This window comes from Synechococcus sp. CCY9202 (assembly GCF_034931685.1).
Classification (GTDB): Bacteria; Cyanobacteriota; Cyanobacteriia; order PCC-6307; family Cyanobiaceae; genus CBW1002.
In genome coordinates, this window is record NZ_JAYGID010000137.1 from 1 (window position 1) to 53,072 (window position 53,072).

Here is a 53,072-nt window from a genome sequence, read left to right on the forward strand (position 1 = left end):
GCCGGTGAGCCAGCCGCCCAGCGCCAGGTAGGCGGTGGGGAACAGCAGCAGACCGGACCACCCCACGAATACGAAGCGGTCGCGCTTGAGCCAGTCATCGAGGACGTCGAACCATCCCCGCTGCGGCAGACGCCCTGCAGCGATCGTCATAAAGGGCTTTACGAAGCTTTACAAGCCCATCGTACGGGCCTCGCTGGCGAATCGCGCCCACTTTCGCTTCCCTTAAGAACCGGATGAGTACAAGCACTCAGTCTTCGGTTGGTGCTGGCGATTCGCCAGAGTGGGCCTCCACCGATCCACGCGCGTGTACGTCGTCGAGCTGTCCCTGAAGCTGAGCCCCATGCCCGTCGCGGTGCAGCGCAAGGAGCTGGAGGCTGCCCAGGCTCTTTATTCCGAGGTGAAGCAGACCCTTGAAAGCGGCCAGCCACGGCTGCTCGAACTCCACTGCGAGAAGGAGGAGGACAAGCGCATCAGCCTGCTGAGCAGCGAACTGGTGGCCGTGCAGATGTACGAGAAGTCGGCCACGGGCGGCGGTTCTCGGCGGCCGGGCTTCAGCTTCGAGGGCTGAAGCCCTTCACGTCCCCCCTGACCGCTGCACCGTTGCACACCGAAGCCGACCACCCCATCGGAGCAGAGCCGCCTCTGACTGTCGAGCGGCTGTGCTTCACCTGGCCGAATGGCCGGGTGGCCCTGCAGCACTGCCAGCTCGTCATTCCCCGTCCGGGGCTCTGGATGTTGGTGGGCAGCAATGGCAGTGGCAAAAGCACGCTGCTGCGGCTGATTGCCGGCCTTCTGCAGCCCTCCGGCGGACAGATCCGGCGCCCCGAGCGCACGGCACTGGTCTTCCAGAATCCTGACCACCAGCTGTTGCTGCCCAGCTGTGGCAGTGATCTGCAGCTGGGGCTGCCCCAGGATCTCTCCTCGATCGAGCGCAGCGAGCGGGTGGAGCAAGCCCTGAAGCAGGTGGGACTGGCCGGCATGGCCTCCCGGCCGATCCATACCCTCAGCGGCGGCCAGAAGCAGCGGTTGGCGATCGCCGGCGCCCTGGCCAGCGGTGCTCAGCTGCTGTTGCTGGACGAACCAACGGCATTGCTGGATCCAGACAGCCAACGTGGCGTGCTGGAGCTGATCCACAGCCTGTGCACCGGATCCGAGCCAAAGCTGACGGCACTCTGGATCACCCACCGGCTGGAGGAACTGGCCGCCTGCAACGGCGCTGCCTTGGTGGAACAGGGCCATGCCGGCCCCTGGCAGAGCGGTGCAGGCCTGCGGCGCAGCCTTGCCCCCTTGCAAGGGGGCAAGGCTGCGGGGTAGTTTCTCGTGGTCCCAATCCTCGGTAGCTCAGCGGTAGAGCGGTCGGCTGTTAACCGATTGGTCGCAGGTTCGAATCCCGCCCGGGGAGTTGTTGTTCTGAAGCCGAAGCGTTCGCTTCGGCTTTTTTTTGGTCAGGCCCGCCGTGTCAAGTCCTGCCCAGCAGGGGCCGTCGGCCATGAAGCACCCCCTACAGCGGTCAGAGGTTCCGGGCACTGGTTCTCTGGGAGGATGGCGCCGCTTTCATTCAGCCACAACCGAAACTGCGACCCGGTCCCTTCCTTGCCTGTCGCAGGCCCCCCGCCAGCGCCATCAACTCCGGGCAAGGATCCCTGACCGGATTCCAGTCGTGTCCAGTCCCTTTGGACAGGCTCCCGCTCCAGCGTTCTTCTGCAATCACCCACGCCTCCGCTCCATCCATGAAGCCCTGCATCCTGCTGATCGAAGACGACAGCGACATGCGTGAGCTGGTGGCCGGCCATCTGGAGCACAGCGGCTTCGACGTCCATCGCGCCGAGGACGGCATCAAGGGTCAGGCTCTGGCCGTCCAGGTCACCCCTGACGTGATCCTGCTGGATCTGATGCTGCCCAAGGTGGACGGCCTCACCCTCTGCCAGCGCCTGCGACGGGACGAGCGCACCGCCCGGATCCCGATCCTGATGCTCACAGCTCTGGGTGGCATCAAGGACAAGGTGAGCGGCTTCAACTCCGGCGCCGATGACTACCTCACCAAGCCCTTTGATCTTGAGGAGCTGATGGTGCGGGTCAAGGCGCTGCTCCGCCGCACCGACCGTGCCCCCCTCTCCACCAAGCAGACCGAAATCCTCAGCTACGGCAGCCTGACCCTGGTGCCGGAGCGGTTTGAGGCGATCTGGTTCGATCAGCCGGTAAGGCTCACCCACCTCGAGTTCGAACTGCTGCACTGCCTGCTGCAGCGCCATGGCCAGACCGTCTCCCCTTCACTCATTCTCAAGGAGGTGTGGGGCTACGAGCCCGACGACGACATCGAAACCATTCGGGTGCACGTGCGCCATCTGCGCACCAAGCTTGAGCCAGATCCACGCAAGCCTCGCTTCATCAAGACTGTCTATGGCGCCGGCTACTGCCTGGAGCTTCCCATCGGAGACCAGTTGCTGCAGGTCCAGGCACTGATCAATGAGACGCGGGAGCAGCGGCGCCAGGAACGGGCCTCGGCCTGATCCTCTCCTCGCTGCCCTGTCCGAGCAGGCCTCGTTGCTGCAGGCCCAGATCCAGCAGAGCCACCTCCCAGGCCAGCCGAGGTTGGACATAGGCCAGCAGCTGGCGACGCAACAGCTCAAGCCGCCCCAGGCTCTGGGGCTGGTGATGGCGATGCCACAGCTGCCATTGCCACCAGTCCAGCAGCCAGAGTTGCTGCTCGGCGTCCAGGGCCTCCGTCAGATCCCTGGCCAGAGCCAGGGCCTCAAGCGGATCGGGCCTGAGGTCGAGCAGCCGCTCGGCCACGCCAGCGGGCAGCGCCTGCCACTGGCGACGATGCTCCAGCAGGGCTCCAGGCGAGCCGGCCGCCAGGTCGAGCAGTCCGGGGGGATCGGCCATCGGTGGATCGTCGGGTGGCGTTGGTGGCAAGGAGGCCAGCACCTGGGCCAGGAGGGCCGGTGAGAGCCGCGCGAAGGGAACCTGCTGGCAACGGGAGCGGATTGTGCTGAGCAGTTGTTCCGGCGCCGCGCTGATCAGCACCAGCAGGCTGTCGCCGGGCTCCTCCAGGGTCTTGAGCAGAGCATTGGCGGCTCCTTCCGCCATCGCTTCGGCCGTGTCCACCACCACCAGGCAGCGGTCCGCCTCCAGCGGCCGGCGTGCCAGAAAGCGGGTCAGCTCGCGCACCTGCTCGAGCCGCAACTGCGGCAAGGCCCGGCGGCTGAGGCCCTGCTCGCGTGCCTGGGCCGCTGTGAAGAGCTGACCCTGGTGCTGATAGGTGGGTTCCACCCAGAGCAGGTCGGGATGGTTTCCCTGCGCCAGGCGCCGCCGCACCGAGGCTGATCCCTCCGGCCCCGCCAGCACTCCCTCGAGAAAGCGCAGCACGGCCAGCCGCCGACCCACGCCCTCCGGCCCGGCGAACAGATAGGCCGGTGCCAGGCGGCGACGTTCCAGCGCCGCCTGCAACAGGACCACGGCCTGCGGCTGCCCGATCAGATCGGCGAACAGGTCAGCCATGCGGGCCGAACCTGCTTTCCAGCAGGGCCCGGCAGGCCGCCGTCACCTGGTCGGGGGAACCAGCGGCATCCAGCCTGCACCAGCCCCGTTCCAGCGCCAGTTGGCGGAAACCGGCCTGCACCCTCGCCAGAAACGCTTCGCCGCTGGCCTCGATCCGGTCTGCAGGGCGACCTCCACGGCGCTGCAGCGACGCCGCCAGGGGCAGATCCAGCCAGAGCGTGAGATCGGGCTGCAGGCCACCGGTGGCGATCCGCTCCAGCGGCAGGATCTGATCCCAGGGCAAGCCACGCCCATAGCCCTGATAGGCGGCGGTGGATCCGCTGAAGCGATCGCTGAGCACCCAGTCGCCGGCGGCCAGAGCCGGTTGCAGGCACTGCTGCACGTGCTGGGCTCGATCGGCCGCGTAGAGCAACAGCTCGGCCTCACTGCAGGGCGCCTGATCGTCGGGTGGATGCAACAGCAGCTGGCGCAGGGCCAGGCCCAGCGCAGTGCCCCCTGGTTCGCGGGTCGTCAGCAAGCGGGCCGCCGTGGGCATCAGGCCGGAGCCAGGCAACCACTGGCGCAGGGCTTCGAGCTGGGTGGTCTTGCCGCATCCATCGATGCCTTCGAACACCAGGAACCGCCCGCGCTCCATGGCCTATCCCTCCTCTCCCGTCCCAGCTGGTCGGGCGCTGCCGGTCAAGGCCGAATGTAGGGGGAGAGCAGCAGGGCGTTGACCACCACCGTGATCGAGCTGAGGGCCATCAGCAGGGCCGCCAGCGGCGGCGTCAGCACGATGCCGAAGCCGGGCAGCAGGGCTCCGGCAGCGATCGGCAGCACGATCAGGTTGTAGCCGAAGGCCCAGGCCAGGTTGGCCCGCACGGTCGCCATGGTTCGGCGAGCGATCGTCAGGGCCTCGACCACCCCGTTCAACCGATCGCCCAGCACCACCAGATCGGCCGTGTCCTGCGCGATCTGGGTGCCGGTGCCCACCGCGATGCCGAGATCGGCGGCGGCCAGGGCCGGGGCGTCGTTGATGCCGTCTCCCACCATCGCCACCGGCCCCAGCTGGCGCGCTTCAAGAATCCGCTCCAGCTTCTGCTCAGGACGCAGCTCCCAGGCCAGTTCCTCGGCGGTCAGTCCGAGCCGCTGGCCCAGGCGGTTGACGGCGGATCGCCGGTCTCCGCTGAGCAGGCCCAGCCGCAGCCGCTGATGCCGCAGCTGCTCCAGGGTCTGCAGGGCATCGCTGCGGGGCTGATCCTCGACCGCCACCAGGCCGAGCGGCACGGTTCCCTCCGCCACGGCCAGCACGCTGGCTCCCTGACGCTCCAGGGCCTGGACCCTGCGGTCCAGGCCCTCCATGGCCACGCCGGTTGCTGCCAGCCATGCGGGTCGGCCCACCCGCACCCGCAGTCCCTGCTCCTCGCTGACGAACATCCCTTCGACGCCGTCACCACTGAGGGTTCGGGTCTCGGCCACTGGCAGCAACGCCAGTCCGCGGCGCTCGGCCTCCTGCAGCAGGGCGTGGGCGAGCGGATGGCGGGTGTGCTGTTCGAGGCTTGCGGCGAGCTGGAGCAAGCGATCCGCTGCCGCGCCATCTGCAGGGGCGTTGAGCGGGCAGACCGCGCTGACCAGGGGCCGGCCCAGCGTGAGGGTGCCGGTCTTGTCGAACAGGACACCGTGCAGGGAAGCGGCGACCTCGATCGCATCGCCACCGCGGAACAGCAAGCCCCGGCTGGCCGCCAGACCGGAGCCCACCGTGATCGCGGTGGGGGTCGCCAGGCCGAGGGCGCAGGGACAGGCCACCACCAGCACGGCGATCGCCAGCTGCAGGGCCAGGGCAAAGGGGGTGTCGGCGGCCATGCCGAGGGCGGCATGGGCCGCATGGGGGCTGGCGCCGGTATGGGACGCGGCCTGGAGAACCTGCGGCCACAGAGCTGCACCCCACTGCCACCAGAACAGAAACGTGGCGAGCGCCAGCAGCACCACCACGCCGGCGAAGCGCCCGGCCACCCGGTCGGCCAGGCCCTGGATCGGCGCTTTGCGGGCCTGGGCCTGCTCGACCAGATGGACGATGCGGCTGATGGCGCTGTCGCTGCCGCTGCGCTCCACCTCCAGCACCAGGGGCGCTTCCAGGTTGAGGCTGCCGGCATCGAGCTGCGTGCCGGCCTCGGCCTGAACAGGCAGGGGCTCGCCGGTGAGGCTGGACACATCCACCGCCGAAGCGCCGTCTCGCACCACCCCATCCACGGGCACCCGATCGCCGGGCAGGATCCGCACCCGATCGCCGGGCCGCAGCCCCCCCACCCGCACCGGCCGGGGCGCATCGGTGCCGAGCAACAGCAGGGCCGTTTCGGGTTGCAGGCGGGCCAACTGCTCGATCGCCCGACCGGTGCGTTGGCGGGCCCGGTCCTCCAGAAAGCGGCCCAGCAGCACGAAGCCGAGCAGCATCACCGGTTCGTTGAAGAAACAGGGCCAGCCGCTGGTGGGGTGGAGATAGGCCACGAGGCTGGCGCCGTAGGCACTGGCCACCCCCAGCCCCACCAGGGTGTCCATGCTGGGCATCCCGGCCAGGGCGGCCCGCAGACCCCGCAGCAGGATCGGCCGGCCAGGCCCAAGCAGAGCCACGGTGGCCACCACCGCGTGCACCCCCGGGTCGATCAGTGCTGCGAGCGGCGCTCCTGCGGCGGTGAGGCGCTCAGGCAGGCCACCCACCATGGCCAGGTGTCCAAGGCCGGAGACCAGCACCAGCAGCAGCGCCACCACCAGTTGCCGCCACTGGCGCCACCAGTGCTCCTGCTCCCGCTGGTCGCGGCGATCCAGGGCCTCCACCGACAAGCGAGGACTGGCCGCGAAGCCCAGGCCCAGCAGGCTGGCCTGCAGCGCTGGCAGGGTGTCTGAGGCTGCGCCTGGATCCAGCCCCACCCAGGCCGTACGGGTGAGCAGATTGACGCTGGCCTGGCATACGCCCGGCTGCTCCAGCAGGCGGCGCTCCACCGCCCGCACGCAGCCGCCACATTTCATGCCCTCCACCTCCAGCAGCAGCGGCTCGAGGGCGGGCGATTCCGCCCCATCGGACGTACCAGGCGCTGCAGGGGCGCTGGTCGATGCAGACCGATCGCTCACGATCCAGAGGCAGTACAGGCAGGCTAGGCAGCCCACTCTCCAGCCCTGGGCCAAAGCGCCGGGCCGTCAGCGAAACCATGCAGGATGGTGGCAAGCAGACCAGGATCCAGCCGTGCCCCGCAGCCAGCGCAACGACAACTTCATCGACAAGAGCTTCACGGTGATGGCCGATCTGATCGTGAAGCTGATGCCGATCGATCCCAAGGCCAAGGAAGCCTATGTGTACTACCGCGATGGCCTCTCGGCCCAGAACGACGGCGACTATGCCGAGGCCCTGGAGAATTACGAGGAAGCCCTCAAGCTCGAGGAGAACGCCGTGGACCGGGGCGAGATCTTCAAGAACATGGCGATCATCTACATGAGCAATGGCGAGGAGGAGAAGTCGCTCGAGTACTACCGCCAGTCGCTCGACGCCAACCCCAACTCCCCCTCCTGCCTCAAGAACATGGGTCTGATCTATGAGAAGTGGGGCCGTCTGGCGGCGGAAGCCGGCGACCAGGACGCGGCAGACCGCTGGCTTGACCAGGCCGCCGACTACTGGGGCAAGGCGGTGCGGCTCTACCCCGGCGGCTACCTGGACATCGAGAACTGGCTGAAGTCGTCGGGTCGCAGCAACGTGGACGTGTACTTCTGAGCCTCCGCAGGCCCCTCAGACGCGCGACCCTCAGAACGGCTGCTCCTGGGAGGGGTGCGAGCCCAGGGCCGCCACCAGCGCTTCGGCCACGTTGCCCGCCTCCAGCAGCTGCAGATCCAGTCCGGCCGCCAGCCCCCCCAGGCCGCCGGACCTGGGCACCACCGCTCGGCGGAACCCGAGGCGGGCCGCTTCCTGCAGACGCAGCTCCATCTGCCCCACGGGTCGCAACTGGCCGCCCAGGCCCAGCTCACCGATCAGCACGGTTCCAGGCGGCAGGGTGAGGTCGCGGAAGCTGGCCACCACCGCGGCAGCAACCCCCAGGTCCGCCGCCGGCTCCTCCACCTCGAGGCCGCCGGCCACGGCCAGGTAGCAGTCGAAGCGCGACAGGGGCAGGGAGAGGTGCTTCTCCAGGACCGCCAGGATCTGATGGAGGCGATTGGTGCCGATGCCCGTGGCGGTGCGCCGTGGGCTGGCGTAGCTGGTGGTGCTCACCAGGGCCTGCAGTTCGACCACAAGGGAGCGGGTGCCTTCGCAGGCCACGATCGTGGCGGTGCCCGGGCTGGGCTCCTGGCTGCCCAGGAACAGTTCGCTGGGGTTGCTCACCTCCGCCAGGCCGCGGCCCTGCATCTCGAAAACACCGAGTTCGTGGGTGGCGCCGAAGCGGTTCTTCACGGCACGCAGCAGCCGGTGGCTGGCGAAGCGGTCCCCCTCGAAGGTGAGCACGGCATCAACCAGATGCTCCAGCACCTTGGGCCCCGCCAACATGCCCTCCTTGGTCACATGGCCCACCAGCAGCAGTGCCGTGTCCTGGCGCTTGGCGATGCGGGCCAGGGCCGCGGCACACTCCCGCACCTGCGCGACCGACCCCGGGGCGCTGCTGAGTTCGCCGTCGTGCAGGGCCTGGATGCTGTCGATGATTGCCACCGCCGGCCGCAGTGCCTCCAGCTCCTGCAAGACCAGCTCCAGATCGGTTTCCGAGAGGAGTTGGAGCACGTTCCGGTCAGCCCCGCCAGACCCTTGAGGCTCGCTTCTGCCCTCACCGCTGCTGGCCGCCACTTCGGCCAGGCGCCGCCAGCGCAGTTTCACCTGCTGGGCCGATTCCTCGGCACTGACGTAGAGCACCGAGCAGCGATCCGCCATCGCCCGGGCGCTCTGCAGCAGCAGGGTGGATTTGCCGATGCCGGGATCGCCCCCCAGCAGCACCAGCGATCCCGGCACCAGGCCACCACCGAGAACCCGGTCGAGTTCGATGTAGCCGCTGCTGAGCCGCTGCAGGGGCCGTTCCCCCACCGCATGGATCGGCTCCGAACGCCGCGGTCTGCCGGTGGCGGCAGCCTCTCCATCCGCCCCATTCCAGTCTTCGGCCACACCGTGGCTTGCAGGGCCACCACCGGAGCGGGGCACCGGCCGGCGCCGCCGTGAATCAGCTGCCGGTACCGCCTGTTCCACCAGGGTGTTCCAGCTGCCGCAGGCCGCGCAACGGCCGAAGAACTGGCGCGTGCGGGCGCCGCAGCTGCTGCAGACGTAGTGGGTGGACGGGCGCCCCAGGGCCATCGCTTCAACTCGATCTGTGACGAATGGTGGCTTTCAGTGAACGGAGTGGACCTCTGGCCTTTTCAGTAGTGCTGATCGGATGTAGATGCCGCTCAATGGCGAGTGCCTCTGTGATGACGGTTGTGGTGACGCTGCGATGACGGCTTCGTCCCCCGCCAAGGAAACCATCCTCGTCGTGGATGACGAGGCCAGCATCCGACGGATCCTGGAGACCCGCCTGTCGATGATCGGCTATCAGGTGGTCACCGCCTGTGACGGTGTCGAGGCGCTTGAAAGCTTCCGACGCGTCACACCCGATCTGGTGGTGCTCGACGTGATGATGCCGAAGCTGGATGGCTATGGCGTCTGCCAGGAGCTGCGCAAGGAATCGGATGTACCGATCGTGATGCTCACGGCCCTGGGCGACGTGGCCGACCGCATCACCGGCCTCGAACTCGGCGCCGATGACTATGTGGTCAAGCCGTTCAGCCCCAAGGAACTCGAGGCACGCATCCGCTGCGTGCTCCGGCGTGTCGAGAAGGAAGCGGTGGCGGGCATCCCCAACTCGGGGGTGATCCAGGTGGGCGAGCTGCGGATCGACACCAACAAGCGCCAAGTCTACCGGGGCGATGAGCGCATCCGGCTAACCGGCATGGAGTTCAGCCTGCTGGAGCTGCTGGTGAGCCGCTCAGGCGAGCCGTTCAGCCGCGGCGAGATCCTCAAGGAGGTGTGGGGGTATACCCCGGAGCGTCACGTGGACACCCGCGTGGTGGATGTCCATATCTCCCGGCTGCGCTCCAAACTGGAAGACGATCCCGCCAATCCCGAGCTGATCCTCACGGCACGGGGCACCGGGTATCTGTTCCAGCGCATCGTTGACGCCGTTGCCTCCGAAGGAAGCTGACAACACGGTTCCCGGCCCTCTGCGGCCTCGAACCAGCCGAGCCAAACCCAGCCGGGCGATCCGGCGACTGGTGGTCTGGTACCGGCGCAATGCGACCGTGACTCGCGTGGTCGGCACGGCCACCGCCGCCGGCAACGTGGCCGGGTCCGTGGTGGGCGTCGCCGGCAACGTGGCCGGTGCAGCCGGCTCGATGGCGGGGACCATGGCCGGATCGGTGGTCTCCGGCGCCGGCACCGTGGCGGGCACGGTGCTCACCCCCCTGGTGTTCGACCCCCTGCGGCGGCTGCAGCAGGGCCAGGCGGGCATGGCGGCCGAGATCGCCGATACCGAGCGGCTCTGGGTGGCGGTGGACGGCATGGGCGGCGACGAAGCCCCCGGTCCGATTCTTGAGGGCTGCCTCAGTGCCGTGGAGCTGCTGCCTCTGCGGGTGCGCTTCGTGGCAGAGACCGAGCCCCTGCAACGGGCCGTGGCTGAGCTGGGGCTGCAGGAAGCCCTCGCCAGCGCGACGGAGCGGGGCCTGATCGACCTTGTATCCAGCGGCCCCTCCGTGGGCATGCACGAGGAAGCCACGGTGGTGCGGCGCAAGCGCGACGCCAGCATCAACCTGGCCATGGATCTGGTCAAGCGCGGCGAGGCCACCGCCGTGTATTCCGCCGGCAACTCCGGTGCCGTGATGGCCTCGGCGATCTTTCGCCTCGGCAGGCTCAAGGGCATCGATCGCCCCGCCATCGGCGCCCTGTTCCCCACCAAGGACCCCAGCCAGCAGGTGCTGGTGCTGGACGTGGGCGCCAACATGGACTGCAAGCCCGAATGGCTGCACCAGTTCGCCCTGCTCGGCAACATCTACAGCCGCGACGTGCTGCAGGTGGCCCGCCCCCGGGTCGGCCTGGTGAACATCGGAGAGGAGGAGTGCAAGGGGAACGACCTCTGCCTGCGCACCTACCCGCTGCTGGCCGGCGACGAGCGCTTTGTGTTTGCCGGCAACTGCGAAGGGCGCGACATCCTTTCCGGCGACTTCGATGTGGTCGTCTGCGACGGGTACACCGGCAATGTGCTGCTGAAATTCCTTGAATCGGTGGGCAGCGTGCTGCTGGATGTGCTGCGCGCCGAGCTGCCCCGCGGCCGCCGCGGCAAGCTGGGCTCAGCCTTTCTGCGCAGCAACCTGGTGCGCATCAAGAAGCGTCTCGACCATGCCGAGCACGGCGGCGCTCTGCTGCTGGGGGTGGATGGGGTCTGTGTGATCGGCCATGGCAGCAGCAAGGCCCTCTCGGTGCTGAGCGCCCTGCGCCTGGCCCATTCGGCCGCCAGCCACGGCGTCATGGACGACCTCCATGCGCTCGGCGCCAGCCAGGTCCAGGCCGAAGCAGCAACGGCAGCAGCCTGTGATTGACTGAGCCCAATCGTGGTCTGATCACGTGGCGTTCGGGGCAAGCGGTGAATCCCTGGGCATGTCGGCGGATGGCCTGGGCCGGGCAGCGGAACGTCCGGGCATGGCCCTGGTGGGCTGCGGTAGTGCCCTGCCGGCAGCCAGTGTCAGCAATGCCGCGCTGAGCGAGCGGGTGGACACCAACGATGCCTGGATCCGCTCCCGCACTGGCATCGGCGCTCGGCGGGTCGCTGGCCCCGATGAAACCCTCACCAGCCTGGCCGCAGAGGCCTGCACCCACGCCCTTGCCCATGCCGGCTGGAGCCCGGAAAGCCTGGATCTGATCCTGCTGGCCACCTCCAGTCCCGACGACCTGTTCGGCACCGCTCCTCGCATCCAGGCCTGCCTGGGCGCTCGGAATGCCGTGGCCTTCGATCTCACGGCCGCCTGCAGCGGCTTTCTCTTCGCCCTGATCACCACGGCCCAGTACATCGCCGGTGGCAGTGTGCGTCGGGCCCTGGTGATCGGCGCTGACCAGCTCAGCCGCTGGGTGGACTGGGATGACCGCCGGACCTGCGTGCTGTTCGGGGATGGGGCCGCAGCCGTGGCCGTGGAGGCCTGCGATGCCGACGCCAACGGATTGCTGGGCTTTCGCATGCGCTCCGATGGCAGCCGCAACGGCTGCCTCACCCTCGCCCAGACCGATCAACGCCAGGCCCTGCTCGGCAATCTCTCGGCCCAGCGCGGCGGCTTCGCGCCGATCCACATGAACGGCCAGGAGGTCTACAAGTTCGCCGTGCGGGAAGTGCCCGCCGTGCTGGCTGAGGTGCTGGAGGCCTGTGGCACCGAGGCCAACCAGCTCGACTGGTTGCTGCTGCATCAGGCCAACCAACGCATTCTCGATGCGGTGGCCGAGCGCTTCAAGGTGCCTCCGGAACGGGTGCTCAGCAACCTGGCCAGCTATGGCAACACCTCAGCCGCCACAATTCCGCTGATGCTTGATGAAGCCGTGCGCGATGGTCGTGTCAAGCCCGGTCACCGGCTGGCCAGCAGTGGCTTCGGTGCCGGGCTCAGCTGGGGCGGGGCCCTGCTGCGCTGGAGCGGTCCCCAGGGCTGAGCCCGGTCACCTCGGGGTCACACCGCTGCGGCTCGCCTGCAGGCGGCAGCCCTGGTTTGGTTCTCGGTGAACAGCACCGCCGTAATCTCCTGCCGATCGCACGCGCAGCAACGGCATGGGTATTGCCTGGGTGTTTCCTGGCCAGGGTTCCCAGAAGGTGGGGATGGCCGATGGGGTTCTGGATCTGGCCGGCGCCCGCGAGCGCTTCGGGGAGGCCTCGGAGCTGCTGGGCCGCGACCTGCTGGCGATCTGCCAGGGGCAGGAGATCGACACCGGAGGCGGACCCACTGATCTCAATGACACCCGCAACACCCAGCCGGCCCTGTTCGTAATCGAAGGCCTGCTGGTCGAGGAGCTCCACCGGCAGGGCCGGACTGCCCAGTTGGTGGCGGGTCACAGCCTCGGCGAGCTCGTGGCGCTCCACGCCGCCGGGGTGTTCGACTTCCCTACGGGCCTGGCCCTGATGCAACGTCGCAGCGAGTTGATGGCCGCCGCCGGTGGTGGCGCCATGACTGCGGTGATGGGCTTCGATCGCAATCAGCTCAGCGACCTGGTGGCCGCCACCGATGGGGTGGTGATCGCCAACGACAACAGCAGTGCCCAGGTTGTCCTCTCCGGCAGCCCCGAGGCCGTGGCTGCGGTGTGCGCAGCGCTGCAGTGCAAGCGCGCCATCCCGCTGGCGGTGAGCGGGGCCTTCCATTCCCCCTTCATGGCTGAGGCGGCCGAGGCCTTCGCCGCTGAGCTGGAGGCCGTGCCGTTCGCCGATGCCACGATTCCGGTGCTCAGCAACACCGATCCCACGCCGGAAACCCGGGGAGAGGTGCTCAAGGCGCGGCTCACCCGCCAGATGACAACCGGCGTGCGCTGGCGCGAAACCATGGATTGCTTCGTGGCCGAGGCGATCAGCACAGCGGTGGAAATCGGCCCGGGCAATGTGCTCAGCGGCCTGATCAAGCGGAGCTGCAGCGGCATCACCACCAGCCAGATCGCTTCCGCCGCTGACCTGGGCCTGTGAGCACCCCAGCCCCACCCTCCGGGCCTCGGCAAGGCAGCGGTGCCGACGAGCAAGAGCGGCCCGTCGGCGGTAACCGCCCCGGATCCCGCTCCGTCCAGGCGGTGAAGCGGGTCCTGCGGCGGCGGCGCAAACCTGCCGAGCCTCCGGCACTGCTCAGCACCCCGAAACCCAGCCTCACCTATCGGCTGATCAGCTATCTGCTGGTGTTTCCGATCTACCGGCTGCTGTTCCGGGGCCGCACCGCCGGCAACACCAATGTGCCCCTGGAAGGGGCGTTGGTGGTGGTGGCCAACCACGGATCCCATCTCGACCCGCCGCTGCTCGGCCATGCCCTGGGACGCCCCGTCGCCTTCATGGCGAAAGCGGAGCTGTTCCGGGTGCCGCTGCTGGGGCCGATCATCCGGGCCTGTGGCGCCTACCCGGTGGCCCGTGGCGCCAGCGACCGCGAAGCGATCCGCACCGCCACCGACCGGTTGCTGCAGGGCTGGGCCACGGGGGTGTTTCTGGATGGCACCCGTCAAGCGGATGGGCGCGTCAACGAGCCCCAGCCCGGTGCCGCCCTTCTGGCCGCCCGGGCGGGGGTGCCGCTGCTGCCGGTGGCGATCGTGAACAGCCACCGGGCCCTCGGTACCGGTAGGCAACGCCTGCGCCTGGTGCCGATCCACATCCGCATCGGCACGCCGATTCCGCCACCGGCTTCGCGCCGCCGCCCCGATCTGGACGCCACCACCCGGGCCTGCCAGGAGCAGATCAATGCTCTGCTCGATCAGGGAATGCTCAGCGGCGCTCCAGCCGCGCCCCAGCTCGCTCCAGCCACGGGCTCAGATGGTCTGCCGCCCAACCCCTGATGTCATGGCCGCTCACCACCCAGAGCGCCGCCCTTAGCCCATCTCCCCAGACCTTGCTGCGGCCCTCAGGACGGCAGTGGTGGCCGCAGGGCACAGCCACGGGAGTGAGCTGGATGCCACGGCTGCCGGCCACGATCCGGCCCACCAGCAGGGCCCGGTCCATGTGGTCGCTGCTGGTCACCAGCAGGGCGTGGCGGATGCGCGAGCGACGCAGATCATCCACCAGGGAGGTGAAGTTGGAGAGGGTGTCGCGGGCGCGGTAGTCGAGCTTGACCCGATCCCGCGGCAATCCCTCCCGTTGCTCGAACAGCCAGTGGGCATATTCGGGATTGGTGCCGCCGCTCACCACCACCGGCAGTCCATCGCGGCGGGCCAGGCGGGCCGCGACCTGTTCGCGCTCCGCATCGCCGCCCAGCACCAGGATCATCTGCGGCTGCGGTGGCGTCGGCCACCACCAGCCGCGGGACAGCCAGAGCAGGCCGCTGCCCAGCACCAGCGGCAGCACCAGCCTGCCCAGTCCCCGCCGGGCCGGAGGGCGACGTGTCTGTTGCTGGGGCACCGGCCGGCCCGTGGGCCCTGGGAGTGGACCGGCGCTGCGCGGCGGTGGCCCTGACGATCGGCGCTGGGGTCGGCGGCGCCGGGAGGGCGGAGGGTCGCTGGGGGTTGCCGCCATCAGAGCCCCTCCACCGGGCTGGTGGGATACAGCGGCAGCACCGGCTGCCAAGGAGCGGGCCGATCGGCCGCCGCCGCTGCCTGGCAGCGGACCAGCAGCAGCTCGGCATCGGCGGGAAGAACCGGCACGGCCGACAGCAGCGGCGCCGCCGCCAGCTCAGCCAGCTGCTCAGACTTGCCGTAGAGGCGTGGGGTCAGCCGTTCGATCACGCCAGCGGTCTGGATGGGATCGGCGGCATAGAGGCCCGCCACCAGGCCACGGCGCGGCAGCTCCTGCACCAGCCAGAAAGGACCCGTGGCAGGAGCTGCCCCATCGCCCAGCAGACGTTGGGCGATCAGCGCGAAGCTGCCCACGCCATCCAGGGGGACCGCCAGCTGCTGGGCCAGAGTGCGGGCCAGCACCACCGAGAGGCGCGTGCCGGTGAAACCACCAGGACCTGTCGCCACGGCCAGGCGCGCAAGCCGTGACCATTGGCTGGCCGGCAGCACCGCCTCCACACACTCGAGCAGTTGATTGGAGAGCGAGCGCCCCAGGGGAAAGGCGCGGGACTGAAGAGACCCGCCGCCCCCCAGGGGCTGGGCCGCCACACCGAAGGTGTCGCTGCTGCTGTGCAGCGCCAGGACCCAGGGAACGGCACTCCCGTTGGCCTGGGAAACCGTGGCCGGCGAGGGATCGGGGGAGGGAGAGGGCTCACTCATGCGGGCAGCTTCTCGCCCGGCCGCAACCGATGCCAACGCCCCGGCTCCGCCTGGAAACTGTCACATCCGCGCACGTCCCACTCCACCCCCACCCCTCCGCCCTCCAGCTCACGCACCTGCACGTGAATGCGTGGCTGCTGGGGCCTGATGTCCGGGGTGGCGCTGAGGTGGGGCACACCATGCTGCCGCTCCACTGCGTGGTAGGCCTGGCAGCGGTCCACCCAGTGGCAATCCACACAGATGCACATGCTGCACGGACCGGATCCAACAGACATTCTGGCCGAAGAGGCTGAGGCGGCGGCGCAGTTGCGTCAGAGGCTGGCCGTGGACCAGTGGCCGCTCTCCATCGACCACCTTCCGGCCGATGCCGCCCTGGTGGGTGGGGCTGTGCGGGATGGGCTTCTGGATCGCCTGGCGGATCGCCCCGATCTCGATCTGGTGGTCGCGGAGGATGCGATCGAGCTCTGCCGCCGCCTGGCCCGCCGCCACGGCGGCAGTTGCGTTGTGCTGGACGAGCAGCGCAGCATCGCCCGCCTGGTGCTGCGGGGCTGGACGGTGGACCTGGCTCGCCGCTGCGGCACCGATCTGGCCAGCGATCTGCGCCGCCGCGACTACACGATCAATGCCATCGCCCTGCCACTGGAAGCCGGCGCCTCTCTTCTGGATCCCACCGGAGGCCTGGCGGATCTGCGCCAGCGGCAGCTGGTGGCCGTGAGCGAGGCCAACCTGCTTGACGATCCGCTGCGTCTGCTGCGGGGGGTGCGGCTGGCGGCAGAACTGGAGTTTCGCCTGTCCGCCACCACCCGTCGCTGGCTGGCGGCCCACCATCACCGCCTGGCCAGCGTGGCCTGCGAACGGGTTCTGACGGAACTGGAGAAACTGGCGGCGGCACCAGCCGGCCACAGAGGCCTGATCACCGCGATGGAGCTGCAGCTGCTGCAACCCTGGCAAGCCGATGCAGCGGGCGCGGCCAGGCTCACGGGCCTGGATGAGGAAGGGGCGGTTGCCCGGGGTTTGAACCGGGAGGAACGGGGCTGGGCCTTACCCCTGGCGCGGCTGGCGGCCCTGCTGGATGGCGGGGCTGTGGCGCGGCTGCACGGCAGTCGCCGGTTACAGCAGCGCTGTGAGCGCCTGAATCGCTGGCGCGTCGCTTTGGAGGTCCGCAGCGCCGGGAAGGGCTGCGGCAGTCTGAAGACCTTGCAGGAACCCGAACGCCTGCGGCTGCACCAGGAGCTGGAGGAGGCACTTCCGGCGCTGCTGCTGCTCCTGCCTGAGGCCACGGCTCGCCAGGCCATGGAGCGCTGGCACGACCCGCACGACCCCCTGTTTCACCCCCGCCCGCCGATCGATGGGCGCCAGCTGCAGGAGCTGCTGGCGATCCCCGCTGGGCCACGGCTGGGGGAATTGCTGGCCTTCCTCACCCGCGAGAGGGCCTATCAGCGGTTGCCAGAAGCGTCACAACAGAGCACCAGCGGGTTGGATCCGCAATCTGCTGCGGCAGCCGAACCGATCGTGCAGCTGGCGCGGAAATGGTGGCAACAGGCCGAGGCAGGTGAGGAAGGCCGTAGGGCTGCGGACCGGCGACATGATTAACTTTGAAATGCAAAGGCGTGTACCAGAGGTTTCTCCTCGCCTGCTGAAGCTTTCCTCCTATCCCCTTCCCTCCTCCCATGAGCGTTCGTCTCTACATCGGCAATCTGCCGGAAGCTTTTGATGCAAAAGAGCTCGACGCTCTGCTCGCGAACGTTGGCAAGGGGATTCGTTTCAAGTCCGTCACCGACCGCGACACCGGCGCCAGCCGGGGCTTCGGCTTCGCCAACGTGGACGACCCGAAGCTGGCCGATGCCCTGATCGAGCAGCTCAACGGCAAGGAGTTCGGCGGCAGCACCCTCCGCATCGAGATCTCCGAGCGTCGTGACGCCCGCCCCACCGGTGCCGCCGGCAGTCGCGTCGGTGCAGCACCCGCGGCCGCCCGCAAGGCAATCAACAAGGTGGTTCACGCCGACAGCGTCGATGCCGAAGCTCCCGATCCCCGCTGGGCCGGCGAGCTCTCGAAGCTGAAGGACCTGCTCGGCAAACAGACTGCTGCCGTCTGATCCAGCAACGATCGCAGGGCTGCTGCCTCCCGGCAGCAGCCCTGCGGCACATGCGTCGCCACCATCGACGTGCCGCAGGATTCAAAGGCCAATCAGGAAAATCTAAATACCATCGTGCCAATCACCGGCTGCCCTCGGAAGCCTACTGACCACGCAAACCTTGCATGATCAGACGGCATCTGTTTGTTGTTGTCGGCCAGAGTCCCGGACGTCTTCTTCTTTGCGTGCGAGGGTGGGTCAGGTTGTGAGATCGGACCTGCGCCTTCTCAACAACACCAACAGAATCAGGTGGATGGCGGCTGGGCTGGTCAATCCATGACAAGTGGGGCATCCAGCGTGAGCGACAGTCCCTTTCCCAAGACATGGGAGGCCCAGTGGAACTGGCGGGGCCAGCCAGTGAGTTATGTGATCTGCCGAGCAGGTGAGAAAAGACCGGCTCCAGGTGATTTCATCAGGAGAGAAGCCGGAGATCGGCCGGCGGCTGTACTGATCCACGGGTTCGGGGCTTGCAAGGAGCACTGGCGCCACAACCTTGCAGCTCTGGCCGTCCATCACGACGTCTACGCCATTGACCTGCTTGGATTCGGAGCCAGTGGCAAGCCTCGCTCCCGCCTTGTCGGGGAATCGGCTGAAGACGGCGATTGTGTCTATGGCCTTGAACTCTGGGCGGAACAGGTCTCCGCCTTCATCACGGAAGTCGTGCGTACTCCAACCACCCTGGTGGGCAACTCAATCGGTGGAGTGGTGGCTCTGCGCTGTGCCGCTCTGATGGAACAGGAAGGACGTCCCGCCCGACAGGTGCTGCTGGTGGACTGCGCTCAGCGAGCTCTTGATGACAAGCTCCTGGCGGATCAGCCGCCTCTGAGTCGTTATAGCCGTTCTCTGCTGAAAGCCCTTGTTCGGCAACGATGGCTCACCCAATGGCTGTTTCGGCAGCTCAGCCAAGCCCGCGTGATCCGAAAGGTGCTGAAGCGGGCCTATCCAAGCGGAGCCAATCTTGACGACCAGCTGGTATCGCTACTGCTGGGCCCCACCCAGAAGACCGGAGCTGACGAAGCCTTCCGAGGCTTCATCAACCTCTTCGACGATCACCTCGCGCCGGATCTGCTCGCAGCACTGACCACCCCCGTTCGCATGGTGTGGGGCGAAGCAGATCCCTGGGAACCGGTATCCGAAGCCAGACGCTGGCAACAGTTCGCCTGTGTGCAAGCACTCCATGTCCTCCGTGGCCTAGGCCATTGCCCCCACGATGAGGCTCCTGAACTAGTCAATCCGATCTTGCTCCGGGCCCTCTCGCAGGACGTCACAGGAACAGGCCTGTCCTGCTGATCCACGATCCGGCAAGTCCCTCACCACGGCTGCTTCTCTTCCCGGGCACTGATCTTGTCTTCGCTGTGGAGAAGCTCACCAAGCAGGTGCGCTGCAGCTCTCAGATGGGTGGGTCGGCATCGGATCTGGCCTGAGGTCAACCACGGCGAGGAGTACCGCGCTGAAACCACTGGCAAGACTCGAAGCCATCATGACGATGTCGAGACTTTCCCTACCGTGTTATCGAGCCTGGGCGATCACAAAGGAGAGCGGCAGATCCAGCAGCTTGCCCACCCGTGGAACATAGGCCCGCTTATTGAAGACATCGTAATCGTGGCGCTCAATCACATCGAGAATGCCGCGATAGAGCCGCAGCGAGGCCCACACCGGCCAGCGGGCATCGGGAGCCAGCCAGCGGACCCCTTCCTCGGAGCGGGCAAACCAGTCACGGGCCCGCTGCAGTTGAAAGCGCATCAGGGCTCGCCAGTTCTCGCTCAGGCGGCCAGCCATCAGGTCGGTCTCGGAATAGCCGAATTTGTTGAGATCTTCCTGGGGCAAATAGATGCGACCCCGGCCACGATCCTCGCCAACATCGCGGAGAATGTTGGTGAGCTGATTGGCAATCCCAAGGGCCACCGCTGCTTGGGAGGTGTCGGGCCGCTCGCTCCAGGGAGCCGTGGTGTAGGCCGGATCCAGGCCCATCACCTCCTGCGTCATCAGCCCAACGGTTCCAGCGACCCGATAGCAGTAGAGCTTCAGATCAGAAAAGGTGGCATAGCGATGCTGAAACAGATCCATCCGCTGCCCCTCGATCATGTCGAGATAGGGCTGCAGCGGCTGGGGATAGCGCTCCAGGGTGTCGGCCATCACCCGATCCAGTCCGTCCTTCACCTGCCCTGCAAACAGGGCGCGGGTGCGCTCTTCCCAGCGATCGAGCCGTTCTGCCAGCTGGGCTGCAGGCAGATCCTGCGCCTGGGGGCTGTCCATCAATTCATCGGTGCGGCGGCACCAGACGTAAATCGCCCAGATGGCCCGACGCTTGGCCGCGGGCATCAGCAGGGTGCCCAGATAAAAGGTCTTGGCCCACTGGGCTGTTTCCAGGCGGCACTGGTCATAGGCCTCCTCCAGGGATGGGAGGAGAGCAGTGGAGGTGGCAGGGGTGGCGGCCAGCACGCTCAGACCGCCGTCAGGGTGGACTGGGGGACGGGCTGTGCGGATGAGGCGGGACCGAATCTGCGATCCACCGCCTCGGCGCAGAGCTTGCCGCTGAGCACGGCACCCTCCATGGAGGCAAGATAGCGCTGCATCGTGTAATCGCCGGCCAGGAAAAAGTTGGTGATCGGTGACTCCTGGCTGGGACGCAGTTTCTGGCAACCGGGAACGGTCTTGTAGACAGACAGGGGCGTCTTCACCACCTTCGATTTACGCAGCTGGGCCTGATCCTCACCGCTGAAATGCTGCGGGAAGAGGCGTTTGAGTTCCTCGAGGGTGGCGGCAATGATGGCGTCGTCGCTGCGGCCGATCCAGTCTTTGGCTGGGGCGAACACGAGCTCCAGCATGGAACGGTCGGGGTCTTCGTATTCGCGACAGGTGTTGCTCATGTCGGCATAGACGCTGAGCAGTTCACTGCGACTGAACAGCAGGTGGTCGATGTCTGTGAGCTTGCGATCGAACCAGAGATGGATATTGATCACTGGCACGCCGTTGAGCCCTTCCAGCTTGCTGAAATACGGCAGCTCCCTCCAGGACTCGGGCAGCAGCAGCTTCAGCGGATCCACCGGCAGGGCGCTCACATAGGCATCGGCCACCACCTGTTGGCCTTCCTTGCCCTTGATGCCAGCGAGGCGGAAGTTGCTGACGCTGCCATCAGCGGCAAGCTCAATGGCACGCAGAGGGCTGTTGAGATGCACCTCTCCGCCTCTGGCCGTGATGTAATCCACGATCGGCTGGCAGAGGCGCTGGGGCGGATTGCCATCGAGGAAGGCCATCTTGGAACCATCGCCCTCCTGGAGGAAACGGTTCAGGGCGGTGAGAACGACGGTGCTGGAAATCTCATCAGGATCGATGAAGTTGAGCGCCTTGCTCATGGCGATAAAAACTTCGTCGTTCACACGTTCTGGAATGTTGTGCAGTTGCAACCACTCAGTCCAGGAGTATTGGTCACAGGCTTCCACGTAGTCCTGGCCGCGCAGCATGGCGGGGACCAGTCCGAGGCCGAAGGCGATTTTCTCAGGCCAGGTGAGCATGTCGTTGTTGCCCAGAATCGCCGCCACTCCGTTGAACGGGGCCGGCAGGTCTGGAAAGTCGAAGCGGCTGTAGGTGCCGGGTACGTCCTTCTGGTTGAAGATCATCGAGTGGCTTTTCCACTGCAGCCGATCCTCGATATCGAGTTCCGCGAACAGCTGCCGCATGTTGCGGTAAGCCCCGAAGAAGATGTGAAGGCCTGTTTCGTACCAATCCCCCTCATCGTCCTGCCAGGCGGCCACCTTGCCGCCGAGCACGTCGCGGGCTTCATAGACCACCGGCGTATGGCCGGCGTCACAGAGGTACTTGGCGCACGACAACCCGGCAAGGCCCGCTCCGGCGATGGCGACGCGCATGAACCGACTCGAAAGTACGGGCAACCATAAAGGGAGCCCCCAGAGGTCGCGACCCGGCAGCTTCTCCTCGGCCAAGCCGGGCCCAGCCCCTGGCGCTGCCCCCCCCCGCAGCGCCCTGTCTGGCCCGGTTCCCGGTAGCGTTGACCCACTCCGTTCGGCTCGCCTGAGCCCCAGCACCGCCAGCTGATGGTTGAGATCCTGCTGAAATGCACCACCCGCCACATCCGCCTGTTCACGGCCCGGGTGGAGGACGGTGATCTGGTGTCCGACTCCGGGCATCTGACGCTGGATGTGGACCCCGACAACGAGTTTCTCTGGGACGACGCCAGCCTCAGCCGGGTGCAGGACCAGTTCCGTGCCCTGGTGGAGCGTCATGCCGGTGACGACCTGACCGATTACACCCTGCGCCGCATCGGATCCGAGCTGGAAGGGTTGATCCAGCAGATGCTGCAGGCCGGCGCCATTCGCTACAACCCCCAGGCCCGCGTGCTCAATTACTCCATGGGACTGCCCCGCAGTCCCGAAGCCCTGTGACCCGCTCCCGCGGCCGGGCTGCCTCCGATGCTGGCTACAGCCGCTACGACGGCCGTCCCAGAGGGCGGGGTGACCGGGAGATGGCTTACGAGACCGGTCGCTATGACCGAGGCGACAGCCGTTATGAGCGGGATGCCGGTAGACGGACGACAACCGCTGGCTACGGGGGTGGCGGCGGAAATCCAGGCGGGCGTGGTCCCGGCGGCGGTGGGCCCGGAGGAACCCCTGCCATTTCCCTGAACGTGCGCACGATCGCCATCCTGGCGGGAGTACTGGTGGTGGGGATCGGCATCGGTAGCGCTGTGACCAGCACCACCCAGGGCAACCAGGGGAACATCGCCAGCAGCCAGCAGCTCGACATGGCCGTACCCGACCCGGAATTCTGCAAGCAGTGGGGTGCCAGCGCCTTCGTGATGGACATCGAGCTCTACACCACGATGAACCCGAGCAGCAGCTTCGTGACCCAGCCCACCCTGCAGCCCGGATGCGTGATCCGGCGGGAGAACTGGGCCGTGCTTCAGAAGGAGGGTGCCGTGACCGCCGAGCAGATGCGCCAGTGCAAGCAGCGCATGAATACCTTCGCCTACATCGGCTCGGTGCGTGACAAGCCAGTCGTTCGCTGTGTCTACCAGACCGACATCACCGGCAACAAATTCCAGACCCGTGGGATTGCCGGTGCCGCAGACGATGCCGTGGGCGTGACCCCGGAAGCTGATCAGTTCTGAGCCGGCTGGGCCTGCGCCAGGGACTGGCGCAGGGGGCTGTCGGGGCTGGCGAACACCGGCAACACTTCCTTGCGGAAGGCATCGGAGGCCCGGGAGCAATATCGGGCCGGGTGGCTGATCAGCTTCAGCTGGCGCCGCACCAGCAGATCGGCCACCTGGGGCCGATGAAGACTGCCGGCAGCGAGTTCCCTCTCGATCGAGACCACCGGCAGAAACGCGGCCCCCAGGCCGCTCTGCACGGCATTCTTGATCGCCTCGAAGGAGTTGAGTTCCATCTCGATCTTGAGCCGGCCCACATCAAGGCCGGACCGGGCCAGCAGCTGGTCCACCATCTTGCGGGTGGTGGACTGGGCATCCAGGCAGACGAAACCGAGACGGTAGAGGTCGTCCTTGGTGAGCTCCGGCAAACGCGACAGCGGATGCTTCACCGGCAGCACCAGCGCCAGTTCATCGCTGGCGTAGGGAAGAACCTGCAGTAACTCGTTCAGTTCAGGCGGCAGCTCGCCACCAATGATCGCCAGATCCACCTGGCCGTTGGCCACACTCCAGCCTGTTCGGCGGGTGCTGTGCACCTGCAGCTGCACGGCCACGTCCGGATACTTCTGCCGGAACAGCCCGATCATGCGCGGCATCAGGTAGGTGCCGGTCGTCTGGCTGGCGCCGACGATCAGGGATCCACCCCGCAGGTTGTGGAGATCATCAAGAGCGCGACAGGCCTCCTGACACTGGCTGAGGATGCGGTCGCAGTAGCTCAGCAGCAGGTGGCCCGCTTCGGTGAGCTGAGCCTTGCGCCCGCCCCGATCGAACAGCGACACATCCAGCTGCTTTTCCAGATTCTGGATCTGAAGGCTCACGGCCGGTTGTGTCACATAGAGGCTGTCGGCGGCCTTCTTGAAACTGCCCTCGCTGGCGATGGCCCGCAGGATGCGCAGCTGATCGAGGGTGAAGGGCAGATCAGCCATGGACGCGGCGGGCGTTTGGAGACAAGGCGGGAGCGCAGTGAAAACGTTGGCGGGAGAAGGGAGGTGTGTGATTCAGCCTCGTAAGTCCAGACTCTAGGTGGGCCGGCGGATGCCCAGAATTGCTGGCTTCGCAGTCGCCCGGCCCTTGCCTTCCCTGCTTGCCCCAGCCAGCCCCCACCACAGCAGCGTGGTGATGCTGGCCCTGCTCGTGGTGTTCGCCGTGCTGCACAGCGGTGGTGCCTCCCTGCGGGTGTGGGGGGTGGAGCGGATCGGCGAACGGGCCTGGCGCCTGCTGTTCGCCGGCGTGAGCATCCCGGCGGCGGTGGTGGTGATCGGCTACTTCCTGGCCCACCGCTATGACGGCCTGCGGCTCTGGAATCTGCAGGAGCAGCCCTGGATCGTACCGCTGGTGTGGGGCGGCACCGCCATCAGCTTCCTCTTCCTCTACCCGGCCACCTACAACCTGCTGGAGATCCCGGCGGTGCTGAAGCCTCAGGTGCGGCTGTATGCCACCGGCATCATCCGGGTCAGCCGCCATCCCCAGGCGGTGGGGCAGGTGCTCTGGTGTGCCACCCACCTGCTCTGGATCGGCAGCAGCTTCATGGTGGTGACCTGCGCCGGCCTGATCGCCCACCACCTGTTCGCCATCTGGAATGGCGATCGGCGCCTGGCCCACCGCTTCGGCACCGCCTTCGAAGAGCTGCGGGACAGCACGTCAGTGCTGCCGTTCCGGGCGGTGCTGGATGGCCGTCAGCAGCTGATCTGGGCCGAATTCCTGCGCCCGGCCCAGCTGGGCATCGCCATCGCCATCGGCGTGTTCTGGTGGGCCCACCGCTTCATCGGCCTCGGCGCCGTCACCTTCTCGCGCACCGCCCTGGCCCATTGGCTGGGATGAGTCGGGGCGCCGGCGGGGCGGCGATGGTGGGCGCTCAGGCACACGAGCCGGTGGGAGCCAGGCGGGCTGCCTACACTCGCCAGCACCAGCCTGAGCAGGATGCCGTCAGCCGCTGAACTCGCCTGGTTGATTCCGGTGCTTCCCCTGTTGGGGGCCTGCGTCACCGGCCTCGGCCTGATCAGCTTCAACCGCACAGTGAATCGGTTGCGAAAACCGGTGGCCGTGCTGCTGATCAGCTGTGTCGGAGCCGCTGCTGTGCTCAGCTACGCCGTGCTGGCCCAGCAGCTCGCCGGAGCAGGACCCACCGAGGTGCTGTTCAACTGGGCCAGCGCCGGCACCTTCAATCTGCAGATGGGCTTCCGCGTCGATGCCCTCGGCGCGGTGATGCTGGCCCTGGTCACCACCATCGCCCTGCTGGTGATGGTCTATTCCGATGGCTACATGGCCCACGACAAGGGCTATGTGCGCTTCTTCACCTACCTGGCCCTGTTCAGCAGCTCGATGCTGGGCCTGGTGATCAGCCCGAACCTGCTGGAGATCTATGTCTTCTGGGAGCTGGTGGGCATGTGCTCCTACCTGCTGGTGGGCTTCTGGTACGACCGCGACGGCGCCGCCAATGCCGCCCAGAAGGCCTTCGTGGTGAACCGGGTCGGCGACTTCGGCCTGCTGCTCGGCATCCTCGGCCTGTTCTGGGCCACCGGCAGCTTCGGGTTCGAGGAGATCGGAGCACGGCTCAGCGAGGCCGTGGCCGGCGGCAGCCTCAGCACCGGTGTGGCCGTGATCCTCTGTCTGCTGGTGTTCATGGGGCCGATGGCCAAGTCGGCCCAGTTCCCCCTGCATGTGTGGCTGCCCGATGCCATGGAGGGCCCCACACCGATTTCGGCCCTGATCCATGCCGCCACCATGGTGGCCGCGGGCGTGTTTCTGGTGGCCCGGCTTCAGCCGGTGTACGAGCCCTTTGCCGCGGTGCAGGTCACGATCGCCGTGATCGGCACCATCACCCTCGTGCTGGGGGCTTCGATTGCCCTGACCCAGATGGACCTGAAGAAGGGTCTGGCCTACAGCACCGTCAGTCAGCTGGGCTACATGATGCTGGCGATGGGCTGCGGTGCTCCGGTCGCCGGCATGTTCCACCTGGTGACCCACGCCTTCTTCAAGGCGATGCTGTTCCTCGGCTCTGGCTCGGTGATCCATGCCATGGAAGAGGTGGTGGGCCACGAACCGGTGCTGGCCCAGGACATGCGCCTGATGGGCGGCCTGCGCAAATTCATGCCGATCACCAGCGCCACCTTCCTGATCGGCTGCGTGGCGATCAGCGGCATCCCTCCCTTGGCCGGCTTCTGGAGCAAGGACGAGATCCTCGGCCAGGCATTCGGCAGCTTCCCGCTGCTCTGGGTAGCCGGCTTCGTGACCGCCGGCATGACCGCCTTCTACATGTTCCGCCTTTACTTCCTCACCTTCGAAGGCGACTTCCGCGGAACCGACCAGACGATCCAGGCCCAGCTGCTTGCCGCCGCCGGAAAGTCCAGTGGTGGCGATGACGACCACGGCCACCACGCCAGCCACCCCCACGAATCCGGCTGGCAGATGGCGATGCCGCTGGCGGTCCTCGCCGTCCCCTCGGTGTTGATCGGCTTGCTCGGCACCCCCTGGAACAGTCGTTTTGCCGGCCTGCTCGATCCCCATGAAGCCGCTGAGATGGCCGAGCACTTCTCCTGGGCCGAGTTCCTGCCCCTGGCGGGCGCATCGGTGGCGATCTCGGTGGCAGGCATCTCCGTAGCGGTGCTGGCCTATGCGCTCCACAGGATCGATCTGGGCACGGCAGTGGCCGCACGCTTCCCCGCCCTCAATGCCTTCCTGGCCAACAAGTGGTACCTCGACGACATCAACGACAAGCTGTTCGTGCAGGGCAGCCGCAAACTGGCTCGCCAGGTGCTGGAGGTGGACGCCAAGGTGGTGGACGGTGTCGTGAACCTCACCGGCCTGCTCACCCTGGGCTCTGGGGAGGGTCTCAAATACTTCGAGACCGGTCGCGCCCAGTTCTATGCCCTGATCGTGTTCGGCGGTGTGATCGCCCTTGTGGTGCTGTTCGGATCCCTCGGTTGATCCTGACTGCGGTCTCACACTCTGTGTGACATCCCCCACCGCAGCTCTGGCGGGCGGTGGGCATTTCTACACTCCGGCCTGACTTGACCTGCCCAGGACCTTGGCCTTTCCCTGGCTGAGCGCGTCGATCCTCTTCCCGATCGCCGCCGCGCTGCTTATCCCGTTCGTTCCCGATGAGGGCGATGGCCGCAGGGTGCGCTGGTACGCCCTGGGCATCGCCCTGATCACCTTCCTGCTCACGGTGGGGGGCTACCTGAACGGCTACGACCCTTCCGTGGCTGGCCTGCAGCTGGTGGAACGGGTGGAGTGGCTGCCCGATCTCGGTCTGGCCTGGTCCGTGGGGGCCGATGGCCTGTCGATGCCCCTGATCCTGCTGACCAGCTTCATCACCGCCCTGGCGGTTCTGGCGGCCTGGCCGGTGACCTTCAAACCGCGTCTGTTCTTCTTCCTGCTGCTGGCCATGGATGGCGGCCAGATCGCCGTGTTCGCGGTGCAGGACATGCTGCTCTTCTTCCTGGCCTGGGAGCTCGAGCTGCTTCCGGTGTACCTGCTGCTGGCCATCTGGGGCGGCAAGAAGCGCCAGTACGCCGCCACCAAGTTCATCCTTTACACCGCCGGCAGCTCCCTGTTCATTCTCCTGGCGGGGCTGGGCATGGCCTTCTACGGCGGCGGGGCCCCCACCTTCGAGTACACGAGCCTGGCAGAGAAGGGATTCGGCACCGGCTTCCAGGTTCTCTGTTACGCCGGCCTGCTGATTGCCTTCGGCGTGAAGCTACCGATCGTGCCGCTGCACACCTGGCTGCCGGATGCCCATGGAGAGGCCACGGCACCGGTCCACATGCTGCTGGCCGGCATCCTCCTGAAGATGGGCGGCTACGCCCTGCTGCGCTTCAACTGCCAGCTCCTGCCCGATGCCCATGTGCGGTTCGCGCCATTGCTGGTGGTGCTGGGGGTGGTGAACATCATCTATGCCGCGCTCACGTCGTTCGCCCAGCGCAACCTCAAGCGCAAGATCGCCTACAGCTCGATCAGCCACATGGGCTTCGTGCTGATCGGCATCGGCAGTGTCAGTGCCCTGGGAACCAGCGGGGCCATGCTCCAGATGGTCAGCCATGGCCTGATCGGCGCCAGCCTCTTCTTCCTGGTGGGTGCCACCTATGACCGCACCCACACCCTCCAGCTCGACGACATGGGTGGGGTGGGCCAGAAGATGCGCAAGATGTTCGCCCTCTGGACCGTCTGCTCGCTGGCCTCCCTGGCCCTGCCCGGCATGAGCGGCTTTGTGGCCGAACTGATGGTGTTCGTGGGCTTCGCCACCAGCGAGGTCTACTCGCTCAGCTTCCGCATCGTGATGGCTGTGCTCGCCGCCGTGGGCGTGATCCTCACGCCGATCTACCTGCTCTCGATGCTTCGGGAGATCTTCTTCGGCAAGGAGAACGCCGAGCTGGCCTCCCATAGCAATCTGGTGGATGCCGAGCCGCGGGAGATCTACGTGATCAGTTGCCTGTTGGTGCCGATCATCGGCATCGGCCTCTACCCGCGCCTGATGACCGACACCTACCGCGCCTCGATGGAGCAGCTTGTGGGACAGGAGGACAAGGCGATGGCGCACCTGCGGCAGGCCTCTGGTCTCCCCGGAGGCACTCCCCTGGCGCCTTTCCTGGCTGGCAGCGGAGTCCAAGCCCTGCTGCGCGCTCCTGCTGTGGGCTGACCCAGACCGATCTGCTCAGGCGTTCGTCCCCGCACGGCCTGCGTAAACAAAACCTGCGCTGGCCCAGTCCCTTCATCGGGCCTGCCCTGCTGTTCTTACGCTCCATCCGTTCATGGCCCAACCCTCTGTCTTGATCCGATGCGACAGCTGAACTTCCTGCTGATCTTCAGCTTCGGCCTGGCCACGGTGATGTTCACCCTCGAGAACACGGCCCCCACGACCGTGCACTTCCTGCCCGGCATCACCGCCACCCTGCCCCTGGCCGCCATGCTCCTCGTGGTCGGTGGGATCGGTGCCACCGCGGCCTGGGTGTTTGCGGTGTGGACAGGCGTGGTCAAGCAGGTGGAGCGCCTGCAGGAGCAGACCGAACGGGAAGCCCAGCAGGTGCGGATCCAGGAACTCGAAGATGACCTGCAGCGCTACCGCGCGGCGGTCGATGCCCAGCTCGGCCTGCTGCCTGCAGCCGGAGAGAGCTCCGCAGCAGCCGGCGAAACCTGAACTGAACCGGGAACAGACCCCTGGTGCAGCAGCTGCCCGACCGTTACGGTGCGGTGATTCTGCTTGGAGACCCGGGAGCGCGTGGCTGAAGCAGGCGCCAGGCTGGCCATCCGACTGCTCCAGGATGCAGCGATACGGGGAGAGCTCGACCCGTGGGATGTCGATGTGATTGCCGTGGTGGATGGATTCCTCGACCAGCTGCGCCAGCGCATCGGTGCCCCCCGTCTGGTGGTGGCCCGATCGGATGGGCGCCAGGGGGGGAGTTACGAACGTGATCTTGCCGAAACCAGCGAGGCATTCCTGGCGGCCTCCGTGCTGGTGAGTCTCAAGGCCGAAGTGCTGGAAGCCCTCACCTTCCCGCCCGAACCGATCGAAGAGTTGCTGGAAGCCCCCTGCGACGAGGGCGAAGATTCGGGATGGGGCACCATGATCGCCCTGCCGCGGCGGCCTGAACGCCACCTGCGCCGCCGTCCCGTGGCGCCTCCCCCCTTGCAGAGGCCCGTGACCCTGGGCGAACTGATCCGCCAGCTGGAGGACATCGCCGAACGCCTCGAACAGGAGGGGGAAGGGCGCCAGCGCCAGCGTTCCCGTAGCCGCCGGTTCAGCGACCGAGCGGCAATCGAACAGGTGGCCAACCTTGCCCACCGCGAGAAGCTGCCGGAGACCACCACCGGACTGCAGCGGTTCCTCAGCCATTGGCAGGCGGCTGAGGATTGGCTGGATTTCGAGGTGCTGGTTAGCGCCTGGGCGCGGGCCGTTCAACAGGATCCGGCCGGAGAGGATCTCGACTGTGATCGGGTGGGCGTGTTCTGGGCCCTGCTCTTCCTCTCCGCCCAGGGATCGGTGGAACTGGAGCAGCAGGGCGGCCTGTTCGGCCCCCTGCAGTTGCGTCGCCTCGAACAGGTGCCAGCTCCCCTGCCGACCCGGGAGATCCTGGCCGCCTGACGCCTTTGACTAAGGTAAGGGCTCTGATGGATGGGGACAGGCGCCAATGAAGGCGATGATCCTGGCGGCAGGGAAGGGCACACGGGTGAGGCCGATCACCCACATCCTGCCGAAGCCGATGATTCCGATCCTGCAGAAGCCGGTGATGGAATTCCTGTTGGAGCTGCTGCGCCAGCATGGCTTCGACGAAATCATGGTGAACGTCTCCCACCTGGCTGAGGAGATCGAGAACTACTTTCGTGATGGCCAGCGCTTCGGCGTGCAGATTGCCTACAGCTTCGAGGGCAAGATTGAAGATGGAGAACTGATCGGCGATGCCCTTGGCTCAGCCGGAGGTCTCAAGAAGATTCAGAATTTCCAGCCCTTCTTTGACGACACCTTTGTGGTGCTCTGCGGCGATGCTCTGATCGACCTTGATCTCACCGAGGCGGTGCGTCGCCATCGTGAGAAAGGCGCCATGGTGAGCCTTGTCACCAAACGCGTGCCGAAGGAGCAGGTGAGCAGTTATGGCGTGGTGGTGACGGACCCCGATGGGCGTGTGCTGTCTTTCCAGGAGAAGCCGAGCCTGGAGGAAGCCGCCAGTGACATGATCAACACCGGTATTTATATCTTTGAGCCTGAAGTCTTCGACTTCATTCCCGACACAACTCCTTTTGATATCGGTTCCGATCTTTTTCCGAGATTGGTTCAGGCAGGAGCTCCATTTTATGCCCTGCCCATGGATTTTGAGTGGGTGGACATCGGTAAGGTGCCCGATTACTGGCAGGCGATCCGCAGCGTCCTGGAAGGACAGGTCAGGCAAGTCCAGATTCCGGGCAAGGAAGTGCGCCCCGGTATCTATGCGGGTCTGAACGTGGCCGCAAACTGGGACAAGATCAATGTGAAAGGGCCGATCTATGTGGGTGGCATGAGCCGCATTGAGGATGGGGCCACCATCATTGGCCCGGCGATGATCGGTCCCAGTTGTCACATCTGTGCTGGCGCCACGATCGACAACTCCATTATCTTCGACTACTCGCGCATCGGTGCTGGCGTGCGCCTGGTCGACAAGCTCGTGTTCGGGCGCTACTGCGTCGATCGCAACGGCGATCACTTCGATCTGCAGGAAGCCGCCCTCGACTGGCTGATCACCGATGTCAGGCGTCAGGACCACAGCTCCCCTTCACCCCAGCAGAAGGCCATGGCCGACCTTCTCGGCACCGACCTGACTCTGTCCCAGAGGTCCTAAACCCGCCTGGCGGATGATCGCCGGAATGCGTTCCTCCGCCTTCACGGCCATCAGGTGAACGCCCTGAGCGATCGTGCTGAAGGCCCGCACCTGTTCCGCCGCAATCGCAATGCCCTCGGCTGCTGGATCGGTGGCATCGGCCAGACGGTCGATCAGGTGCTGGGGAATTCGGGCCCCTGGCACCACCCGATTCACGAAGGCGGCGTTGCGTGCCGACTTGAGCAGGAACACGCCCGCCAGCACCGGCAGCCCCAAGGGGGCGGCCAGCTCGTCCACGAACCGCTGCAAGGCGTCCGTCTCCATCACCATCTGGGTCTGCACGAAGCGTGCCCCGGCCTCTTGTTTGCGCTGCAGCCGGCTGCGCAGGCCGCTCCAGCTGGGTGACTGGGGATCGGCGGCGGTGCCTGCGAACAGTTGGATCGGACCATCCGGCAGGCTGCCCTTGACAGGATCCTCTCCACGGTTGAGGCGGCTGACCAGCTGCAGCAACCGCACCGATTCGAGTTCATTCACCGGCCTGGCTCCGGGCTGATCGCCGGCCCGCACCGGATCACCGGTGAGGCAGAGCACGTTGCGGATTCCAAGGGCGTGAGCACCGAGCAGATCCGCCTGCAGAGCGATGCGATTGCGATCGCGGCAGGCCACCTGCCAGACGGGCTCAATCCCGGCATCGAGCAGTAGACGGCACACCGCCAGGCTGCACATGCGCATCACCGCCCGGCTGCCATCGGTGACGTTGACGGCATGCACCAGCCCCTGCAGGGCACGTGCCGCCTCAAGTGTGTGCGTGCAATCGCCCCCACGCGGGGGCGTCACCTCGGCGGTGACAGCGAACCTGCCCTGGGTAAGTGCCTGTTGGAGCTGCTGCAAGCCTTCGGAGGATCTCAGGTTCCCATCATGCGGCAGCAACCTGCGTACAGTGAGGGCTGAGCCTGGCACGTACCGGAGCGGTCAGATGGAGTGGAGTCACAGCCTGGGTCCGCCGATGGCCGCGCTTTCAGAACGCGAACTGGAGATTATTGAGTTGGTGGCGCAAGGCCTGACCAATCAGGAAATCGCCGATCGCCTGATGATCAGCAAGCGCACCGTTGATAATCACGTCAGCAATATCTTCACCAAGACCGGTGTGAAAAACCGGGTGGCCCTGCTCAACTGGGCCATGGACAACGGCAAGATCTGCCGCGATGGCTTTAATTGTTGCTCCCTGGATGGGAACGGGCCGGCAGCTCGCCCACCAGCGGCACGAGGCTGAAGCTCTCCACCTCAAAACCGAACAGCTCGGCGTAGGCCAGGCAATCCTCCAGGTCGCCAGAGACCCGCAACACACCTTGGTGGTCGTAGAGGCCGGTCACCGGCAGTCCCCCTGAATTTACGGAATTTCTTTCGGCTTGGACCTTACGGCATCGCTGGCCCTGTTTGGGCCGTTTGCGCCACCGCGACTGATTGGGAAAACGTATCAATCGCTGCCGTTCGGGCGACGGCGGTTTGCGCTTGGGGCTAACCCAGGCATCCCAGCAGCGCGGCACGCTCTGCCGTGGACCAGGAGTTGAGCGGATGCCTGGCCAGGGCGGCGTTGCTGAGGTCGTGGCGACCGCTGATCTCGGGCCCGCACCAGGGCGGCACCACCACCACTGCCGTTGCGCTGGGAAGCTCCACTTCGGCGACCACCAGCGGAGCATTGGCCCCCTCAAACACATCCAGCACCCAGTCGCCCCCGGCCAGATCCAGGCCATAGCGGCGCTTGCTCACCTGGTAGGGGGCCTGGGCCAGCAGGGCCTCGCCATCCGCCCTCGGGATCGCGTACTCGAATTCCTGGCGGATCAAGGGAACGGTGGCAGCTTCAGCCGCTGGGGCCCGAACTGCCTCGGATGCCACCGCCGCCGATGGCATCGCACCCGATGGCACCGCTGCCTTGAGGGTGAGCCAGGCGTGATCCCGATCGACGAGGCGGACGCGCAGGGTGAAGCCATCCTCCCGGCTCACGAGGTACCCCTGGGCCAGTTGCTCACTTGAGCGCACCTGCGCTTGCCATTGCTCGCCCCGCACCAGAAAGCGGCGCTCGATTTCCAGGGCCATGGTTGCAGGGCGACGCCATGGCGCCGGATCGCTGCCGTCATTGTGGGCCGGCTTCAGTTGGGCCCGGCTTCGGCTCCATTGAGGCTGCCGGCCCAGTGGAGTTTGCGGGTGAGGGTGCGGTAGTAGGAGGGGCTCTGCTCGAGGATCACGAACAGGGCCGGATGCGGACTGCGCTGCACGATGCAGCGATCGCCCGGCTCCAGTTCGGTGGCGTGGGCGCCGTCTTTCCAGAGCTTGACGCGGCGGCTGCTCTCCCCCAGAGGCCAGACGATCAATCGCGCCCGCGGTGGCACGACCACTGCCCGGCTGGAGAGGCTCATCGGGCAGATCGGCGTGATCACGATCGCCTCGATGCCTGGATGGAGGATCGGTCCACCCGCCGCCATGGCGTATCCCGTCGAGCCGGTGGGGGTGGCGATGATCAGGCCATCGCCGCGGTACTGGTCGACCACCTCGCCGTCGATTTCCAGTTCGAGCACACAGGTGGGCGACAGTTCATCGAGGCAGGGTCGGAGGTAGAAATCGTTCAGGGCGCAATGGGCTCCGTCGCTGTCGTCGCCCAGCAGCACCCCATCGCCGCGATCGACCTGAGCCTCCAGCATCAGGCGGCGCTCCAGGGCGAAACGGTCGTCGTGCAGGCGCTGCCACAGGCTGTCCGCCGGATCGGACGGTTGGGCACCACTGGCGCTGAGCCGCATCAGCCGGGGATCATGGGTGAGGAAGCCCAGGTGCCCACCCACGTTGAAGCTGAGGATCGGCACGTTGTGCCGAGCCAGATGGCGGGCGGCCCCGAGCACGGTGCCATCACCGCCCAGCACCAGGGCCAGATCCGGTAGGCGTGGCTCCGTCGCCAGCAGGCCCGGGAAGGGATTGGAGCTGAGGCCGCTCACCGCGACGATCACCTCCACCCCGAGCGCCTTGAGATCGGCGACGCAGCGGCGAGCCTGCCTCTGGGAGGCCTGGCTGCCAGAGCGCACGATCAGCCAGACCCGTTCGATCAGCATGGCCGGTGGACCGACCTACCAGCGCAGCAGGTTGAAACGCTCCATGTCCACGGTTTCGCGGTTGCGATAGAGGGACAGGAGGATGGCCAGACCCACGGCGGCTTCGGCGGCGGCCACGGTGATCACGAAAATGGTGAACACCTGGCCGCGGATCAACTGGCCATCCAGGTAGGTCGAGAAAGCCATCAGATTGATGTTCACGGCGTTGAGCATGAGCTCAATGCTCATCAGCACGCGAACGGCATTGCGGCTGTTGATCAGCCCCCACACCCCGGTGCAGAACAGGATGGCGGCCAGCACCAGATAGGCCTGCAGGGGGATGGGGCTGGGCAGATCAAGGTTCATGGGGTGTTCTCCAGCATGGGCTGAGACTGGGCGTTGGTGTCCAGGAGCAGGGGGGTGCGGGCCTTTTCGATCAGGCCCTGATCGGCGGGCTCGCCGGTGATCACATCGCTGCTGAACACGTCGCGGCGGGCCAGCACAATCGCTCCGATCATCGCCATCAAGAGCAGCACTGAGGCCAGCTCAAAGGGCAGCAGATAATCGCTGAACAGGTGCTCACCGATGCGGATGGTGGCCTCATCGCCGATCGGTTCGGGGCCTGGCAGGGCCCAGTCGGTGGTGAAGGCCACCCGAACCAGCAGCAGGAACAGTCCAGCGCAGACCGCCCCGGAGAGGATGCGACGCAGCAGCAGGCCGGGAATGGCGGCGAGGGTCTCCTGCTTGTTCACGAGCATGATCGCGAACAGGATCAGCACATTCACGGCACCCACGTAGACCAGCACCTGGGCGGCGGCCACGAAGCTGGCATTGAGCAGGAGATACAGCCCAGCCACCGACAGGAAAACGCCGCCGAGCAGGAAGGCCGAATAGACAATGTTGGGCAGCAGCACCACGCCGAGCGAGCCGAACACCAGGGTGGCCGACAGCACCAGGAAGCAGATCTGCTGGGTGGTGGAAGCGATCGTCATCAGGAAGCGGCTCCGGGATCGGCCTGGGTCTCGCCGGCAGGGGCGGCCTTGGGCAGGGTCTGCAGAACCTGCTCGGGAAGTTTGCCTGCCCGCGGGGCCGTGGCGGGCACATCGTGGGGATCCATCACCCCCTGGGGCAGGTAAGCCAGTTCGCGCAGGGCGAACACGGCCGGATCACTGGTGACACTGGTGGGCAGCCGGCCGAGGGCAATGTTGTCGTAGTTGAGACTGTGGCGATCGAAGGTCGACAGCTCGTACTCCTCGGTCATCGAAAGGCAATTGGTGGGGCAGTATTCGACGCAGTTGCCGCAGAAGATGCACACCCCGAAATCGATTGAATAGTTGCGCAGCTCCTTTTTCTTGGTGGCTTTGTTCATGACCCAGTCGACCACCGGCAGGTTGATTGGGCAGACGCGCACACACACCTCACAGGCGATGCACTTGTCGAACTCGTAGTGGATACGACCCCGATAGCGCTCCGATGGGATCAGCTTCTCGTAGGGGTACTGAACCGTGATCGGGCGCCGGCGCAGGTGGTCAAAGGTGACCGCCAGGCCCTGGGTCATGTACTGGGCGGCGCCCACTGCATCACGCGTGTAGTCACTGACCTTCTTGAGGAAGCCGAACATGAACCGGAGAGCGAGGGAGCTGGAAAGGGAAGCAGGCTGAGCACCATGATGGCCGCCTCAGCAAAAAACCGTCGACCAGGTCGTACCCGGCAGGTTCAGCCGCCGAAGGCCACCGGGAAGGCGAGTTTCAGGGCGGCGGTCACGAGCAGATTCACCAGGGCGATCGGCAGCAGGAACTTCCAGCCGAGATCCAGCAACTGGTCGATCCGCACCCGTGGGGTGGTCCAGCGCAGCAGGATCGCCAGGAACACCAGCAGATAGGCCTTGAGCACGGTCATCACGATGCCGGTGGCGCCTGTGATCATCTGCACCACAGGGGCATCGACCGACTGGCCGAGGGCGCCGGCCAACCACTCGACCGGGACCGGAAAGCCCCATCCACCCAGATAGAGCACCGAGACGAGCAGGGCCGAAAGCACGAGGTTGATGTAGCTGCCCAGATAGAAGAGGGCGAACTTCATGCCGGAGTATTCGGTCTGGTAGCCGGCCACCAGTTCCTCTTCGGCCTCCGGCAGGTCAAAGGGCAAGCGCTCGCATTCAGCCAGGGCACAGATCCAGAAAATCAGGAAACCCACCGGCTGGCGCCAGATGTTCCAGCTGAGGATGCCGGCGCCGGTCTGCTGATCGACGATGTCGACGGTGCTGAGCGAGTTGCTCATCATCACCACTGCCAGCACCGCCAGGGCCAGGGGGATTTCGTAGCTGATCGACTGGGCCGCCGCTCGCAGACCGCCCAGCAGGGAGTACTTGTTGTTGCTGGCGTAGCCACTCATCAGCAGGCCGATCGGCTGGATGCTGCTGAGGGAGATCCACAGGAAGATGCCGATCCCGACGTTGCTGATCACCAGGTGCTGGCCGAAGGGGACCACCAGCCAGCTGAGGATCACGGGAATCACCACCAGCACAGGCCCTATGGTGAAGAGCAGGCCATCGGCCCGGGCTGGAATGATGTCCTCCTTGAACACCAGCTTGAGGCCGTCGGCAATCGGCTGCAGCACCCCGAGGGCGCCGGCATATTCCGGACCGATGCGCTGCTGCACGGCGGCGGAGATCTTGCGTTCCAGCCAGACGCTCACCAGCACGCCCACCACGGCGGCCACCAGCACCAGCAGCATCGGCAGGGGAAGCCAGAGCAGACGGGCCGCACCGGCACTGAGGCCGAGGCCCTGCATCACGTCTGTGAAGCTGGCCTCCAGATCGAGGCCGGGACTGACGGTCGCCGCGGTGGCGACCGCTGCGAAGGAGGAGATGGTGGAGGTCACCATGCGGAGGGCGGCAAGGGGCGCGGCGGCAGTGGGGGCAACTTAGGCGGACGATCAGGGAGACGGTGCGATCGCTGCGAAAGCGCGATCAGCGGGCCTCCAGGGGTACCCAGCTGAGATCGCTGGTGCCGGTGTAGATCTGCGTGGGTCGGTAGATGCGATTCGCACCCAGCTGCTCTTTCCAGTGGGCCAGCCAGCCGGCGGTGCGGGCGATCGCGAAGATCGGGGTGAACAGATCGCGGGGGATGCCGAGCTTTCGATACACCAGGCCGGAATAGAAGTCCACATTCGGATAGATGCCCTTCGGACCCAGCCGCACGGCGGCAGCATCCTCCAGCTGGCGGGCCAGGTCGTAGAGGGGGTCGTGGCCGAAGCGATCGAACAGATCCTCGGCCAGGCGCTGCAGGATCACCGCACGGGGATCCTTCACCTTGTACTCACGGTGGCCGAAGCCCATGATCTTCTGCTTCTCGGCAATCGCCTGATCCAGCCAGGCCTCCACCCGGTCGGCGTTGCCGATCGTTTCGAGCATGGCCAGCACGTCTTCGTTGGCGCCGCCATGCAGGGGGCCGGCGAGGGTGCCAACGGCCGAGGCCACCACGGCGTAGGGATCGGTGAGGGTGCTGGCGGTGACGCGGGCACTGAAGGTGCTGGCGTTGAGGCTGTGCTCGGCGTGCAGGATCAGACAGGCATCGAAGATGCGGGCCGCCAGGGGATCGGGCTCCCGCTCAGTGATCATGTAGAGGAAGTTGGCGGCGTAGGAGAGATCGTCGCGGGGCTGGATCGGATCCTGGCCTTTGCGGATCAGCTGGAACGCCGCCACCATCGTGGGGATCTTGGCAATCAGCCGGACCACCGCCTCAAAGATGTATTCGGGGTTGTCGAGGGCACGGCGGGAATAGAACAGCCCCAGTGAGGCCGCGCTCGACTGCAGCGCGTCCATGGGGTGCCCCGTGGCCGGGAAGCACTTCATCATGTCCCGGATGCGGAAGCTCACCCGGCGGTGCATCTGCACCTCATGCTGGAACGAGGCGAGCTGGGAGGCCGTGGGCAGGTCTCCCCAGATGAGCAGATAGGCCGTTTCGAGGAAGCTGCTGCGGTCCGCCAGCTCATCCACGTCGTAGCCGCGGTAGGTGAGCAGGCCCTGCTGTCCGTCGATGTCGCAGATCGCCGACTGGGTGGCCGGTACGCCCTCCAGACCCGGACGGAAGGGAGGAGAAGAGGAAGACGGATCCACCGTGCCAGGCATTCCACTGCTGCAGACCCTACGGCCAGTGGCTGGGGTGCGCCGTAGTGCATCCCACCAGGCGCAACCTCAGGATGCCAGCAGGGAGCGTGGCGAGAGCAGCAATCGCAGGGCGCTGTGGCCCCAGGGCAGCCCCCGGGACGGCAGGGCCAGCAGGATCACGCCGGCCTTGCGCAGCTCCAGCGCTTCGAGGGGCGCACCGATCAGCCTGGCTGCCAGGGCGCTGAGGTCGGGTTCATGGCCCACCAGACCCAGACGGCTCCAGGCGGGCAGTTCGCCATCGCCAGCCAGGCAGCGCTCCAGCAGGGGTGCGGCATCGGCCTCCGGGGCCAGTTCGGGGGCCTCGAGTGGGAGCGGTGCCAGGCCCAGATCGGCGGCGATGGCGGCGGTCTGGCGGGCGCGCAGCAGCGGACTGGTGAACCACAGCTCGCAGCCCAGGTTCAGGGCGCAGAGGCGCTCCACCACGGCGCGGGTGCGGCGATCGCCCCGTGGGGTGAGGCCGCGTCCCGCGTCGGGCCGGTCCGGTGAACGCTCCTCGGAGATGCCGTGGCGAAGCAGCAGCAGTTCCCGCCCCTCGCTCATCCGGCCAGCTCCAGGCGGGCGCGCAGGCGCAGGGCTTCGCCGTCGGCCTGGGCCGCGAAGGAGGCCCCCTGCACCGGCTCGCTCAGGCGAGTGCCGGCCAGACCGGAGAGGAGCCGCCAGGGTTGCCAGCCCTCGATCCAGTCGCGGGCCGGAGCGGCGGCCATGGCCCGCTGCAGTGGGGCCGAGGGCATCGCCAGGGCGGTGAGCTGCTCCAGACGAGCATGGGGAAGCCCCCGGGCCGACTGCTGCCGGTCGAGCACCGCCAGGTTCTGCCCCCACCAGGCCCAGGCACCGGACTGGCTGCGGGCGCCGGCCAGGGAGGCCTGCAGCTGCCGATCGCCACGACCGTCCGCCAGGCTCAGCCGGGTCCACACCTGCACCGGGTCGGTACCACGGGAGGCGAGTGTCAGAGGCGCCATCACCAGCCCCTGCCGCTCAAGATCGGCCGCCAGGTCGGCGAGAGCGGGTCGGTCGGCCGCTGTGCCCAGCACCCAGCCATCGGCGGTCTCGCTCCAGAGCAGGGGACCGGCATCACGGGTCGCCACCAGGGCCGGCAACGACTCCTCGTCTGATGACCCGGCCAGGGGTGCCAGCGCCGGCGCCAGCGGTGAGGCCAGCAGGCTGGCCGGGTTCTGCAGCAGCAGCAGCTGGCGCGAGGAACCCCGCAGCTGGTTCAGCGGTCCCTCGGGTTCGGCCGGATCGAGCTGCAGGCCCGGCTCCTTCCAGCCCAGCAGGGCATCCACCACCAGAGCGGTGCCCTGGGGCCGCAGGGCGGCCACCAGATCCGTGACACGGCTGTCATCGGCGAGGGAGGCCGGCAGGCCCAGCCAGCGCTGCAGAGCCTCGGGCCGGGCCTGCACCACAACCACGCCCCGTTCAAGCTGCTGCAGCTGCTGCTGAAAGCGGGAACTGGCGGCCTGGTTGAGTTCATCGATCTGGGAGACGTCGAGCGCCTGCTCAAGCACGCCACGGCCCGATCCGATCAGGACCAGGTCATCGTCGATCAGGGCCGTGGCCAGGGGGGCGGGCTCCTGCCCCAGCAGGGCTCCGCGGCCGCTGATCAGGCCCATGCCGCGGTAGCGGCTGATCTGCAGGTCGGTGCCCGCCAGGCTGCGGGTCTGCCAGAAGCGCTGCAGGAAACGGCGAGCGCCCTGGTCATCGCGGCTTCGCAGGGCCAGCAGCCAGCCGGTGTCGCCGGGATCGGCGCCGGTCTCCAGCAGGGCGAGGGTGATCTCGGGGCCGAGCCACTCGGCCAGTTCACCGCTGTAATCGATTCCGGCAGCCGCGAAGGCGCCATCCCGCAGGCGCGCCACAGCCTCGGCTGATGGTCGGCGCTGGCGGGTGGGGGCAACGGCGCGGGCGTAGTCGACCGGTTGGTTGCCATCCGCCAGCAGGTAGAGGGCCAGGGGGGCGGAGCGGGGCACAAAGCGGGCTGACAGCGGCACCACCAGGGGCTGACGCTGGAGCTGGAGGGGGCTGCGCTGCCAGACGAGCCACCAGCCCGCCAGGCCGAGACTCAGCAGCAACACCGCCACCAGCAGCACGACCGCCAGGAAGGGGCGGGCCTTCATGCGCCCTACGCAAGGTGGCCCCATCTTGATGCCAAGCCCCTACCTTGACCGCCCACTCCCCCACGCCATGGCCTCCGCCAGCCCGAGCTCCCTCAGCGCCAGCGAGCTGCAGCAATGGCTGCAGGCGGAACGCCCCCTTCAACTGGTGGATGTGCGGGAGGACCAGGAACTGGCGCTGGCCCGGTTATCCCATCCCACGGTGCATCTACCGCTCAGCCGCTCCCAGGAGTGGCTGGCGGAGCTGCCGCAGCGGCTCGATCCGGAGGCCGACATCGTTGTGCTCTGTCATGCCGGCGTGCGCAGCTGGCAGTTCGGCTGCTGGTTGATGGAGACACAGGGCTATGAACGGGTCTGGAATCTGCGGGGGGGCATCGACGCCTGGAGCGTGCTTGTGGATCCCAGCGTGCCCCGCTACTGATCTCCAGTCTGGCGCAGGCGCTGGAAGCTCTCTAAGAGTTTGCTGAAAAACCCCGTCAAGGACCATTCAGCCCGGGAACGCCTGACTTCGAGCCCAGTGTTCACGGGCGCTGCGCCCAAAGGTAAGGCTTAAGGCATGACGGCCTCGGGACTTTTTCAGCAAACTCCTAAGCTCAACGCCACTCTGACCGGGTCCGTGCCGGCCCCTTCCCGTGGACAGCCTGCCCCGCCGCCAACAGCAGGTGCTTCAAGCCACGGTGAGGCACTACGTCGACACGATGGAGCCGGTGGGAAGCAGCACCCTGGTGCGTCGCTTCGGCCTGCCCGCCAGCCCGGCCACGGTGCGATCGGCCATGGGCGCCCTGGAACAGCGGGGTTTGCTGACCCAGCCCCATACCTCCGCCGGCCGTATCCCCAGCGAGCGGGGCTACCGCACCTATGTGGATCAGCTGCTGCCGGCCCCCGGTGCGGCTGCCCTGCAACTGGAGCGTGAACTCACCGGCCTCAGCCTTCAGTGGGCCAGCCTGGACGACCTGCTGCGTCACCTCGGCCGGCGGCTGGCCGATCTCACCGGGCTGCTCAGCCTGATCACCCGGCCGCAACGGGCCGAGCCGCGGCTCCAGGCGATCCGGCTGATGGGCAGCCACGATCGCCTGCTGGTGTTTCTGGTGCAGGCCCCGGCGGTGGCCACCAGCCTCAACGTGCGCCTTCCGGGCGAAACGGAGCTGGAGTTGCCTGTGCTGGAGCGCTGGGCCAATCAGCAACTGCGCCGGCCGGGGGAGCCCGGCATCTCCTGGGAGCAGTTGCCGCGCGAGCTGCAGCGCAGTGGCCGGGTGCTGCGCCAGGCCCTGGCCAGCCGTGCCAGCAGCGATGCCGATGATGCTGATAACGCCCTCGCGATCGGACTGGGGGGATTGCTTGGACAGCCGGAATTCAGCCGCACCGCCAGCCTGCGGCCACTTGTGCAACTGGTTGAAGAGCGGCCGCGGCAGGTGCTCGGCCCTGAAGGGGATGCGATCTGGATCGGCCGCGAACACCCCCACGTCGCCCTGCATGACTGCGCCGTGGTGCAGGCCAGTTATCGCAGCGGCGACGGTGGCCTGGGCCATGTTGCCCTGATCGGACCGATGCGGATGGCGTACGCCACGGCTCGGGCGACAGTCCGATCGGTAGCCTCGATTCTGCAACGCCTGCTCAGCTGAGGGCTGCGGCTGCCGGATGGACCCTGCCCGCCCCTCTTTCCTCCCGACCCCGGAATGACCTATTGCGTCGGCTTTCTTCTCGATTCGGGGCTGGTCTTCGCATCTGATTCCCGGACCAACGCCGGGGTGGATTACATCTCCACCTACAGCAAGATGCACGTGTTTCAGCCGGCAGAAGACCGGTTGTTCGTGCTCCTGGCCGCCGGCAACCTCGCCACCACCCAGGCGGTGCTGAACCGGATCCACCGTGATCTGCTGGCCAAGGGCGTGAGCACCCCCCCTGGCGTGGGCAGTGGCCCTGCGGTGGGCATCGGCTCCAGCCTGATGCAGCAACCCAGCCAACCACCGCAGGAAACGGAGGTGTTCGCCGATTCCTGCCCCATCAGTCCTGATGCGGCAACCGGCTCCACGGCACCGGCTGCCGGACCGCTCGCTGCCTGGGCTTCTGATTTCGCCTCGGTGACCAGCTCCGTCAAAGCCGGGAACCCGTCCTCCCGGGCGGCAGCGGACTGGGAGGGATTGGACCGGCAGGCAGTGGATCGCGCGGCAGTGGGTCGGGAGGGAGTGGATCGAGAGGCCGTGGGTCTGCGGGACTCATCCCTACCCGACCTGCTCAGCGCCCGCTTCCTGTTTGAAGCGGCCGACTATGTGGGTCGCGTCAGCGTGGCGGTTCAGCAGGAATACGGCCATACCCTGCGGCAGTCGGGAGCCAGTGCCGAAGCCAGCTTCATCCTGGGCGGCCAGATCCGCGGTGACCGCCATGGCCTGGTTCTGATCTACCCCCAGGGCAACGCGGTGATGGCCACCCGCGAAACCCCCTTCCTGCAGATCGGTGAAAGCAAGTACGGCAAGCCTCCGCTTGATTTCGTGGGGCATTGCGGCCTGTCCCTCGAGGATGCGGCGCGGCTGTGCCTGATTTCCCAGATCATCACGCGACGCTCCAACCTCACGGTGGGCCCCCCGTTTGAGGTGGCCCTGATGCCCCGTGACGAGCTTCGGATCTCGCGCCGCATCAAGCTCTCCAAGGGGGCACCGGAGATCGGCCGCTCGATGGACATCTGGGCCCGCAGCATGCAGGACGGCCTGCGCCGCCTGCCGCGTTTCGCCTGGGAAGAGGATCCCCTCTGACTCAGCCCTCGAGCCTGCCGCCCAGCTTGTCGGCCACGGTGTTGACGTCTTTGTCGCCGCGGCCTGAGAGGTTGAGCACCACCTCCGTTCCGGGGGCAAGGGTGGGGCAGAGGGTCTCGAGCCAGGCGAAGGCGTGGGCGGTTTCGAGGGCCGGAATGATCCCCTCGAGTTCACACACCAACTGCAGCGCCCGCAGGGCTTCGGCGTCCGTCACGGCACCGTATTCGGCCCGGCCGATCTCCTTGAGGTAGCTGTGTTCGGGGCCCACTCCCGGGTAGTCGAGGCCGGCGCTGATCGAATGGGCCTCCTGGACCTGGCCTTCGCTGTCCTGCAGCAGCAGGCTCATGGCGCCATGCAGCACCCCGACGCGCCCTTCAGTGATCGTGGCGGCGTGGCGACCCGTGGCCACACCGTCGCCGGCGGCCTCCACCCCGATCAGGCGCACGGAGATGTCCTCCACGAAGGGGTGGAACAGGCCCATGGCATTGGAGCCCCCGCCCACGCAGGCGATCAGCACGTCCGGCAGGCGACCGAAGGCCTCCTGGCACTGCGCCTTCGCCTCCCGGCCGATGCAGGCATGGAAGTCGCGCACCAGCATCGGATAGGGGTGCGGCCCCGCAACCGAGCCGAGGATGTAGTGGGTCGTCTCCACGTTGGTGACCCAGTCGCGGATGGCCTCGCTGGTGGCGTCCTTGAGGGTGGCGGTACCCGCGGTGACGGGTTGCACGGTGGCCCCCAGCAACCGCATGCGGAAGACGTTCAAAGCCTGGCGGCGCATGTCTTCGGCGCCCATATAGATCACACACTCCAGGCCGAAGCGGGCACAGACGGTGGCGGTGGCCACGCCATGCTGGCCGGCGCCGGTCTCGGCGATGATCCGTTGCTTGCCCATGCGCAGGGCCAGAAGTGCCTGCCCGAGGGCGTTGTTGATCTTGTGGGCGCCGGTGTGGTTGAGGTCTTCCCGCTTCAGCCAGAGGCGCGGACCGCCTTCGGGACGGGCGTAGTGGGCCGTGAGTCGTTCGGCCTCGTAAAGGGGCGTGGGCCGGCCCACGTAGGTGCGCAGCAGGTGATTCAGCCGATCGGTGAAGCCTGGATCGGCCCAGGCTTCGGCCGCCGCCTGCTCCAGTTCCGCCAGGGCCGGCATCAAGGTTTCGGGCACGTACTGGCCGCCATACCGCCCGAAGCGACCGGCCGGGGTGGGCCGTGCCGACGGGTCGAGGGCCGTGGCATCGGGCTGCCCCGGGGCTGGGGTCTGCGCTGACAGGGTGCTGGTCACCGGCGGCTGGACGGGGTGATCCCAGCGTAGGAAGCCGTGCTCAGGGCGGTGGCGGCGGCGCCACCGGCCAGCCGGGCGGTTCATCGATACGCAGCCAGTCCGGCTCGAGGGTGCAGTCGGCTGCTCCGGACACGGAGGAACGGAGGCTGTCGGGTCGCAACGGCGCCTTGCGGCAGAGAGCGGCGGCAGGTTCGCCCTGCAGGCCGATCCGCAGCATTTCCAGCTGCAGGGGGGGAAGATCCACGGTGGGGGCGTTGGCGGAGTGGAAGGGCGGTGCGCTGGAGTGGGTGGTAGCGAAGGATGGAGCCATGGCCAAGGGGGGCTGGACCGAATTCAGCAGTGGCGGCAGCCGGCCGGAAAGCCTGCAGCGCGCTGGTGCGGGGGATGCCGCCGCTCAGCCACGTGCCCAGCAGCGGGTGCGGGTGCAACGCACCAAAGCGGGCAAGGGCGGCAAGCTGGTGACCGCCATCACCGGGCTGGAGATCGGCGAGGCTGAAAGCAGGACCCTGCTGAAGCAGCTGAAGGCCTCCGCCGGTACCGGCGGCACCCTCAAAGATGGCGTGATCGAACTCCAGGGCGATCAGGTGGCCGCGGCTCTTTCCGCCCTTGAGCAGGCTGGTTTTCGGCCGAAGCAGGCAGGGGGATGACGCGAGCAGGGCCCCAAGCAGGGCCCCTAGGGTTGTGAGATCTCAGAGATTCCGCTGTCTTACCGATGCAACTCTCGATGGTTGATGCGTCGGTGCTGCCGCTGACGCGGACGCTGACCAATCTCGCCGCCGTGCTCGCCAAGGGGCAGGCCCACGCGGAAGCCCACAGCATCGATCCGGCGGTGCTGCTGCAGAGCCGCCTCTATCCCGACATGTTCCCCCTGGTGCGTCAGGTGCAGATCGCCTCGGACATCGCCCGCCGAGGGGTCGCCCGGCTGGCCGGATCCGAAGCGCCAGCGGTGGAGGACAGCGAAACCAGTTTCGCCGAACTGATCGAGCGGCTGCAGCACACGATCACCTTCATCGAAAGCGTGCCGACGGAACAGCTGAACGGCTCGGAAGAACGGCTGATCACAGTGCCGATCGGCCGCGATCAGACGATCACGATGCCGGGCTGGCCCTTTCTGAGCAGCTTCGTGCTGCCGAACGTCTATTTCCACGTCACCACCGCTTACAACATCCTGCGCCACAACGGTGTGGTCCTCGGCAAGCGCGATTTCCTGGGCGCATCCTGAAATCTTCGCCTCCAGCCCATTGCCATCGACACGATGCCTCTCCATGGGGTGGGCAAGGGTCCTGAGGCGCCCAGGCCAGGCTCAGATCTGAACGGCCACCGACACCTCCGCCAGGGAAACGGCGCCTGGATCGGGGTGGCCGACGCTCCTGGCGCCATGGGATCGGGCTCGACCCAGTCGGGGCAACAGCTCGGCTGTGGCCTGGGCAGCATGCACTGCGCAGTTGGCCGCCTCAGACCAGGCCCTGGCAGCCGACTCCCCTTGGGCGATACCGCTGCTCAACCGTTCCGAGAAAGGGATCAGGGCATCGACCAGGGTCTTGTCGCCAGCCTGGGCCTTGCCGAGATTCCGAATGGCGCCAAGAGCGGCGGCGACGGCTCCGGCCAAGGCGGTTGGATCCAATCGATCCGCCGCGGCGAGGGCATTGCCGGCAGCCGCCAGACCAATGCCCCAGAGGGCACCGGAGCTGCCGCCGCCCTGCTCAGACCAGGCCTCTCCGGCTTCCAGCAGGACACGGGCCACGCTGCCCTGGTCGTCCACCGCCCGCTGGGCAGCAGCCACCGCCCCACCGACGCCCCGCACCATGCCCAGGCCATGGTCGCCGTCTCCTGCGATGGCATCGAGCTGGCCCAGCTCCTGGTGGCTCGCCTCCAACGCTGCCTGGGCCTTCTGGAGGCCCTCCAGCACCCGACGGGCCCAGATCAGCTGATCCCCCTGGCCAGCTGGACTGTCGCACGCTGATGCCGGCGGAATCGGGGCAGGAGTGTCTGCCTCCCGTTCCGGAGCGGTCGTCGGGCCGAGTGTCGGATGGCCGCGTTGGAAAGCAGCGCTGTCGGCTGGGGCTTGCCAGAACGGCTCGAGCTCATCGTCGAGCCAGAAGAGACTGAGAGACAGCCCGGCCATCTCCAGGCTGGTGACCAGTTCGCCACATTCGGCATCGACGATCCGCACGCCCCTGGCCTCAAGATTGCTTGCCACCGCATCGAAGAGGCTGAACAGCTCCTCGTATTTGAACCCGCCCAACCCGTTGAGCACCACCACCACCCGAGCCTCCTGGGGCGGTATGTCATCCGGGCTTTCCGCCAGCAGCGCAGCCACCAGCAGCTCCGCCAGTCCGGCAGCGTCGGGGAGAGGACGCTCCTCCAGCCCCGGCTCGCCGTGCACGCCCAGCCCCACGGCCATGCGACCCGCCGGCACAGAGAACAAGGGAGACTCCGCCCCCGGCAGGGTGCAGCCGCTGAAGGCCACACCGAGGGTTCGGGTGCGGGCATTGGTCCGCCGGGCCAGCCTCTCCACCGCATCCAGGTCCAGGCCTGCTTCGGCAGCCGCACCGGCCACCTTGTACACCGCCAGCCCGCCGGCAATGCCACGGCGCTGATTCATGGCGGAGGGCGGGGCACTGGCGATGTCATCACTCACCGCCACAATGCGCACGTCGTGGCCCTCGGAACGCAGGCGTTCCGCCGCCAGGCCGAACTGCAACATGTCGCCGGTGTAATTCCCGAAAGTGAGCAGGAAACCAGCGCCCCGATTCACCTCACGGCTCACACTGACGATCTGGCCAGCCGACGGCGACGCGAAGATGTTGCCGCAGGCGGCACCGGCGGCCATGCCCATCCCGACAAAGCCCATGAACGCGGGATAGTGGCCGGACCCACCGCCGGTCACCACGGCCACCCGTCCCCTGACGAGGCCTGAGGCACGCACGACACCACCCGCCACGGCCCGCACCCGGCGGCGATTCGCAGCCACGAACCCAGCCTTGGCCTGTACCGCAAAGCGGCCGGGATCGGTGATCAGGTGCGTCATGCTCTGAGACCCCGAATGGGGCCGTCCGGATCGTCAGCATCAGCATGGACCCTGCTGCTGTTGCGGCCCAGGAGTTTCATGACAGCGTCATGCTGTACCACCCATCTCACTACCCAGGACCATCGGGACGGTGCCGAACGCCGCGGTCACTCACAGGCCGTGAGGCCGTCGTAGCGACCGTGGCGGGGGTGGGCAGGATGATCACGGCCGGCAGCGACGTAGAGCCGCTGGAGGATCAGAGAGGGGACTGGCTCAAACAGGCCTAGATGGCGAAGGTAGGAAATGAGGGCATGAACCATCCGGCAGCTCACACAGGTCGACCTCATTCCAATCAGACCATCGGACGACGTCTGTATGAAAATCATCCAAAAGGCCTGGTGAAATCCAGATCTGTAGTGATTGATGCCAGCAAGACGCGTCGATCAATCGATAGTCAGGAGTTCGCAACTGACATCAGGCCATGATCCAATGGCACGGCCTGATGCGGTAGCGGACATCACGACAACCGTTGTTCATGACTGCGAACCAAGACACAATGATCTCTGCATTGCTGGCTGCCAAAAAAGCCAAGGGAATGAGCTTTGCCGACCTGGGCGCCAAGCTGGGCCGCGACGAAGTCTGGGTAGCCTCCCTGTTTTATCTCCAGGCCACCGCCTCGGCGGACGAGGCAACCCAACTGGGTGAGCTGCTGGACCTGGATGCGGAAATCATCGCTGCATTGCAGGATTTCCCTACCAAGGGATCGCTGGATCCGGTGATTCCCACTGATCCATTGATCTATCGTTTTTACGAGATCATGCAGGTGTACGGCATGCCACTCAAGGATGTGATCCAGGAGAAGTTTGGCGATGGCATTATGAGCGCGATCGACTTCACCTTGCACGTGGACAAAGAAGCCAATCCCGCCGGGGACCGAGTGAAGATCACCATGTGCGGCAAGTTCCTGCCTTACAAGAAGTGGTGATCCAGGCGCTGCGCGTGCCCACCGGCCGAATCAGCCAGTAACGAAAAAGGACCCGTCGCAATGCGACGGGTCTGATCGTTGGAGAGCTTGCTGATTGTTGAAAGCCGTTGAGAAAGTCGACTTTTAAATCAGCTTACCCAGATCATCAACGTGCGCCAAGCTCGGCAGCCAACTCACGCTCAAGCTTCTCATCATGCACCGTGGGCAGCACATTGCTGACCGTTGTGCGATGGGTGCTGTAGAAGAGCATACCGATGAACACCATCCCACCAACAATATTTCCCATGGTGACAGGCAGGTAATTCCAAAATGCAATCTGTCCGAAACTTACGCCAGAGCCCAGAAGAGGCCCTGTGGTGTGCAGGAACATGTTGACCACGATATGTTCCATACCGAGAGCCTGGAACGCCGTAATTGGCAGCCAGCAGGCAAGGATCTTTCCAGGAACACTTTTGCTGACGAGCGCCAGTGTGACACCAAGGCAGACCAACCAGTTGGCAATAAGGCCTCGGACAAAGGCAAGAAAGAAACCAAGGACACCGAGGGACTGATACTTGACGATCACGTTGGCTTTATTCAGGCCGATGATCTTGTTGGCGACCGCAACCCAATCCCCTGACCCTGCAGCCAGATCTGCAGTTCCACCACTGGTGAGGCTGATGGCAAACAGGATGCCCACCAAGCCTGTACCGAGGAAATTGCCGATCCAGACCCAGATCCAGTTCCGGATGGTTTTGCTCCAAGTGGTCTTACCTGCCCAGACCGCCATAGGAAGCAAGGCAAAGTTACCGGTGACCAGTTCCATGCCGAACAACACGATACTGGCGAATCCGAAAGGAAAGATCAGAGACCCGATCCACGGTATTCCGGTCTGAACCATGATCGTGAGGGCAAGGCACAAGGCCAGACCGAGAACGGATCCGGAGTAGAAACCTCGCAGCAACAGATTCTTGATACTGACGCCGGATTTCTTGCCGCCGGCAGCAATCATGCCGTCAACGAGTTCATTTGGTAAGACGTAATCCATCTTTGAGGTGCTACTGAATTGGAACTGGGAACGAAAGAGTTAGGCGCCTCAGCCACGGATGGCGTTGATGAAGCAACCGATCAGCCCACTACCTGGACGGTGGCCTGCCTGGACAACCCTGTCGGGTGCCATGAAGTGATGGCCATGGGAAGAGAAAAAGCAGCTGTGGAATCAAGTTGGCGCCAACTAAGCAGAGCCTGCCGGTAGGGCCCCAGGGGAATGGACGATGAGACTACGCCTCAGTCAAGATGTCCAGCCAGAGGGAGCACTTCAACAGGGAAGGTACTGGAACAAGACAGACGACGAAGAAGCGAGAAGCATTCACTGCCCCGAGGGGTGGACGCAATAACGTCCAATGTTGACCTGTCGGAAACAAGCGAGGTCAACAGAACTTGTATAGGTGCTGCCAGAACGAAGTGTTGTGACAGATGCTACAGAAGATCAATCCTGGCTGCCCAGGGGCTTCGGAGCTCGTGGCACAACCGTGCTGATCGTCTCCCATAGAGGTGCCGGCCTGAAAAGTCACAGAGTGGGCAATGTGTGCGCAGCGCCGCTTCCCCATCAAGCATTCCGAGCCCGTCGCGTTAAAGGCTTGTCAGCGATCTGACGGCTGCGACGAGGTCCTGATTCCCTTGATAGACAGATGAATGTGGACATGGGGAGAGTGAACACCCTGAGCTTTTCAACGACAAGACCGCGTCGGCCAGATCATGGCCAGGGTGAATTTCCTGCATAGCTGATCTCTCCTGAATGGTTGACTCTGGGCTTCATCCAACCTCGATTCCCAGCCCACGCACAGCTCACCCCCGGACTGGGAATGCTCAAGCAGTGAGTCACTGGCATCAGTGCATTTCAGAGGTCTTTCGGTCGAAAGTCCAGACCGAATCCGAAGCGAGTCTCACGGGCCCTGCAACCTGGCCATCCCGATCACCCGCGCCTCAAGCCATCCATTCCACCAAGCCTCCACCTGGGTGCCGCCGGTCCGGATGGATGATCAGGGCCTCTCCCGCCACAGGCGGGAGGCTTGCCGCTCTTCCAGCCCTCCCCCATGCTTCGCCTCGCCCAAGCCCTCGACAGCCTGCTGTGTGCGGCAATGGAGCGGGCGTTTCCGCAGGCCGCCGCCGAGGCCCGTGCAGATGGCCGGCGCCTGGATCCCCAGTTGGCAGCAGCCAGCAAGCCCGAATTCGGTGATTTCCAGGCCAACGGCGCCCTGCCCCTGGCCAAGCCCCTGAAGCAGCCGCCCCGCACCATCGCCACGGCGATCGTGAACGAACTGGCGGCGGATCCAGCCTTCGCGGAACTCTGCCTGGAGCCCCAGATCGCCGGGCCCGGCTTCATCAACCTCACCCTGCGCCCTGAGCGGCTCACGGCCGAGGTGGCGGCCCGTCTTGGGGAGCCCCGCCTGGGCGTTCCCGCGGCTGCGGAGGTGGGCGGAGGCCAAGCCGGCGGAGCGCCAGCGACTCCGGTGGTGGTCGACTTCTCCAGCCCCAACATCGCCAAGGAGATGCACGTGGGGCATCTGCGCTCCACGATCATCGGCGACTGCCTCGCCCGGGTGCTGGAGTTCCGTGGCCACCCGGTGCTGCGCCTCAACCACGTGGGCGACTGGGGCACCCAGTTCGGCATGCTGATCACGCATCTCAAGCAGGTGGCCCCCGAGGCGCTGATCACCGCCGATGCGGTGGACCTCGGCGATCTGGTGGCCTTCTATCGCCAGGCCAAGCAGCGCTTCGACGACGACCCCGTCTTCCAGGCCACGTCCCGCGAGGAGGTGGTGAAGCTGCAGGGGGGAGATCCGGTCTCGCTGAAGGCCTGGGGGCTGCTCTGCGACCAGAGCCGCCGGGAATTCCAGAAGATCTACGACCGGCTCGACATCCGCCTCAGCGAACGGGGCGAATCCTTCTACAACCCCTATCTCGAGGCCGTGGTGACCGACCTGGAGACCACCGGACTGCTGGTGACCGACGACGGCGCCGGCTGCGTGTTCCTGGAGGGGGTGAGCGGCAAGGACGGGAAGGCCCTGCCGGTGATCGTGCGCAAGAGCGACGGCGGCTTCAACTACGCCACCACCGACCTGGCCGCCATCCGCTACCGCTTCGCCGAACCCCCCGCCGGCGATGGCGCCCGCCGCGTGATCTACGTGACGGATGCGGGCCAGGCCAGCCATTTCGCCGGCGTGTTCCAGGTGGCCCGGCGCGCCGGCTGGATCCCCGCAGACGGGCGGCTGGAGCATGTGCCCTTCGGCCTGGTGCAGGGGGACGACGGCAAGAAGCTCAAGACCCGTGCCGGCGACACCGTGCGCCTGCGGGATCTGCTCGATGAAGCGGTGGAGCGGGCAGGCGCCGACCTGCGCCGTCGCCTGGAGGAGGAGGGGCGCCACGAGGAGGAAAGCTTCATCACCCAGGTGGCCACCACCGTGGGACTGGCGGCGGTGAAGTATGCCGACCTCAGCCAGAACCGCACCACCAACTATCAGTTCAGCTTTGATCGGATGTTGGCGCTGCACGGCAACACCGCCCCCTATCTGCTCTATGCCGTGGTGCGGATCGCCGGCATCGCCCGCAAGGGCGGCGACCTGGCAGGCAAGGCGGAGGCCTCCAGCCTGCAGTTCAGTGAGCCTCAGGAGTGGGCCCTGGTGCGAGAACTGCTGAAGTTCGACGCGGTGGTGGCCGAGGTGGAGCAGGAGTTGCTGCCCAACCGGTTGTGCAGCTATCTGTTCGAGCTCAGCCAGGTGTTCAACCGCTTCTATGACCAGGTGCCGGTGCTCAAGGCTGAGGAGGGCGCCCGCCCTGGACGCCTGGCGCTCTGCCGCCTCACGGCCGACACCCTGCGGCTGGGGCTGGGGCTGCTGGGAATTCCGACCCTGGAGCGGATGTGAGCGCTCCTGGCAGCAGGTCATCCGGCCTCTCCCAGCGGCGCCCAATCGGCGCAGGGACGGAAGCGGCTGAATCAATCCAGCCAATTAGGGCCTCCTGAGAAAGTAAGAACCACCCCCAGGGCAACAATATGGGGAGGGCCGGCTGACCTCTGAGTGTTGCTCAGGCTGAAGCCGGTTGATTGCTCAGGAGTCGCTCCTCGCCTCTTCGGATGGATTCAGTGCCGATCAGTAGCTGAAACAAGAAGGCAAAAAGGACAACAAGAAGCTCCAGCAGCTTCTCGAGGTTCATCACCAGTACAGCCAATGCAATGGCTGATCCTTGGGTGGCAGCGAGCTTCTCACGAATCAAACCCAATCCAAACCGCCGCTTCCCCTGTCCGATTTTGCCTTCGACCGCGTTACGTTGCCGTTGATCATCAAGAAACTGTCTCTTCTCTTCTGCCACAAGCTCAGGATCGCTCTTGGGCCGACCAAGGCGAGGTCCACTCAGGCGAATCCCATGATGCTGACAGAAAGCGCGGTTCGCTCGAGTCCGATAGATCTGATCGGCACAGATCACTTCTGGATAATGACCATGACGACGGCGATAGGCTCTTGCCTGAGCCTTTAGGTCTTGCCCTTCGTTGTAGGGGTCGTAGCTCAGGCGATCCAGGTAGGTAAACCCATCACCGGTGACTGCAATGGAGATCTTGGCTCCGAATTCGACATTGCATCTGGCCTTGCCACGAACAATTGGCCGGATGTGAGCTTGGAAGAGACTCACGATCCGATCTGGGATGCTTCTGCTGTCTGAGTGGTAGAGAATC

At 66.3% G+C, this 53,072-nt stretch carries 52 protein-coding genes, 1 tRNA gene and 3 pseudogenes; 29 read left to right on the forward strand and 27 right to left on the reverse strand.

The genetic code is table 11. The features are described from left to right. A pseudogene (locus VB777_RS16540) lies at positions 1–150 on the reverse strand (photosystem II D2 protein (photosystem q(a) protein)); the annotation flags it as partial. A gap of 154 nt (positions 151–304) precedes the next feature. On the opposite strand from VB777_RS16540, the gene VB777_RS16545 reads away from it, so the two are divergent. The 4 genes from VB777_RS16545 to VB777_RS16560 all read left to right on the forward strand — a co-directional run bounded on the left by VB777_RS16545 (position 305) and on the right by VB777_RS16560 (position 2,510). After that, entirely contained in the window at positions 305–568 is a 264-nt protein-coding gene (locus tag VB777_RS16545; protein WP_323250331.1) for a hypothetical protein, read from the forward strand. A gap of 32 nt (positions 569–600) precedes the next feature. Beyond that, positions 601–1,314 carry an ABC transporter ATP-binding protein gene (locus VB777_RS16550; protein WP_323250333.1) on the forward strand — a complete coding sequence of 238 codons (714 nt, stop codon included), beginning with the start codon at positions 601–603 and terminating at the stop codon, positions 1,312–1,314. Between the two features lie 16 nt (positions 1,315–1,330). Continuing rightward, positions 1,331–1,402 (forward strand) — tRNA-Asn (locus VB777_RS16555). Between the two features lie 328 nt (positions 1,403–1,730). Next, a complete protein-coding gene (locus tag VB777_RS16560; protein WP_197158597.1) occupies positions 1,731–2,510 on the forward strand; it encodes a response regulator transcription factor in 780 nt (259 codons plus the stop codon). Here the strand turns inward: VB777_RS16560 and VB777_RS16565 are convergent. From VB777_RS16565 to VB777_RS16575, 3 genes are read right to left on the reverse strand one after another with little or no spacing between them, the layout of a single operon-like run. Beyond that, the gene (locus VB777_RS16565) at positions 2,464–3,501 is read right to left on the reverse strand and encodes a DNA polymerase III subunit delta' (RefSeq protein WP_197170810.1); all 1,038 of its coding nucleotides are present in this window, start codon (positions 3,499–3,501) and stop codon (positions 2,464–2,466) included. The two genes, VB777_RS16560 and VB777_RS16565, sit on opposite strands and share 47 nt — an antisense overlap. Continuing rightward, the gene (gene tmk, locus VB777_RS16570) at positions 3,494–4,135 is read right to left on the reverse strand and encodes a dTMP kinase (protein ID WP_197158595.1); all 642 of its coding nucleotides are present in this window, start codon (positions 4,133–4,135) and stop codon (positions 3,494–3,496) included. The genes VB777_RS16565 and tmk overlap by 8 nt, the downstream gene beginning before the upstream one ends. Before the next feature lie 44 nt (positions 4,136–4,179). Then, a complete protein-coding gene (locus tag VB777_RS16575) occupies positions 4,180–6,504 on the reverse strand; it encodes a heavy metal translocating P-type ATPase (protein ID WP_322758783.1) in 2,325 nt (774 codons plus the stop codon). 214 nt (positions 6,505–6,718) lie between these two features. Here VB777_RS16575 and VB777_RS16580 point away from each other — a divergent pair, with 214 nt between their 5' ends. After that, complete coding sequence (locus tag VB777_RS16580; protein WP_197158594.1) at positions 6,719–7,240, forward strand: photosystem I assembly protein Ycf3; 522 nt, start codon at positions 6,719–6,721, stop codon at positions 7,238–7,240. 30 nt (positions 7,241–7,270) lie between these two features. On the opposite strand, the gene radA is transcribed toward VB777_RS16580, so the two are convergent. Further along, entirely contained in the window at positions 7,271–8,794 is a 1,524-nt protein-coding gene (gene radA, locus VB777_RS16585; RefSeq protein WP_416223863.1) for a DNA repair protein RadA, read from the reverse strand. A gap of 136 nt (positions 8,795–8,930) precedes the next feature. On the opposite strand from radA, the gene rpaB reads away from it, so the two are divergent. The 5 genes from rpaB to VB777_RS16610 all read left to right on the forward strand — a co-directional run bounded on the left by rpaB (position 8,931) and on the right by VB777_RS16610 (position 14,023). Continuing rightward, positions 8,931–9,677 carry a response regulator transcription factor RpaB gene (gene rpaB / locus VB777_RS16590; RefSeq protein WP_197158593.1) on the forward strand — a complete coding sequence of 249 codons (747 nt, stop codon included), beginning with the start codon at positions 8,931–8,933 and terminating at the stop codon, positions 9,675–9,677. Continuing rightward, positions 9,658–11,067 (forward strand): phosphate acyltransferase PlsX, encoded by a 1,410-nt coding sequence (gene plsX / locus VB777_RS16595; RefSeq protein WP_323250381.1) that lies wholly within the window; start codon positions 9,658–9,660, stop codon positions 11,065–11,067. Before rpaB ends, plsX begins: the two co-directional genes overlap by 20 nt. Before the next feature lie 100 nt (positions 11,068–11,167). Further along, complete coding sequence (locus tag VB777_RS16600; RefSeq protein ID WP_323250383.1) at positions 11,168–12,160, forward strand: beta-ketoacyl-ACP synthase III; 993 nt, start codon at positions 11,168–11,170, stop codon at positions 12,158–12,160. Between the two features lie 115 nt (positions 12,161–12,275). After that, on the forward strand, positions 12,276–13,175 hold the full coding sequence (fabD, locus tag VB777_RS16605; protein WP_322758250.1) for an ACP S-malonyltransferase: 900 nt from the start codon (positions 12,276–12,278) through the stop codon (positions 13,173–13,175). Between the two features lie 113 nt (positions 13,176–13,288). Next, complete coding sequence (locus tag VB777_RS16610) at positions 13,289–14,023, forward strand: lysophospholipid acyltransferase family protein (protein WP_370594693.1); 735 nt, start codon at positions 13,289–13,291, stop codon at positions 14,021–14,023. On the opposite strand, the gene VB777_RS16615 is transcribed toward VB777_RS16610, so the two are convergent. From VB777_RS16615 to VB777_RS16625, 3 genes are read right to left on the reverse strand one after another with little or no spacing between them, the layout of a single operon-like run. Continuing rightward, positions 13,953–14,696, reverse strand: coding sequence for a YdcF family protein (locus VB777_RS16615; RefSeq protein ID WP_197158590.1), 744 nt, complete (start codon positions 14,694–14,696; stop codon positions 13,953–13,955). The two genes, VB777_RS16610 and VB777_RS16615, sit on opposite strands and share 71 nt — an antisense overlap. Further along, positions 14,696–15,394 (reverse strand): tRNA (adenosine(37)-N6)-threonylcarbamoyltransferase complex dimerization subunit type 1 TsaB, encoded by a 699-nt coding sequence (gene tsaB, locus VB777_RS16620; protein WP_197158589.1) that lies wholly within the window; start codon positions 15,392–15,394, stop codon positions 14,696–14,698. The genes VB777_RS16615 and tsaB overlap by 1 nt, the downstream gene beginning before the upstream one ends. Then, complete coding sequence (locus VB777_RS16625; protein ID WP_197158588.1) at positions 15,391–15,642, reverse strand: Ycf34 family protein; 252 nt, start codon at positions 15,640–15,642, stop codon at positions 15,391–15,393. Before VB777_RS16625 ends, tsaB begins: the two co-directional genes overlap by 4 nt. Here VB777_RS16625 and VB777_RS16630 point away from each other — a divergent pair. The 3 genes from VB777_RS16630 (at position 15,641) to VB777_RS16640 (ending at position 18,819) form a co-directional block, all read left to right on the forward strand. Further along, positions 15,641–16,987, forward strand: a complete 1,347-nt coding sequence (locus VB777_RS16630; protein ID WP_323250336.1) for a CCA tRNA nucleotidyltransferase — start codon at positions 15,641–15,643, stop codon at positions 16,985–16,987. The two genes, VB777_RS16625 and VB777_RS16630, sit on opposite strands and share 2 nt — an antisense overlap. A 77-nt stretch (positions 16,988–17,064) precedes the next feature. Then, on the forward strand, positions 17,065–17,490 hold the full coding sequence (locus tag VB777_RS16635) for an RNA-binding protein (RefSeq protein WP_323250338.1): 426 nt from the start codon (positions 17,065–17,067) through the stop codon (positions 17,488–17,490). A gap of 336 nt (positions 17,491–17,826) precedes the next feature. After that, positions 17,827–18,819: an alpha/beta fold hydrolase gene (locus VB777_RS16640; protein WP_323250340.1), complete on the forward strand. Its 993-nt coding sequence runs from the start codon at positions 17,827–17,829 to the stop codon at positions 18,817–18,819. Between the two features lie 219 nt (positions 18,820–19,038). Here VB777_RS16640 and VB777_RS16645 read toward each other — a convergent pair whose 3' ends face one another. Further along, on the reverse strand, positions 19,039–19,971 hold the full coding sequence (locus VB777_RS16645) for a phytoene synthase (protein WP_416238384.1): 933 nt from the start codon (positions 19,969–19,971) through the stop codon (positions 19,039–19,041). Between the two features lie 2 nt (positions 19,972–19,973). Beyond that, positions 19,974–21,398 (reverse strand): 15-cis-phytoene desaturase, encoded by a 1,425-nt coding sequence (gene pds / locus VB777_RS16650; RefSeq protein ID WP_323250342.1) that lies wholly within the window; start codon positions 21,396–21,398, stop codon positions 19,974–19,976. Between the two features lie 186 nt (positions 21,399–21,584). Here pds and ndhM point away from each other — a divergent pair, with 186 nt between their 5' ends. Both ndhM and VB777_RS16660 read left to right on the forward strand, forming a co-directional pair. Beyond that, the gene (gene ndhM, locus VB777_RS16655; protein WP_197170823.1) at positions 21,585–21,932 is read left to right on the forward strand and encodes an NAD(P)H-quinone oxidoreductase subunit M; all 348 of its coding nucleotides are present in this window, start codon (positions 21,585–21,587) and stop codon (positions 21,930–21,932) included. Further along, positions 21,929–22,657, forward strand: coding sequence for a DUF3172 domain-containing protein (locus VB777_RS16660; protein ID WP_416238385.1), 729 nt, complete (start codon positions 21,929–21,931; stop codon positions 22,655–22,657). Before ndhM ends, VB777_RS16660 begins: the two co-directional genes overlap by 4 nt. Here the strand turns inward: VB777_RS16660 and VB777_RS16665 are convergent. Beyond that, the gene (locus tag VB777_RS16665) at positions 22,648–23,619 is read right to left on the reverse strand and encodes a LysR family transcriptional regulator (protein WP_323250343.1); all 972 of its coding nucleotides are present in this window, start codon (positions 23,617–23,619) and stop codon (positions 22,648–22,650) included. The genes VB777_RS16660 and VB777_RS16665 overlap by 10 nt on opposite strands. Positions 23,620–23,812: 193 nt before the next feature. On the opposite strand from VB777_RS16665, the gene VB777_RS16670 reads away from it, so the two are divergent. From VB777_RS16670 to VB777_RS16695, 6 genes are all read left to right on the forward strand, one after another. Further along, positions 23,813–24,514: an NnrU family protein gene (locus tag VB777_RS16670; protein WP_231598214.1), complete on the forward strand. Its 702-nt coding sequence runs from the start codon at positions 23,813–23,815 to the stop codon at positions 24,512–24,514. Between the two features lie 99 nt (positions 24,515–24,613). Then, the gene (locus tag VB777_RS16675; protein ID WP_323250345.1) at positions 24,614–26,620 is read left to right on the forward strand and encodes an NAD(P)H-quinone oxidoreductase subunit 5; all 2,007 of its coding nucleotides are present in this window, start codon (positions 24,614–24,616) and stop codon (positions 26,618–26,620) included. 100 nt (positions 26,621–26,720) lie between these two features. Further along, positions 26,721–28,331, forward strand: coding sequence for an NAD(P)H-quinone oxidoreductase subunit 4 (locus VB777_RS16680; protein WP_197170826.1), 1,611 nt, complete (start codon positions 26,721–26,723; stop codon positions 28,329–28,331). 138 nt (positions 28,332–28,469) lie between these two features. Continuing rightward, positions 28,470–28,829 (forward strand): LapA family protein, encoded by a 360-nt coding sequence (locus VB777_RS16685; RefSeq protein WP_197158578.1) that lies wholly within the window; start codon positions 28,470–28,472, stop codon positions 28,827–28,829. Between the two features lie 81 nt (positions 28,830–28,910). After that, positions 28,911–29,774, forward strand: coding sequence for a segregation/condensation protein A (locus VB777_RS16690; protein WP_323250348.1), 864 nt, complete (start codon positions 28,911–28,913; stop codon positions 29,772–29,774). Positions 29,775–29,820: 46 nt separating this feature from the next. Continuing rightward, positions 29,821–31,002 (forward strand): NDP-sugar synthase, encoded by a 1,182-nt coding sequence (locus VB777_RS16695; RefSeq protein WP_323250350.1) that lies wholly within the window; start codon positions 29,821–29,823, stop codon positions 31,000–31,002. On the opposite strand, the gene VB777_RS16700 is transcribed toward VB777_RS16695, so the two are convergent. Next, positions 30,937–31,872, reverse strand: coding sequence for a methylenetetrahydrofolate reductase (locus VB777_RS16700; protein ID WP_323250352.1), 936 nt, complete (start codon positions 31,870–31,872; stop codon positions 30,937–30,939). The two genes, VB777_RS16695 and VB777_RS16700, sit on opposite strands and share 66 nt — an antisense overlap. 85 nt (positions 31,873–31,957) lie before the next feature. Between VB777_RS16700 and VB777_RS16705 the strand changes: the two genes are divergently transcribed. Beyond that, positions 31,958–32,254 (forward strand): helix-turn-helix domain-containing protein, encoded by a 297-nt coding sequence (locus VB777_RS16705; RefSeq protein WP_416238386.1) that lies wholly within the window; start codon positions 31,958–31,960, stop codon positions 32,252–32,254. A 245-nt stretch (positions 32,255–32,499) separates the two neighbouring features. On the opposite strand, the gene VB777_RS16710 is transcribed toward VB777_RS16705, so the two are convergent. The 9 genes from VB777_RS16710 to VB777_RS16750 all read right to left on the reverse strand — a co-directional run bounded on the left by VB777_RS16710 (position 32,500) and on the right by VB777_RS16750 (position 40,343). Further along, on the reverse strand, positions 32,500–33,078 hold the full coding sequence (locus tag VB777_RS16710) for a CYTH domain-containing protein (protein ID WP_323250356.1): 579 nt from the start codon (positions 33,076–33,078) through the stop codon (positions 32,500–32,502). A 53-nt stretch (positions 33,079–33,131) separates the two neighbouring features. Then, positions 33,132–34,082 carry an NAD(+) kinase gene (locus tag VB777_RS16715; RefSeq protein ID WP_323250358.1) on the reverse strand — a complete coding sequence of 317 codons (951 nt, stop codon included), beginning with the start codon at positions 34,080–34,082 and terminating at the stop codon, positions 33,132–33,134. A 15-nt stretch (positions 34,083–34,097) separates the two neighbouring features. Further along, on the reverse strand, positions 34,098–34,427 hold the full coding sequence (gene nuoK, locus VB777_RS16720) for an NADH-quinone oxidoreductase subunit NuoK (protein ID WP_323250361.1): 330 nt from the start codon (positions 34,425–34,427) through the stop codon (positions 34,098–34,100). Continuing rightward, the gene (locus tag VB777_RS16725) at positions 34,424–35,053 is read right to left on the reverse strand and encodes an NADH-quinone oxidoreductase subunit J (RefSeq protein WP_323250363.1); all 630 of its coding nucleotides are present in this window, start codon (positions 35,051–35,053) and stop codon (positions 34,424–34,426) included. Before VB777_RS16725 ends, nuoK begins: the two co-directional genes overlap by 4 nt. Continuing rightward, on the reverse strand, positions 35,053–35,682 hold the full coding sequence (ndhI, locus tag VB777_RS16730; RefSeq protein WP_197158569.1) for an NAD(P)H-quinone oxidoreductase subunit I: 630 nt from the start codon (positions 35,680–35,682) through the stop codon (positions 35,053–35,055). The genes VB777_RS16725 and ndhI overlap by 1 nt, the downstream gene beginning before the upstream one ends. Before the next feature lie 95 nt (positions 35,683–35,777). After that, on the reverse strand, positions 35,778–36,947 hold the full coding sequence (nuoH, locus tag VB777_RS16735; RefSeq protein WP_197158568.1) for an NADH-quinone oxidoreductase subunit NuoH: 1,170 nt from the start codon (positions 36,945–36,947) through the stop codon (positions 35,778–35,780). A gap of 85 nt (positions 36,948–37,032) precedes the next feature. Then, entirely contained in the window at positions 37,033–38,181 is a 1,149-nt protein-coding gene (locus VB777_RS16740; protein WP_416238387.1) for a citrate synthase, read from the reverse strand. Positions 38,182–38,259: 78 nt separating this feature from the next. Continuing rightward, on the reverse strand, positions 38,260–38,772 hold the full coding sequence (locus VB777_RS16745) for a SixA phosphatase family protein (protein ID WP_323250368.1): 513 nt from the start codon (positions 38,770–38,772) through the stop codon (positions 38,260–38,262). Then, positions 38,769–40,343 carry a DUF3352 domain-containing protein gene (locus tag VB777_RS16750; protein WP_323250370.1) on the reverse strand — a complete coding sequence of 525 codons (1,575 nt, stop codon included), beginning with the start codon at positions 40,341–40,343 and terminating at the stop codon, positions 38,769–38,771. Before VB777_RS16750 ends, VB777_RS16745 begins: the two co-directional genes overlap by 4 nt. Before the next feature lie 67 nt (positions 40,344–40,410). Here VB777_RS16750 and VB777_RS16755 point away from each other — a divergent pair, with 67 nt between their 5' ends. The 3 genes and pseudogenes from VB777_RS16755 to VB777_RS17530 all read left to right on the forward strand — a co-directional run. Further along, the gene (locus VB777_RS16755) at positions 40,411–40,761 is read left to right on the forward strand and encodes a rhodanese-like domain-containing protein (protein WP_197158564.1); all 351 of its coding nucleotides are present in this window, start codon (positions 40,411–40,413) and stop codon (positions 40,759–40,761) included. A 211-nt stretch (positions 40,762–40,972) separates the two neighbouring features. Next, positions 40,973–41,962 (forward strand): HrcA family transcriptional regulator, encoded by a 990-nt coding sequence (locus tag VB777_RS16760; RefSeq protein ID WP_231598050.1) that lies wholly within the window; start codon positions 40,973–40,975, stop codon positions 41,960–41,962. A 726-nt stretch (positions 41,963–42,688) separates the two neighbouring features. Further along, a pseudogene (locus tag VB777_RS17530) lies at positions 42,689–43,090 on the forward strand (20S proteasome subunit A/B); the annotation flags it as partial. A gap of 1 nt (position 43,091) precedes the next feature. On the opposite strand, the gene trpB reads toward VB777_RS17530, so the two are convergent. Next, positions 43,092–44,354, reverse strand: a complete 1,263-nt coding sequence (trpB, locus tag VB777_RS16770; protein ID WP_323250388.1) for a tryptophan synthase subunit beta — start codon at positions 44,352–44,354, stop codon at positions 43,092–43,094. A 52-nt stretch (positions 44,355–44,406) separates the two neighbouring features. Then, positions 44,407–44,676, reverse strand: a complete 270-nt coding sequence (locus VB777_RS16775; RefSeq protein WP_197158563.1) for a hypothetical protein — start codon at positions 44,674–44,676, stop codon at positions 44,407–44,409. Here VB777_RS16775 and VB777_RS16780 point away from each other — a divergent pair. Together VB777_RS16780 and VB777_RS16785 are read left to right on the forward strand one after the other, a co-directional pair. Beyond that, complete coding sequence (locus tag VB777_RS16780) at positions 44,675–45,013, forward strand: translation initiation factor (protein WP_197158562.1); 339 nt, start codon at positions 44,675–44,677, stop codon at positions 45,011–45,013. The genes VB777_RS16775 and VB777_RS16780 overlap by 2 nt on opposite strands. 65 nt (positions 45,014–45,078) lie before the next feature. After that, positions 45,079–45,588, forward strand: coding sequence for a DUF1993 domain-containing protein (locus tag VB777_RS16785; protein WP_323250372.1), 510 nt, complete (start codon positions 45,079–45,081; stop codon positions 45,586–45,588). 81 nt (positions 45,589–45,669) lie between these two features. On the opposite strand, the gene VB777_RS16790 is transcribed toward VB777_RS16785, so the two are convergent. Next, positions 45,670–47,397 (reverse strand): dihydroxyacetone kinase family protein, encoded by a 1,728-nt coding sequence (locus tag VB777_RS16790; RefSeq protein ID WP_323250374.1) that lies wholly within the window; start codon positions 47,395–47,397, stop codon positions 45,670–45,672. A 146-nt stretch (positions 47,398–47,543) separates the two neighbouring features. Beyond that, positions 47,544–47,696 (reverse strand): hypothetical protein, encoded by a 153-nt coding sequence (locus VB777_RS16795; protein ID WP_197158559.1) that lies wholly within the window; start codon positions 47,694–47,696, stop codon positions 47,544–47,546. A gap of 215 nt (positions 47,697–47,911) precedes the next feature. Between VB777_RS16795 and cynS the strand changes: the two genes are divergently transcribed. After that, a complete protein-coding gene (gene cynS / locus VB777_RS16800; RefSeq protein ID WP_197158558.1) occupies positions 47,912–48,361 on the forward strand; it encodes a cyanase in 450 nt (149 codons plus the stop codon). 145 nt (positions 48,362–48,506) lie between these two features. On the opposite strand, the gene VB777_RS16805 is transcribed toward cynS, so the two are convergent. Next, positions 48,507–49,388 (reverse strand): formate/nitrite transporter family protein, encoded by an 882-nt coding sequence (locus VB777_RS16805; RefSeq protein ID WP_197158557.1) that lies wholly within the window; start codon positions 49,386–49,388, stop codon positions 48,507–48,509. 1,048 nt (positions 49,389–50,436) lie between these two features. Between VB777_RS16805 and argS the strand changes: the two genes are divergently transcribed. Then, positions 50,437–52,266, forward strand: coding sequence for an arginine--tRNA ligase (gene argS, locus VB777_RS16810; protein ID WP_323250377.1), 1,830 nt, complete (start codon positions 50,437–50,439; stop codon positions 52,264–52,266). Between the two features lie 243 nt (positions 52,267–52,509). Here argS and VB777_RS16815 read toward each other — a convergent pair. Next, positions 52,510–53,072: pseudogene (locus VB777_RS16815) on the reverse strand (transposase); the annotation flags it as partial.

Bases quoted from the DNA above. Each gene is read 5' to 3' on its own strand.
- VB777_RS16560 (WP_197158597.1), top strand. From the start codon at position 1,731: ATGAAGCCCTGCATCCTGCTGATCGAAGACGACAGCGACATGCGTGAG.
- VB777_RS16565 (WP_197170810.1), bottom strand. From the start codon at position 3,501: ATGGCTGACCTGTTCGCCGATCTGATCGGGCAGCCGCAGGCCGTGGTC.
- tmk (WP_197158595.1), bottom strand. From the start codon at position 4,135: ATGGAGCGCGGGCGGTTCCTGGTGTTCGAAGGCATCGATGGATGCGGC.
- VB777_RS16575 (WP_322758783.1), bottom strand. From the start codon at position 6,504: ATGAAATGTGGCGGCTGCGTGCGGGCGGTGGAGCGCCGCCTGCTGGAG.
- radA (WP_416223863.1), bottom strand. From the start codon at position 8,794: ATGGCCCTGGGGCGCCCGTCCACCCACTACGTCTGCAGCAGCTGCGGC.
- rpaB (WP_197158593.1), top strand. From the start codon at position 8,931: ATGACGGCTTCGTCCCCCGCCAAGGAAACCATCCTCGTCGTGGATGAC.
- VB777_RS16600 (WP_323250383.1), top strand. From the start codon at position 11,168: ATGGCCCTGGTGGGCTGCGGTAGTGCCCTGCCGGCAGCCAGTGTCAGC.
- fabD (WP_322758250.1), top strand. From the start codon at position 12,276: ATGGGTATTGCCTGGGTGTTTCCTGGCCAGGGTTCCCAGAAGGTGGGG.
- VB777_RS16615 (WP_197158590.1), bottom strand. From the start codon at position 14,696: ATGGCGGCAACCCCCAGCGACCCTCCGCCCTCCCGGCGCCGCCGACCC.
- tsaB (WP_197158589.1), bottom strand. From the start codon at position 15,394: ATGAGTGAGCCCTCTCCCTCCCCCGATCCCTCGCCGGCCACGGTTTCC.
- VB777_RS16630 (WP_323250336.1), top strand. From the start codon at position 15,641: ATGCTGCACGGACCGGATCCAACAGACATTCTGGCCGAAGAGGCTGAG.
- VB777_RS16625 (WP_197158588.1), bottom strand. From the start codon at position 15,642: ATGTGCATCTGTGTGGATTGCCACTGGGTGGACCGCTGCCAGGCCTAC.
- VB777_RS16635 (WP_323250338.1), top strand. From the start codon at position 17,065: ATGAGCGTTCGTCTCTACATCGGCAATCTGCCGGAAGCTTTTGATGCA.
- pds (WP_323250342.1), bottom strand. From the start codon at position 21,398: ATGCGCGTCGCCATCGCCGGAGCGGGCCTTGCCGGGTTGTCGTGCGCC.
- ndhM (WP_197170823.1), top strand. From the start codon at position 21,585: ATGGTTGAGATCCTGCTGAAATGCACCACCCGCCACATCCGCCTGTTC.
- VB777_RS16665 (WP_323250343.1), bottom strand. From the start codon at position 23,619: ATGGCTGATCTGCCCTTCACCCTCGATCAGCTGCGCATCCTGCGGGCC.
- VB777_RS16670 (WP_231598214.1), top strand. From the start codon at position 23,813: ATGCTGGCCCTGCTCGTGGTGTTCGCCGTGCTGCACAGCGGTGGTGCC.
- VB777_RS16675 (WP_323250345.1), top strand. From the start codon at position 24,614: ATGCCGTCAGCCGCTGAACTCGCCTGGTTGATTCCGGTGCTTCCCCTG.
- VB777_RS16685 (WP_197158578.1), top strand. From the start codon at position 28,470: ATGCGACAGCTGAACTTCCTGCTGATCTTCAGCTTCGGCCTGGCCACG.
- VB777_RS16695 (WP_323250350.1), top strand. From the start codon at position 29,821: ATGAAGGCGATGATCCTGGCGGCAGGGAAGGGCACACGGGTGAGGCCG.
- VB777_RS16705 (WP_416238386.1), top strand. From the start codon at position 31,958: ATGGAGTGGAGTCACAGCCTGGGTCCGCCGATGGCCGCGCTTTCAGAA.
- VB777_RS16710 (WP_323250356.1), bottom strand. From the start codon at position 33,078: ATGGCCCTGGAAATCGAGCGCCGCTTTCTGGTGCGGGGCGAGCAATGG.
- VB777_RS16715 (WP_323250358.1), bottom strand. From the start codon at position 34,082: ATGCTGATCGAACGGGTCTGGCTGATCGTGCGCTCTGGCAGCCAGGCC.
- nuoK (WP_323250361.1), bottom strand. From the start codon at position 34,427: ATGAACCTTGATCTGCCCAGCCCCATCCCCCTGCAGGCCTATCTGGTG.
- VB777_RS16725 (WP_323250363.1), bottom strand. From the start codon at position 35,053: ATGACGATCGCTTCCACCACCCAGCAGATCTGCTTCCTGGTGCTGTCG.
- ndhI (WP_197158569.1), bottom strand. From the start codon at position 35,682: ATGTTCGGCTTCCTCAAGAAGGTCAGTGACTACACGCGTGATGCAGTG.
- nuoH (WP_197158568.1), bottom strand. From the start codon at position 36,947: ATGGTGACCTCCACCATCTCCTCCTTCGCAGCGGTCGCCACCGCGGCG.
- VB777_RS16745 (WP_323250368.1), bottom strand. From the start codon at position 38,772: ATGAGCGAGGGGCGGGAACTGCTGCTGCTTCGCCACGGCATCTCCGAG.
- VB777_RS16750 (WP_323250370.1), bottom strand. From the start codon at position 40,343: ATGAAGGCCCGCCCCTTCCTGGCGGTCGTGCTGCTGGTGGCGGTGTTG.
- VB777_RS16755 (WP_197158564.1), top strand. From the start codon at position 40,411: ATGGCCTCCGCCAGCCCGAGCTCCCTCAGCGCCAGCGAGCTGCAGCAA.
- VB777_RS16780 (WP_197158562.1), top strand. From the start codon at position 44,675: ATGGCCAAGGGGGGCTGGACCGAATTCAGCAGTGGCGGCAGCCGGCCG.
- VB777_RS16775 (WP_197158563.1), bottom strand. From the start codon at position 44,676: ATGGCTCCATCCTTCGCTACCACCCACTCCAGCGCACCGCCCTTCCAC.
- VB777_RS16785 (WP_323250372.1), top strand. From the start codon at position 45,079: ATGCAACTCTCGATGGTTGATGCGTCGGTGCTGCCGCTGACGCGGACG.
- VB777_RS16790 (WP_323250374.1), bottom strand. From the start codon at position 47,397: ATGACGCACCTGATCACCGATCCCGGCCGCTTTGCGGTACAGGCCAAG.
- VB777_RS16795 (WP_197158559.1), bottom strand. From the start codon at position 47,696: ATGGTTCATGCCCTCATTTCCTACCTTCGCCATCTAGGCCTGTTTGAG.
- cynS (WP_197158558.1), top strand. From the start codon at position 47,912: ATGACTGCGAACCAAGACACAATGATCTCTGCATTGCTGGCTGCCAAA.
- VB777_RS16805 (WP_197158557.1), bottom strand. From the start codon at position 49,388: ATGGATTACGTCTTACCAAATGAACTCGTTGACGGCATGATTGCTGCC.
- argS (WP_323250377.1), top strand. From the start codon at position 50,437: ATGCTTCGCCTCGCCCAAGCCCTCGACAGCCTGCTGTGTGCGGCAATG.